The organism is Armatimonadia bacterium (genome assembly GCA_039679385.1).
Lineage (GTDB): Bacteria > Armatimonadota > Zipacnadia > Zipacnadales > JABUFB01 > JAJFTQ01.
On sequence record JBDKVB010000073.1, the window covers coordinates 1 to 57,671 of the forward strand.

The 57,671-nt window shown below is 63.9% G+C and carries 44 protein-coding genes (1 of these 44 running past the window's edge); 37 read left to right on the plus strand and 7 right to left on the minus strand.

All coding sequences use genetic code 11. The annotated features are described in order from the left end of the window. The 9 genes from ABFE16_08300 to ABFE16_08340 all read left to right on the plus strand — a co-directional run. Positions 1–591 (plus strand): NADH-quinone oxidoreductase subunit J (locus tag ABFE16_08300; protein MEN6345296.1); only part of this gene is annotated, 591 nt, incomplete at its 5' end. After that, entirely contained in the window at positions 588–938 is a 351-nt protein-coding gene (nuoK, locus tag ABFE16_08305; protein MEN6345297.1) for an NADH-quinone oxidoreductase subunit NuoK, read from the plus strand. The genes ABFE16_08300 and nuoK, both read left to right, overlap by 4 nt. Positions 939–1,029: 91 nt before the next feature. Beyond that, positions 1,030–3,171, plus strand: a complete 2,142-nt coding sequence (gene nuoL, locus ABFE16_08310) for an NADH-quinone oxidoreductase subunit L (protein ID MEN6345298.1) — start codon at positions 1,030–1,032, stop codon at positions 3,169–3,171. Between the two features lie 31 nt (positions 3,172–3,202). Beyond that, entirely contained in the window at positions 3,203–4,585 is a 1,383-nt protein-coding gene (locus ABFE16_08315; GenBank protein ID MEN6345299.1) for a neutral/alkaline non-lysosomal ceramidase N-terminal domain-containing protein, read from the plus strand. 94 nt (positions 4,586–4,679) lie between these two features. Continuing rightward, positions 4,680–6,221, plus strand: coding sequence for an NADH-quinone oxidoreductase subunit M (locus ABFE16_08320; protein ID MEN6345300.1), 1,542 nt, complete (start codon positions 4,680–4,682; stop codon positions 6,219–6,221). A gap of 51 nt (positions 6,222–6,272) precedes the next feature. After that, the gene (locus ABFE16_08325) at positions 6,273–6,977 is read left to right on the plus strand and encodes an HAD-IA family hydrolase (protein ID MEN6345301.1); all 705 of its coding nucleotides are present in this window, start codon (positions 6,273–6,275) and stop codon (positions 6,975–6,977) included. 26 nt (positions 6,978–7,003) lie between these two features. After that, positions 7,004–8,503, plus strand: a complete 1,500-nt coding sequence (locus ABFE16_08330; protein ID MEN6345302.1) for an NADH-quinone oxidoreductase subunit N — start codon at positions 7,004–7,006, stop codon at positions 8,501–8,503. Continuing rightward, complete coding sequence (locus tag ABFE16_08335; protein ID MEN6345303.1) at positions 8,503–9,255, plus strand: redox-sensing transcriptional repressor Rex; 753 nt, start codon at positions 8,503–8,505, stop codon at positions 9,253–9,255. The genes ABFE16_08330 and ABFE16_08335 overlap by 1 nt, the downstream gene beginning before the upstream one ends. A 4-nt stretch (positions 9,256–9,259) precedes the next feature. Continuing rightward, on the plus strand, positions 9,260–10,282 hold the full coding sequence (locus ABFE16_08340; GenBank protein MEN6345304.1) for a polyprenyl synthetase family protein: 1,023 nt from the start codon (positions 9,260–9,262) through the stop codon (positions 10,280–10,282). A 61-nt stretch (positions 10,283–10,343) separates the two neighbouring features. Here ABFE16_08340 and ABFE16_08345 read toward each other — a convergent pair whose 3' ends face one another. After that, the gene (locus ABFE16_08345) at positions 10,344–10,715 is read right to left on the minus strand and encodes a hypothetical protein (GenBank protein MEN6345305.1); all 372 of its coding nucleotides are present in this window, start codon (positions 10,713–10,715) and stop codon (positions 10,344–10,346) included. 197 nt (positions 10,716–10,912) lie between these two features. On the opposite strand from ABFE16_08345, the gene ABFE16_08350 reads away from it, so the two are divergent. The 6 genes from ABFE16_08350 to ABFE16_08375 all read left to right on the plus strand — a co-directional run bounded on the left by ABFE16_08350 (position 10,913) and on the right by ABFE16_08375 (position 18,736). Continuing rightward, the gene (locus ABFE16_08350) at positions 10,913–12,193 is read left to right on the plus strand and encodes a DegT/DnrJ/EryC1/StrS family aminotransferase (GenBank protein ID MEN6345306.1); all 1,281 of its coding nucleotides are present in this window, start codon (positions 10,913–10,915) and stop codon (positions 12,191–12,193) included. 24 nt (positions 12,194–12,217) lie between these two features. Continuing rightward, a complete protein-coding gene (locus ABFE16_08355; GenBank protein ID MEN6345307.1) occupies positions 12,218–13,042 on the plus strand; it encodes a sugar phosphate isomerase/epimerase family protein in 825 nt (274 codons plus the stop codon). 169 nt (positions 13,043–13,211) lie between these two features. After that, the gene (locus ABFE16_08360; GenBank protein ID MEN6345308.1) at positions 13,212–13,970 is read left to right on the plus strand and encodes a PEP-CTERM sorting domain-containing protein; all 759 of its coding nucleotides are present in this window, start codon (positions 13,212–13,214) and stop codon (positions 13,968–13,970) included. A gap of 162 nt (positions 13,971–14,132) precedes the next feature. Beyond that, positions 14,133–15,197 carry an LptF/LptG family permease gene (locus tag ABFE16_08365; protein MEN6345309.1) on the plus strand — a complete coding sequence of 355 codons (1,065 nt, stop codon included), beginning with the start codon at positions 14,133–14,135 and terminating at the stop codon, positions 15,195–15,197. 105 nt (positions 15,198–15,302) lie between these two features. Continuing rightward, positions 15,303–17,603, plus strand: coding sequence for a hypothetical protein (locus ABFE16_08370; GenBank protein MEN6345310.1), 2,301 nt, complete (start codon positions 15,303–15,305; stop codon positions 17,601–17,603). A gap of 137 nt (positions 17,604–17,740) precedes the next feature. Further along, entirely contained in the window at positions 17,741–18,736 is a 996-nt protein-coding gene (locus tag ABFE16_08375; protein MEN6345311.1) for a M28 family peptidase, read from the plus strand. Between the two features lie 81 nt (positions 18,737–18,817). Here ABFE16_08375 and thiE read toward each other — a convergent pair whose 3' ends face one another. Continuing rightward, positions 18,818–19,459, minus strand: coding sequence for a thiamine phosphate synthase (gene thiE / locus ABFE16_08380; protein MEN6345312.1), 642 nt, complete (start codon positions 19,457–19,459; stop codon positions 18,818–18,820). Between the two features lie 308 nt (positions 19,460–19,767). On the opposite strand from thiE, the gene ileS reads away from it, so the two are divergent. From ileS to ABFE16_08405, 5 genes are all read left to right on the plus strand, one after another. After that, complete coding sequence (ileS, locus tag ABFE16_08385; GenBank protein ID MEN6345313.1) at positions 19,768–22,575, plus strand: isoleucine--tRNA ligase; 2,808 nt, start codon at positions 19,768–19,770, stop codon at positions 22,573–22,575. Positions 22,576–22,770: 195 nt separating this feature from the next. Next, entirely contained in the window at positions 22,771–23,148 is a 378-nt protein-coding gene (locus ABFE16_08390; protein ID MEN6345314.1) for a TraR/DksA C4-type zinc finger protein, read from the plus strand. After that, entirely contained in the window at positions 23,148–23,660 is a 513-nt protein-coding gene (gene lspA, locus ABFE16_08395) for a signal peptidase II (GenBank protein MEN6345315.1), read from the plus strand. Before ABFE16_08390 ends, lspA begins: the two co-directional genes overlap by 1 nt. A gap of 125 nt (positions 23,661–23,785) precedes the next feature. Beyond that, the gene (gene lgt / locus ABFE16_08400) at positions 23,786–24,844 is read left to right on the plus strand and encodes a prolipoprotein diacylglyceryl transferase (protein ID MEN6345316.1); all 1,059 of its coding nucleotides are present in this window, start codon (positions 23,786–23,788) and stop codon (positions 24,842–24,844) included. A 7-nt stretch (positions 24,845–24,851) separates the two neighbouring features. Then, complete coding sequence (locus ABFE16_08405; GenBank protein ID MEN6345317.1) at positions 24,852–25,796, plus strand: RluA family pseudouridine synthase; 945 nt, start codon at positions 24,852–24,854, stop codon at positions 25,794–25,796. Here the strand turns inward: ABFE16_08405 and ald are convergent. After that, positions 25,793–26,884: an alanine dehydrogenase gene (gene ald / locus ABFE16_08410; GenBank protein ID MEN6345318.1), complete on the minus strand. Its 1,092-nt coding sequence runs from the start codon at positions 26,882–26,884 to the stop codon at positions 25,793–25,795. The two genes, ABFE16_08405 and ald, sit on opposite strands and share 4 nt — an antisense overlap. Before the next feature lie 242 nt (positions 26,885–27,126). On the opposite strand from ald, the gene ABFE16_08415 reads away from it, so the two are divergent. Further along, entirely contained in the window at positions 27,127–31,908 is a 4,782-nt protein-coding gene (locus ABFE16_08415; GenBank protein MEN6345319.1) for a PAS domain S-box protein, read from the plus strand. Positions 31,909–31,937: 29 nt separating this feature from the next. Here ABFE16_08415 and ABFE16_08420 read toward each other — a convergent pair whose 3' ends face one another. Further along, on the minus strand, positions 31,938–33,248 hold the full coding sequence (locus ABFE16_08420; GenBank protein MEN6345320.1) for a tetratricopeptide repeat protein: 1,311 nt from the start codon (positions 33,246–33,248) through the stop codon (positions 31,938–31,940). A 128-nt stretch (positions 33,249–33,376) separates the two neighbouring features. Between ABFE16_08420 and ABFE16_08425 the strand changes: the two genes are divergently transcribed. Beyond that, positions 33,377–34,126 (plus strand): M48 family metalloprotease, encoded by a 750-nt coding sequence (locus ABFE16_08425; GenBank protein ID MEN6345321.1) that lies wholly within the window; start codon positions 33,377–33,379, stop codon positions 34,124–34,126. 15 nt (positions 34,127–34,141) lie between these two features. Then, on the plus strand, positions 34,142–35,410 hold the full coding sequence (locus tag ABFE16_08430) for a glycosyltransferase (protein MEN6345322.1): 1,269 nt from the start codon (positions 34,142–34,144) through the stop codon (positions 35,408–35,410). A gap of 109 nt (positions 35,411–35,519) precedes the next feature. Here the strand turns inward: ABFE16_08430 and ABFE16_08435 are convergent, their stop codons facing one another. Continuing rightward, entirely contained in the window at positions 35,520–36,515 is a 996-nt protein-coding gene (locus tag ABFE16_08435) for a Gfo/Idh/MocA family oxidoreductase (GenBank protein MEN6345323.1), read from the minus strand. Positions 36,516–36,705: 190 nt separating this feature from the next. On the opposite strand from ABFE16_08435, the gene infC reads away from it, so the two are divergent. The 9 genes from infC to ABFE16_08480 all read left to right on the plus strand — a co-directional run bounded on the left by infC (position 36,706) and on the right by ABFE16_08480 (position 45,430). Continuing rightward, complete coding sequence (infC, locus tag ABFE16_08440; GenBank protein ID MEN6345324.1) at positions 36,706–37,353, plus strand: translation initiation factor IF-3; 648 nt, start codon at positions 36,706–36,708, stop codon at positions 37,351–37,353. 252 nt (positions 37,354–37,605) lie between these two features. Beyond that, positions 37,606–37,827, plus strand: a complete 222-nt coding sequence (rpmI, locus tag ABFE16_08445; protein ID MEN6345325.1) for a 50S ribosomal protein L35 — start codon at positions 37,606–37,608, stop codon at positions 37,825–37,827. Positions 37,828–37,949: 122 nt separating this feature from the next. After that, on the plus strand, positions 37,950–38,309 hold the full coding sequence (rplT, locus tag ABFE16_08450) for a 50S ribosomal protein L20 (protein MEN6345326.1): 360 nt from the start codon (positions 37,950–37,952) through the stop codon (positions 38,307–38,309). A gap of 47 nt (positions 38,310–38,356) precedes the next feature. Then, entirely contained in the window at positions 38,357–39,142 is a 786-nt protein-coding gene (locus tag ABFE16_08455; protein ID MEN6345327.1) for an RNA methyltransferase, read from the plus strand. A 426-nt stretch (positions 39,143–39,568) separates the two neighbouring features. After that, a complete protein-coding gene (gene pheS / locus ABFE16_08460) occupies positions 39,569–40,588 on the plus strand; it encodes a phenylalanine--tRNA ligase subunit alpha (GenBank protein ID MEN6345328.1) in 1,020 nt (339 codons plus the stop codon). A 94-nt stretch (positions 40,589–40,682) separates the two neighbouring features. After that, positions 40,683–42,803 carry a phenylalanine--tRNA ligase subunit beta gene (gene pheT / locus ABFE16_08465; GenBank protein ID MEN6345329.1) on the plus strand — a complete coding sequence of 707 codons (2,121 nt, stop codon included), beginning with the start codon at positions 40,683–40,685 and terminating at the stop codon, positions 42,801–42,803. A 34-nt stretch (positions 42,804–42,837) separates the two neighbouring features. Continuing rightward, positions 42,838–43,395: a hypothetical protein gene (locus ABFE16_08470; GenBank protein ID MEN6345330.1), complete on the plus strand. Its 558-nt coding sequence runs from the start codon at positions 42,838–42,840 to the stop codon at positions 43,393–43,395. A 110-nt stretch (positions 43,396–43,505) separates the two neighbouring features. Then, the gene (locus ABFE16_08475; protein ID MEN6345331.1) at positions 43,506–43,778 is read left to right on the plus strand and encodes a PqqD family protein; all 273 of its coding nucleotides are present in this window, start codon (positions 43,506–43,508) and stop codon (positions 43,776–43,778) included. 11 nt (positions 43,779–43,789) lie between these two features. Next, a complete protein-coding gene (locus ABFE16_08480; GenBank protein MEN6345332.1) occupies positions 43,790–45,430 on the plus strand; it encodes an amidohydrolase family protein in 1,641 nt (546 codons plus the stop codon). A gap of 117 nt (positions 45,431–45,547) precedes the next feature. Here the strand turns inward: ABFE16_08480 and ABFE16_08485 are convergent, their stop codons facing one another. Further along, on the minus strand, positions 45,548–46,369 hold the full coding sequence (locus ABFE16_08485) for a TIM barrel protein (GenBank protein ID MEN6345333.1): 822 nt from the start codon (positions 46,367–46,369) through the stop codon (positions 45,548–45,550). Positions 46,370–46,489: 120 nt separating this feature from the next. After that, the gene (locus ABFE16_08490) at positions 46,490–47,797 is read right to left on the minus strand and encodes a CehA/McbA family metallohydrolase (protein ID MEN6345334.1); all 1,308 of its coding nucleotides are present in this window, start codon (positions 47,795–47,797) and stop codon (positions 46,490–46,492) included. A gap of 405 nt (positions 47,798–48,202) precedes the next feature. Between ABFE16_08490 and thrS the strand changes: the two genes are divergently transcribed. The 5 genes from thrS to ABFE16_08515 form a co-directional block, all read left to right on the plus strand. Beyond that, on the plus strand, positions 48,203–50,122 hold the full coding sequence (gene thrS, locus ABFE16_08495; protein MEN6345335.1) for a threonine--tRNA ligase: 1,920 nt from the start codon (positions 48,203–48,205) through the stop codon (positions 50,120–50,122). Positions 50,123–50,290: 168 nt separating this feature from the next. Next, on the plus strand, positions 50,291–52,855 hold the full coding sequence (locus ABFE16_08500; protein MEN6345336.1) for a histidine kinase N-terminal 7TM domain-containing protein: 2,565 nt from the start codon (positions 50,291–50,293) through the stop codon (positions 52,853–52,855). A 109-nt stretch (positions 52,856–52,964) separates the two neighbouring features. After that, positions 52,965–54,743, plus strand: coding sequence for a phosphoenolpyruvate carboxykinase (locus tag ABFE16_08505; GenBank protein MEN6345337.1), 1,779 nt, complete (start codon positions 52,965–52,967; stop codon positions 54,741–54,743). Between the two features lie 190 nt (positions 54,744–54,933). Further along, entirely contained in the window at positions 54,934–56,157 is a 1,224-nt protein-coding gene (locus ABFE16_08510) for an MgtC/SapB family protein (protein MEN6345338.1), read from the plus strand. A 59-nt stretch (positions 56,158–56,216) separates the two neighbouring features. After that, positions 56,217–57,671, plus strand: partial view of a hypothetical protein gene (locus ABFE16_08515; protein MEN6345339.1) — the beginning only. 2,517 nt of this gene lie beyond the right edge of the window; only the first 1,455 of its 3,972 coding nucleotides appear in the window; its start codon is at positions 56,217–56,219; its stop codon lies beyond the right edge, outside the window.

The following is a 57,671-nucleotide window of genomic DNA, read 5'->3' on the forward strand; positions in this document are numbered from 1 at the left end:
ATCCTGGCCCGGCGCGTGCTCCATGCGGCTCTGTGGCTGCTGCCCACTCTGGTGGGCGTGGCCGGGGTGTTTGGGCTGCTCGGGGCGCACCTGCTCTTCGCCATGCAGGTCATCGTGTACGTGGGCGCGATCACCGTCCTCATCGTCTTCGCGGTGATGCTGCTGGAAGATGACGCCCGCGAACGGCTGCCCAAGTTCCTGCGCTATCGGATCCCGCTGAAGTACAAGCCGGCGACCGACGTGGTGCTGTACTACTACAGTGGGATGCAGCATGTCCTGGGCGGGCTGGTGGCGGCAGTGATGATGTTCGTGGTGCTGATTGCAGCCATTGCAGAGGCCGCCTGGTACCACCAATGGCAGACGCTGCTGCCCGAGAAGACGTCGCAGTTCGCCGGAGACAACGTGCGCGTGATCGGTGAGCTGCTTCTGACCCGGTATCTGCTACCCTTCGAGGTCGCCTCCGTGGTGCTGCTGGTGGCCCTGGTGGGAGCGGTCGTGATCGCGCGACGCGAGCCGACGGGCCCTGTGGCAGCAAGTCCGACGCAGGAAGATGAGGCCACTGCCACGGACCCAGGGGGAGAGCAATCATGAGCCTACCCCCCATCGGTCTGACACACTACCTTGTCTTCAGTGCGCTGCTCTTCTGCATGGGCCTGTTCGCAGTGATGGTGCGGCGACATGCGGTGGCTGTGCTGCTGGGCATAGAGCTGATGCTGAACGCGGCCAACATCAACCTGGTCGCCATGAGCCGGTACCTGAGCCCTCTGGGGCCTGACGGTCATCCGGCGATGAACACGGTGCTGGGCGGCCAAGTGTTTGCGCTGATCGTGATGACTCTGGCTGCCTGTGAGGTGGCTGTGGGGCTTGCGATCATCGTGGCCTTGTACCGCAACCGGGGGACGGCCAACCCCGACGATGCTGCAGATATGAAGTGGTAGGGAGCCCTGGGGCCAGGACGCCATGCAGCGGCCGGCTTGAGGAGTGGCCCCTTTCTGAGACGCCAGTCACACCAGGATTCGCCAACTAACCATGCTTCAACTCGCCTGGCTCATCCCAATCCTACCCTTCTTCGCCTGTGCGGTGCTGCTGTTCTTTGGCAGCGCGCTGACCCGTCGCATGGACGAGAAGGTTGGCTGGATCGGCGTTGCAGGAATCGCGGCGACGATCCCCCTCGCCTGGGGCGCGATGTTCGAGCTGATCTTCGGGGCCACGTCGGTCAACGTGTCCATCCCCTGGGCGTCGGTCGGGGGACACGCGATCCACGTCGGCTTCATGGTCGATCCGCTGACCGCCGTGATGATCGCCATGGTCAGCCTGGTGTCGACGTGCATCCAGGTCTACAGCATCGGCTACATGCATGGCGACCCGCGCTACTCGCGGTTCTTCGCCTATCTGTCGCTCTTCTGCGGCTCGATGTTCCTGATCTGCCTGTCGAACAACTTCCTGATGCTCTACGCCGGCTGGGAGCTCGTGGGCCTGTGCTCCTACTTGCTGATCGGCTTCTGGTTTGAGCGACAGAGCGCGGCTAACGCCGCCAAGAAGGCCTTCATCACCACCCGCGTCGGCGATGTGGGTTTCGCGATTGGCATCCTGATCCTGTTCGGCTATGCGCCGAGTCTGCTCTACGCAGACGTCTTCGCAGCGGTCGCCAGGGGGATCATCCCCGCCTCAGTGGCCGGGATTGCTGCCCTGTTCCTGTTCAGCGGCGCAATCGGCAAGAGCGCGCAGTTCCCGCTGCATACGTGGCTTCCCGATGCCATGGAAGGCCCCACGCCGGTCAGCGCCTTGATCCATGCGGCTACCATGGTCGCCGCCGGTGTCTTCATGGTGGCGCGGATCTTCCCGCTCTTCTATGCCTCCCTGGGCTCAGTGGTGTTCCTCGGCGCCCCGGCCCTGACCATCGTCGCGGTCATCGGTCTCATCACGGCCCTGATGTCCGCAGTGATCGGTCTGGTGCAGAACGACATCAAGCGCGTCCTGGCCTACTCGACCATCTCACAACTTGGCTACATGATGACGGCGCTGGGAATGGGCGTCCTGGGGTTCACCGCCGGCGTCTTCCACCTGATCACCCATGCGTTCTTCAAGGCTCTACTGTTCCTTGGCTCCGGGAGCGTCATCCACGGCTGCCATGATGAACAGGACATGCGGCGAATGGGCGGTCTGGCGCGGAAGATGCCTGTCACCTACCTGACCTTCTGGGCCGGCACACTGGCCCTGGCGGGCTTCCCGCTGTTCGCCGGGTTCTTCTCGAAGGACGAGATCCTGGCTGCGGCCTGGAGCAACGCTACAGGCTCCCACCTGGGGCCCGGCGAGCCAAGCTATTGGGTCTTCTTCTGGGGTCTTGAGATCGGCGCGTTCCTGACCGCCTTCTACATGGGGCGGCTGTGTTTCCTGACCTTCAGCGGCGAGCCACGGGCGGAGTGCTCTGAACACGCTCATGAGAGCCCGCACGTAATGACGGTTCCGCTGGTTGTGCTGGCGATCTTCGCGGTGTTCCTCGGCTGGGTTGGTACCCCGTGGGTCGCGGGTAACCTGTTCCACCAGTTCGTGCACTTCGACCCGGCGACCGCCTTGCCTGCGGCTGTCGAGCCGCTTGGGCATGGCGTTGCCGCCGGTGCTGAGGCGTCCTCCGCAGAGGGCACGAACTGGGCCGTCATCGGCATCTCCACTTTCATGGCGGTAGCCGGTTTGCTGCTGGCCGCCGCGATCTACCTGTGGAAGCTGGTTTCGGTCGATGTCATCAAGCGCCCGTTGTACCCGATCTACGTCGCGGCACAGCACAAGTTCTACTTCGACGAGATCTACTCCGTCGTCCCGGTCGGGCTCACGATGGGTCTGTCCTGGGGCGCGAAACTTGTGGATACCTACGTGGTCGACGGCCTGGTGAACGCCGTGGGCTGGACAACACGCTGGGTGTTCGCGGGTCTCTCCTGGCTCCTGGACACCTTCGTGGTGGACGGTCTCGTCAATGCCGCGGGCTATGTCTCGAAGTGGACCGGCGAGGCCCTGAGTCGGCTTCAGAACGGTCACATCCAGGAGTACGTGTCGGGGTTCGTCATGTTCGCCTGCGGGCTGATTGTGGCCGTGTTCGTGGCCGTGTTCGTCGTGACCAACGGGATAACCGTCGCCGACGTTGTGCACTTCGTGCGCGGCGTGTTCGGCGGATAGCATATCTGCAAGACGGGTGCGTACGGGTTCGATGGCAGACGCTGCACAGACGGATCACTTGATGGCGGGAACGGCGTGCGTCGACATCACGCCGCCGTTGACGGTGCCCCATCTTGGTTACTACCGGCAGCGCCATGCCTTCTTCACCGGAGTACACGATCCGCTGCAGGCCCGGGCCCTGGTGGTTGATGACGGCGCGACGCGGGTCGCGATCATCGCGGCAGACAGCATTGGGTTCAGCCGGCGCATCCTGGGACCGGGTCGCGATTTCGTTGACGAGGTCAGGGAGCGGATCGAGCGTCTCACCGGGATACCGGCCGGCCACGTCCTGCTGGCGGCCACGCACGCCCATTCGGTTCCAGAGACCATCGGCTTCCGGCCGCTCTGGCAGCACCCCGGGGTGGCGCAGTGGCTGGAAGTGCTGATTGACAAGCTCGCAACGGCGGTCGCCCTGGCTGATCGGGACCGGCAGCCGGTGCGGCTGAAGCTCGCAAGAGGCTCCGCCGAGGGCATCGGCTGGTCGCGCAGACTCATCGACAAGGACGGTCGAGTGTGCCACTACCCGACTCGCCCGCCGGATGACCAGATTGCGGACTGGGGCCGATGCGACCACGCGGTGACGGTGCTGTCGCTGGAGACGCTCAGCGGCAAGGCCAGGAAGGCCCTGGTGCACTTCACCTGCCATCCGACGACGGTTCAGGTGAACCCGCTGGTGTCTGCGGACTATCCGGGCGCAGCGATGCGCTTCGTTGAGGACGCCGGGGGCGATTGCAGCCACGCCATGTTCCTGCAGGGCGCGTCGGGAAGCATCAACCCGGTGCGGGACACGACCGGTTTTGACGACGTCCGCCGTTACGGTCAGGCTCTGGCGGGAGAAGTCATCAAGCTTCTGGCACTCTCGTCGGCACCTGCCCACCCGTGCCTTCCGGCGCAAGTGGCTGTGAAGACCACCACTGTCACCTTGCCCTCTCGGGACCTGCCCGACTTGGAGCAGCTTCGACAGGCTCAGGAAGAGCAACGCCGACTGGCCAGCGAAGCGTCCGACCCGCAGGAGCGCCAGAAGGCTCAGGAGAGCGTGCTGGTGTTGGAGGAGCAGATTGCGCGAGTGGAGCTCGGGACGGGCCCCTTCGTGGCGCAGTTGCAGGGAATTCGGCTCGGCAACCTGGTCCTGGTGGGCTTGCCTGCGGAGCCTTTCGCGGAACTCGGTCTGGCAGTTCGCGCGATGGCCCAGGGCGACATGACTGCAGTCTGCGTCGGCTACGCGAACGGGTACCTGGGATACGTGGCACCCCCGGAGGCCTGGGAGCAAGGCGGTTACGAACTCGGCCTGGGGATGTGGTCGCTGCTGGGGCCGGGCGCCTTCGACGGCCTGCTTGCGGGAGCCAAAGAGCTGGTCGAGGGGCTGTCTGCGTAGAGCGATCGAGGGCGACGGTGGCCTGACCTGCACCGCGCCCGGCAGCACCCGAAGTGCTGCGCGATGATCTTAGTTGTCTCTCGGAGGGTGGTTCATGCCCGACATTCTCAGCATCATGATCTTTCTGCCGCTGCTGGGCATGGTGCTGATCATGCTCATGCACAAAGAGCGGCATGTCGAGGCGATACGCTGGGTCGCGACGCTGTTCGCGGGTCTGACCTTTGCGGCTTCGCTGTATGCGTGGTGGATGATGCCACGGACCGCGGGCATGCAGCTTGAGGTGAGCGTGCCCTGGATCCAGAGCCTCCACATCAACTACCATGTGGGCGTGGACGGCCTGTCCATGCCGCTGGTCGCTCTGACCACTCTCCTGACACTCTTGTCGGTCATCTACTCGTGGCGCATTGAGCACCGCGTGAAGGAGTACATGGCCTTCTTCATGCTCCTTCTGACCGGAATGCTCGGGGTCTTCTGCTCGCTGGACCTCGTGCTCTTCTACGTGTTCTGGGAGGTCGGTCTCGTACCGATGTATTTCCTCATCGGTATCTGGGGCGGCCCCCGACGCGAGTACGCAGCCATCAAGTTCTTCCTGTACACGCTTCTTGGCAGCCTGGCAATGCTGCTGGCGATCCTGGTGCTGTACTTCTTCTCTACCCCACATAGCTTTGACATGCTGGAGCTCGCGCGGCAAATGCCCATGGCTCGCGCCGGTCTTTGGGGCGCGCTGGTCTTCTGGGGCTTCTTCCTTGGCTTCGCGATCAAAGTCCCCATGTTCCCCTTCCACACGTGGCTTCCCGACGCTCACGTGGAAGCGCCGACTGCCGGCAGCGTCATCCTGGCAGGCGTACTCCTGAAAATGGGAACCTACGGCTTCGTGCGTGTGCTTCTGCCGATCCTCCCGCAGCAGACGCAGCAGTTCTCCATGTACATCGCGGTTCTGGCGCTGATCAGCGTCATCTACGGGGCGCTCTGCGCCATGGCCCAGAAGGACATGAAGAAGCTGATCGCCTACTCCTCGGTCAACCACATGGGGTATGTGATGCTGGGGATCGCGGCCTCGGTGGCGCTGGTGGGAGCCAGCGACGTGGTGACCAACCGCGTGACGGCGCTCAATGGTGCGGTGCTACAGATGGTCAACCACGGCATCATCACGGGCGCCCTGTTCTTCCTGGTCGGTGTCATCTACGACCGCGCGCACATCCGCGATATCGACGCTTTCGGCGGGCTGGCCAAGCAGATGCCGGTCTATGGCGGCCTGATGATGATGGCCTGCTTCGCTTCTCTGGGGCTTCCGGGGCTGGCAGGTTTTGTGAGCGAGTTCATGGTCTTCATTGGCGCCTTCGGTACCTACCCGCTCATGACCGGGCTGTCGGTTCTCGGTGTGGTCATTACTGCCGCCTTCTTCCTGGTGATGATCCAGAAGGTATTCCTGGGCGACCTGAACCTCCAGTGGCAGGGCCTCCGCGACATCGACGCAGGAGAGCTGCTGGCAATCGTGCCGCTCTGCCTTCTCATGCTTCTTGTCGGCATCTACCCGGGGCCGCTGGTTGAAGTGATCAACGGTTCGATGAGTGGTCTGCTGCAGACGGTGGGGTACGCGGTGCAGCTAGCAACCACGCACCTGCCGCTGGGCTAGGCGACAGTCACCATCCGGGGCGGGGCCCCGGACCAGCAAGTGGAGTTTGTGATGGCACGACGGGTCGTTCTGTGGGACTTCGATGGGACCCTGGCGCAGCGCCCCGGTATGTGGGGTATCGAGCTGGCCGCCGCTGCGGCCGAGGTGATCCCCGGGCACGTGCTGGATCTGGATGCTCTGCGTCCCTACCTGGCAACAGGGTTCCCCTGGCACGAGCCCGAGCGTCCACACCTCGAGCTGTGCGAACCCGAGGCATGGTGGGCGCACGTTCTGGAACGACTGGCGAGCGGGCTGGTGCAGATGGGCTATGACGGCGGAGTCGCGCGCGAGATCGCTCTGGCCTCGCGGCCCCGTTTCCTGGACCCAACCCCGTACCGGGTCTATCCGGAGGTCGTTCCTACACTGGAGCGGATGACGGCAGAAGGCTGGGAACACGTGGTGCTGTCCAACCACGTGCCGGAGTTGCCGACAATGGCCGAGGCCCTGGGGCTCTCGAAGCACTTCAGGGCAGTGCTGAGTTCGGGGAACCTGGGCTACGAAAAGCCGCATCCGGAGATCTTCCGGCTGGCACTCGAGGCAGCGGGGAGTCCGGAGGAGTGTTGGATGGTCGGCGACAGTCCGGTGGCGGACGTGGAAGGCGCCGAGGGTGTGGGCATCCCGGCGGTGCTGGTGCGCAGGGAGAACGCAGAAGCCAAGCGACGAGCGCCTGATCTTGCGGGCGCCTACGAGATCATTACCGGCCGTGCGGGCCTCTAGGCCCATACGGCAACTGACGGTGCGGGATGCCATACAGCAATATTGAACTCTTTACCCCTGAGCTATGCCTGTGCGGACTCGGTCTGCTCGTGCTGATCGTGGACCTGTTCGTGGCGCCGCGGGCACGGTGGCTTGCGCCGACAGTGGCAGTCGTCGGGCTGGCGGCGTGCCTGCACCCGATCCTTGAACTCTGGGGCACGGCGCCGGTTTTGGAGTTCGCGGGCAGCTATGCCGTCGACGCCGCGGCAGTGTTCTTCAAGGCCTTCTTTGCAGTCGTCGGCATCCTCGTAGTTCTCTTGTCGGTCGGCTACGCGGCCCGTCCCTGGAGGCGAGCGCAGGCAGAGACCAGTGACGCTTCCGCCGCTGACCCCCTCCCCTCCTCCGGGGAGTTCTACTCCCTCATCGTCTTCCTGGTGCTGGGCATGTCTCTCATGGCCGGCGCCAACGATCTGGTCCTGATCTACCTGGCCTTTGAGCTAGTCAGTCTCACTTCCTACCTGATGGCGGCGTGGCGCAAGACTGACCCCGGCTCGAACGAGGCGGGCGTCAAGTACTTCGTGTACGGCGCCGCCGCCTCCGGGGTCATGCTCTACGGTATGACGCTCGTGTACGCCGCCGGGGGCACGACGAACCTCACTGCTCTGTCGCAGCACTTCCTACAGCCGGTGCAAGGTGGCGGACTCGCCCTTCTCGGCGTGCTGGGGCCGCTGCTAATGATGGTGGGCCTGGGGTACAAGATCAGCATGGTCCCCTTCCAGGCCTGGGCGCCGGATGTCTACCAGGGCGCGCCCACACCGGTGACCGCTCTGCTCTCAGTGGGCCCGAAGGCCGCCGGGTTCGCCCTGATCGTGCGCTTCTTCTACACCCTGGCGCCGGCTCTTCACGTGCCTTGGCAGATGGTGTTTGCCATCCTCGCTGTCCTGACGATGTTCACAGGCAACCTGCTGGCGATCCGCCAGACCAACGTCAAGCGGATGCTGGCTTACTCGAGCATCGCCCATGCGGGCTACCTGCTGATTGGGTTCGTCGTCGGTCCTAACGAGTTGTGGGGACTGCCTGGCATTCTGGTATACTTGGTCGCGTACCTGCTGATGAACCTGGGGATGTTCGCGGTGGCTATCGTCCTCGAGCGTGAGGCAGGCCATTCCGAGCTGAGTCGCTTCGCCGGGCTGGCTCAGAGTGCGCCGGGCCTCGCCGCTCTGACGGTGATCTTGCTGCTGTCGCTCACCGGCATCCCACCCACTGCAGGATTCCTGGGCAAGGTGTACATCTTCGGCGCGGCGATCAAGTCGCGTGAGTGGGCCTGGCTGGCAGTGGTCGGGATCATCAACAGCGTCATCTCACTGTACTACTACATGAACATCGCCCGACTCATGTACTTCCAGAAGGACAGCGGCACGGCTCTGCAGCGAGTTCCCGCAGTGCTGACAGTGACGGCGGTTCTCTGCGCCCTGGGCACGCTCGGTGTGTGCATATTCCCTGACTGGTTGGTGGAGGCCGCGCGGCTGACCATGGCGGCTCGCTGATCAAACCACCTCAGAGCGGATACCCGGAGGGCACTGCGGTCAGGCCGAGAGCACAGCGCACGCATCCTGATTCGCGACGGCGGAGACCTATGCCCTGGCAGTTTGACGTACCGGAAGCCACCGTGCAGCGACTGTCGGCCTACCTGGCGATCCTGCGGCGACTGGACCGTGAGGGCAAAATGACCGCCTCGTCGTCGGAGATTGCCCGTCACGCTAACGTCAACGCAGCTCAGGTTCGCAAGGACCTCTCGTACTTTGGGGACTTTGGGCGTCGCGGCCTGGGGTACCGAGTCCGCGATCTGCGGGACCATCTGATGCGGATTCTCGGTGTGGGACGTGAGCGCCGCGTGGTGGTCATCGGCGCCGGCAATCTGGGGGCTGCACTGGCGGGTTACCCGGGGTTCGAGCCACGGGGGTTCCGCATCACCGGTGTGTTCGACAATAACCCGGCGAAGGTCGGCCACAGGTTGTACGGGCAGGAGATCATGGGGATGGACCGCCTGGCGGAAGTCGTGGAGAATGCCGGTGTCGAGATTGCGATCGTAGCTGTCCCCGGAGCGGCAGCTCAGGCCGTCGTCGATGCGGTGGTGGAGACCGGGATCCACAGTATCCTCAACCTTGCGCCGATCCGCGTGATGGCACCGCCCTCTGTCGTGATTCGGAGCGTGGACATGACCAGCCAGCTCGAGGTTCTCTCCTTCTGCTTGACCCACGTTGGAGAGCCCGCCGGGCGTACAGAAGGCGAGTACTAGCCGTATGCCCTTGCAGACCGATCCCCCAGTCTCCCCCCATCAGCCGGAGAGCGCATACCAGGTAGCCGTTCGTCCTGTCGCGCCGGAGATGTCTGTCGTGGAGGGTCGGCTGCTCCGTCTGTGTGGCGACGGGTCCGATCCCCTCAGCTCAGCGGCTCAGGCAGCGGTTGCAGCAGGTGGCAAGCGCCTGCGACCGGCCCTGGTTCTGCTCAGCGCACGCGCCGTCGGCGACGTCACGGCCATAACCATGGACTTGGCTCTGGCGGTGGAGGTCATGCACCTGGCCTCCTTGCTGCATGATGACGTCGTCGATCAGGCCACGGTGCGTCGCGGGCGCCCATCACTGCGAGCACAGTCCGGAGACCGTGCCGCCGTCCTTGTTGGCGACTACCTGGCAGCGTGTGCCTACAACGAGCTGGCGTCCTTGCGCGATGGTCGCTATGCCCAGGTCTTCACGGCCGCAGCGATGGAGATGTGTCGATCCGAGGCAATCTTCGCTGACAAACGTCCCGAGGACCTGACCCAGGATGACTGTCTGGATTCGGCGCGCGGCAAGACAGCAGCGCTGCTTGCGGCGTCCTGCCAGGTGGGGGCTCTGAGTGGCGGCGCGAGTGACGAGGCCGCAGCACGGTTCCGCAGCTTCGGGGAGCATCTGGGTATCGCCTTCCAACTCACCGACGACCTCCTCGACATCTATGGCCGTGAGGCAGTCACCGGCAAGGCTCCTGGACGCGACGTATTGACCGGTCAGTTCACTGTTCCGATCGTCCACGGACTGCACTCGTCGCGGGCGGGCGAGGTGCGAACAGCTATCGAGCAGGTCCGTAGTGCCGAGGACCCGGCGCAGGCCCTCGGCCGGCTGGCTGCGCTCCTGGACCAGATCGGCGCAAGAGCGGCCACCGAGGAGATGGCACGCCGGCAGGTGGCACTGGCCAAGGCTGCCCTTGAAGGCCTCGTGGTGAGCAGCCAACCGGCGCTGCAAGGGTTGCTGGCGATCGCCGATTACCTGCGCTCGCGACGTACCTGAGCCGTCACAGGTTGGACCGTACGTCATGCCGCCGTGCCGGCACACCTGGGTGCGCTACCCGTCAGGACCTCCGAGACGGTTCCTTGGGGTTCGCCTTTCCCTCTTCCCCATCGGCCCTCCTCAGGACGTCCTCGATCTTGTCCACGATCTTCTGCTCCGGCGTCTTCTGCTCTTCGGGCTTTGTGCCTCTGGTGACCCAGCGGAGGAGAAACACAACGGCCACCAGGCTCAACACTACGACCACGAGCATCTGCACGGCGGTTCTGGCCCGCTCGGTGGGCCCCAGGGGCTGTAGGTAGTCGCCGACGGGAGGTTGCCCGAAGATAGGCATCTCCGTCATGTTGCTCTCCTCGGGCGACTGGGCGAGGACCAGTCGGCCAGGAAGCAGCACCAGGGCTACCAGCCCCACCAGCACGAGGGCACACGGTCTCATCAGTGCGTCAATCCTCTCTCTCTGGTATGCGTGACTGACATCATAGCACAACCTTCACGCGTGCCGTATCCCTGAGTGCCGATGGTCGTCGCCGCTACCCACTCACAGCAAAAGGTCTCCTTGCTGCCGAGGAGGTATTCCTGCGGCCGTAGGGAAGTCAACATGACAGTTGCAGTACGATGCCTCAGGAGGCCGTGATGAGTGACACACTTGCGCTTGAGGGGGGCACTCCCCTCGTTCCCAGTGGCATGGTCAAGAGCTGGCCACCACTGACCCAGGCAGACAAGGACGCAGTGCTGGCTGTCTTCGACAGCGGCGAGCTGCACGGGACGTCGGCTCCCTGCGCGCTGAAGCTGCAGGATCGCTGGGCTGAGTATGTCGGCACCAAGTATGCGCTCGTAACCAACAGTGGGACCGCTTCGCTGCACATGGCAGTTGCCGGAGCAGGAATCGGCCCGGGCGATGAGGTCATCACAAGCGCTTTCACCTACTGGTCCACTGCGGCTGCCATCCTGCACCACAACGCGGTTCCCGTGTTCGTCGACATCGACCCCAGAAGCTACACGATGGACCCCGCGCTGATCGAAGAGCGCATCACCGAGCACACGAAGGCGATCCTGCCGGTCCACATCCACGGGATGCCGGCCGACATGGACCCCATCAAGGAGATTGCGCACCGGCACGGTCTGCTGATCATCGAGGACGCCTGCCAGGCCCACGGGGCGACCTACAAGGGCGTCAAGACGGGGGCACTGGGCGACATCGGCTGCTTCAGCTGCAATCGCTCGAAGAACCTCTCCGGCGGCGAAGGCGGCCTGTGGACCACTAACAACGAGGACTTCTACCGACGGGCCGCCAAGCTGCGCGAGTTCGGGGAAGTCGTCTTGCCGAACCAGGTGCGCGAGTACAACGCCTACGGTCTCGGCTGGATGTACCGGCCACACGAGTTCGTGAACGCTCTTATCCTCAGCCAGCTCGATCGGCTTGAGGAGCACAACGCAATCCGGCGCCAGTTCGCGGCCTACCTGACGGAGCAGTTGGCGCAGATTCCCGGCGTCAAGGGCCCCTACACCCCGGACTATGCGAACCCGTGCTACTTCAGCTACGTGGTGGAGTTCAAGCCCGAAGAGGTTGGTCTGGACGTAACACCTCGCGAGTGGAAAGTGGCAGCCCAGAAGGCCCTCGCCGCCGAAGGTGTACGCCTTGGGCAGTGGCAGACCATGCCGGTTCCCGCCCAGGACGTGTTCAAGAACCGCGTCGGGTACGGCAAGGGCTGTCCGTGGACCTGCCCCTTCGGTCGCGGCGATGTCTACTACGATGCTGCTGAGTATCCCAAGACGATCGAGTTCATCGACGGCCACTCGTACCTCTCGGCCGTGTACCCGCCCAATGAAATGAAGCTCATGGAGTTGTACGTCGAAGGTTTCCGCAAGATCAGCGCCAACGCCGCGCGGGTCATGGAACTCGCGAAAGGATAGGTCCGTATTATGAAGCTTGGTTTCATGATATACTCGCTCGGCCGCACTCTCCTGGAGAAGAAGATCACGGTGCCCGAGGCCTTCTCGTTGATGAAGGAGTTGGGTGTCGAGGGCGTAGACCTCACCGTTCAGCATGTCGAAGGCTACACCATGGCGCAGGTTCGGAGCATGCTCGAGGATATGGGCATGGTCGTTTCGTGCAACATTGGCGGCGCCAGCCTCACCATGAGCGATTCGGCGGCCCGGACTGCGTCGGTGGACGCCATCCGGAAGGTCATCGACAACGCTGTCGAGTTGGGTACCGGCAACGTTCTGGTCACCACTGGCGGCTGCGCTCCCGGTCAGGAGAAGGCCGAAGCTCGGGCAAACGTGGCGACCGGTCTCTCAGAGCTGCTGCCCTATGCACGGCAGGCGGGCGTCACGCTGAGCATCGAGGATTTTGGCAGCCCTGCAGCAGCCTACCAGACCTCGGCAGAATGCATGGAGTGTTGCGACCTTGCCGGCCCGGAGCTGAAGATCACCTATGACTCGGGGAACATGGTGATGAGTGACGAGGACCCCGTCGCCTTCTGGGAGGCTGTGAAGAGCCGTGTCGTCCACGCCCACGCCAAGGATTGGGAGCTTCTGGCACCCGACGCGGAGGCCCGCCTCATCTCCCGCGCAGGAAAGCGGTACATCGGGACGGTCGTAGGCTCCGGTGTTCTCGACTATCCCGCCATCATCGGTGCCATGGAGGCGGCCAACTATGACGGTTTCCTGTCCTTTGAGTACGAGGGCACCGGCGATCAGGTGGCTGCTGCACGACAGGGAGTCGGGTACATGAAGCGCCTCATGTTCGGAGCAGAATGACGTCAGAAGGCCTCCAGGAGGCCTTAACAGCGCCCTTTGGGCTGCGTCCCGCAGAGGGGATACTGTTACAGTATGGGGCGGAAAAAAGGCGCGACGACCTTGACAACAGCGTGTCATCTCCTCTACAATACGTGCAAGCTCCAGCATGAAGTACCGGAGGGTGATTTCCGTGAGACGGCTAACTCTACTCAGCTTCCTCGCCGCGTTCGCTCTATGCCTTGCAGTCGCCTCAGCAGACGTCATCGTTGATGGGAATGACAGCGATTGGTCCAGCCTTCCCGGGAGCATTCAGATTCCGGACAATGGCGGGGTCAATGAGCCCCTCATCCCCGACTACTATGATATCAACGTCAATGGATTCCACTACGGCGACGCAGGGAGTCTCTCGTCGACCGCTGACAACCTCTACTATTTCCTGGCCAAGCAGTGGGGGCTCTTTCCAACCGGCGGCGAGAAGTCGGCCGACGACCGTCTCGAGATCCTGATTGATGCTTTTGACGGTGCCGGCACCACGATCTATGATACCCCTGGCGTTGACTACCGGATCTACTGGAACCTTGACAACCCCGTAACGCAGTACACCCTGCGGTCTGACGTACCGGTCTATCACTGGACCGGCACCGCGTGGGACTGGACCCCTGGGAACTACGCGTGGGTAGCGTACGGCAACAACCCGGCAGCCGCGTCAGACCACTGGTCCGCGGAGTTTGCTCTGGACCCATCGCTCATTTGGGGCAAGAGTGCTGCGGGTAACGTCTCTTGGGCTGCGTACCTGGACAACGGTAGCACGGCTCCGGATGACAGCTGCCCGAACACTCCGGAGAAGAACCCCGGCCCGGTTCCCGAGCCTGGTACACTGGCTCTGTTCGGCCTGGGTCTCCTGGGTGTAGTCGCGTGGCGCCGCCGCAAGACCACCACGGAAGAGTAGAGGAGCACCGCCTCCTTCGATGTGAGCGCCGCCCTTCTTGGGCGGCGCTTTTTTTTGCCGGCTTCGTCGCACCCAAGGAACCACTCCGCGCCGCAGACAGTCGCAACATACGGCCAGCACCGCTGCGTTCCTTTGCCGTCCCCAGGGAGCCTGGATCGAGCCATGCGCCTTCTCGAACGCTACCTTCTACGTGAGATGATAGGGCCCGCTATTGCTGCCCTGCTGGGATTCGTCGTTCTCATCACGGGACACGTTCTGTTCACCGTGGTCGACGTGATCGCTGGCAAGGGTGTACGGTTCGAGAGCATCCTATGGTTCGCGGCGCTCAAGACTCCCGAGGCGGCGGTGCTCGCCTTGCCTGTGGCCACGCTGCTCGGATGCGCACTGGCGCTCAATCGGCTGGCCTCGGACAATGAGTTGAACCCGCTTTTCGCGGGCGGCCTTGGCGGGTACCGCCTGCTGATGGCTCCCCTTCTCCTGGGTACGCTTGCCACGGTGCTCTCTATTGGGATCAAGGAGTTGGCCGTTCCGGCGGCCGATCGGGAGGCACAGTCGCTCCTGCGGGAGATGCTCATCCGACAGAAGACCCTGGCCTTCAAACCCAACCGCTTCCTCGATACAGGTGGTCGCTGGGTCTTCCTCCCGCGGGAGGTGGACCGGGATCGTGACATGCTTCGTGGGCTCGTTTGTCTGATGAAGCGGCCAGGGGCCTTCCCCGTCGTGATCTGCGCCAAGAGCGCCCACTTCACAGACCGGCGCCTGTGGGCTGAAGGTGTGAACACCTACGAGTTTACCTATCCTGACAAGCTGAACTGGCTGCGTAGCCCAAGCTCGGTGATTGACCTGGGCAACCTGTCCCCTGGCACCGTTGGCGGCGCGTCTATGCAGAATCAGCCTCTGCGCGAGCTCCTGGTCGAGCGTGCGGGGCATCGCGCAGGTGGCGCCGACGCAACGCGGGAATATGACATGGAGATACATGGTCGGCTCTCGCTGGCTTTCGCCTGCCTGGTCTTCGCACTCCTGTCCGTCCCGGTGGCGATGCGGTGCGGCCGTGCTCAGACCTTGGCCGGTGTCCTGGCGACGCTCATTGTCGCCTTCGTCTACTTCGTCGTCATGCTTGCTTTGAGGCTTCTGGGGAGCAACGGAACCTTGCCCGCGCCCGTCGCGGCCTGGGCTCAGGACGTTGTACTGCTCTTTGCTGTGTTCGCCTCCATGCGGCGTTTCTAGAGGGCACGCGGGTCCCGAGCAGTCGACCTGCCGGCATGGCTGTTGTCGGCCGGGCACCAACTTCCCTGGGAGTGATGTTGTTCGGTCATGGGACGCCTGGTTCGGATGGTATTACTCGTGATGGGCCTTTGGTATGCGGCGGGTCCCGCCGTGGCCCAGTCAGAGTCGGTGCCCTCTGCCCAGCCTCGTCCTTCAGACGCCCCAGGGGTACCGACACCACCTGGGACCGATGCCCCCGAGACCCCGCGGAGTGCCGGTCCCGCAGCCTCCTCCCCCAGACCGCAGTTAGGTCTTGAGGCTATCACTGGCGCTCTCAAGGAGGGCAGGTTCCAGCTTCAGGCCGAGCACCTGGGGGTACGCGAGGGTGCTGCCTATGCCGAGGGCGGCGTGCGTGCGGTGAGCGGCAACATGACCCTGACCGCTGACGGTGCAGTGGTCGAGCCAGATCAGGTCACCGTCCACCTCCTCGGGCACGTCGTCATCGGTTCGCCGCAGATGCAGACGACGGCCACCAGCATCGAGATCAACATCGAGACGAACCACTGGAGGAGCACTGAGGCACACACCGAGGTCAAGCCCGGCTTCTTCGAAGGTGGCGTGGAATCGCCGCTGTTCGTGCGCGCGCGGACTCTGGAGGGCACCAGGGGCGGAGAGCTGGTCGAAGCCCGGGGGGCAAGCGGCACCACCTGTGACCGCGAGCAGCCCCACTATGACCTGCGGTCCTCCAAGATCACTGCGATCCCTGGTCGCAAGGTCATCTTCCGGAAGCCTTCGCTCTACGTCTTCGGACACCGGCTGGTCCGGTTCCCCTTCAACCTTGCGCTGTCCCTGGAGAGCAAGCAGAACAAGTTCATACCGGAGTTCGGTCAAAGCGAGGTCGAGGGTTACTTCGCCAAGCTGGCGTATCTGTACGTTCTGAACCCTGAGAACAGCGGGCTACTGCGCCTCAATGTGACCCAGAAGCGAGGCACTGGTCTGGGCTTCGACCACACTCTCGAGACCACTCAGCAGCACGGCGAGCTGGCGGTTCTGTGGGAACCAAAGGAAGGGGCTCTTAGCTCGCGCCTCGACCACCGGTGGCAGATATCGCAGGAGATGTCTTCAGAGCTCACCTCGAACCTGCAGCGCAACAGCGGCTACTACGGGGAGACGGAGACGCTCTCGAACAACTGGACGCTGCGCCGGGCAACGACTGAGGCCAACTCCCAGCTCGGCTTCCAGCAGTCGGTCTCGCAGTCGGGGTCTTCGACCTCGCGCTCGTTCACCAGCGCCTTCAGCCATCAGCAGCGGCAGGGGGCGAACACCGATTGGAGTGTGCGGTCCAACTACAGGAGCAGCCGCTACTCCAGCTCACAGGCCGCCGATGAGGAGCTCCAGTCGTCCTTCGAGTATGGCCATCGTGCCCGGGCCTACGACTGGCGCGTCGTCGCTGACAAGCGACACGACCTGGACGGCTCCAGCTATACAGGAGACTCTTCCTATCGGTATCTCAACCGCCTGCCACAGTTCACCTTCAACACCGACAGCACCCGGATGCCCAACATCAAGCCTCTGGGACGCATCGGCACACAAGCGACCGTCGAGCTTGGGCGCTATGAGCAGCGTCCTGACAATGTGACCATCAGCCGGGCCGCACTCAAGCTCGATCTCGGCGGCAGCGAGCGACGGATCACGGGCAGTTCGCGGCTTCGCACGGCTGCCCGCTACTACCAGGCGTTCTACGACGACGGATCGGCTCAGTACCTTCTCGGCGCAACCTCCCAGCTTCGACAGGAGCTGGGCAATCACTGGAACCTGCAGACTTCGCTGAACTACTTCCGTCCCAACGGATTCGCGCCCCTGCAACTGGACTACTGGTCACGTCAGGAAGACATGCAGTTCCAGGCAGTGCGGCTGTCACCAAACCGCTCGCGGATAGATATGTCCGGCGGATATGACTTCGTGGGCAACCAGTGGCGCACCCTTCTGGGGCAGTTCGAGTACATGACCTCACGTAGTTCGAAGCTGGAGATGCAGACCGGGTACGACCTCGAAGCGGCCATGTGGCGTCCTCTGAACGCCCGCTGGACGTTCGTCCACCCGCGAGAGATGTCGCTGGCTCTGGGGGCGCAGTACCAGATCGAGGACTCGCAGCTGCGTCAGATCACCATGGACCTGGACTGGCTGGTCACCCCGCGCACGCGACTGGAGTTGCAGACGACCTACAGTGGCTACACTCATGCCCTGGACGAGATGGACGTACGTGTGACGCGCGACCTGCACTGCTGGATCGGCTCGGTCGCCTATAGCCGGCTGACAGGTGAGTTCCAGGTGAACCTGGGCCTCAAGGCCTTCCCCTCAGAAAAGACGAACTTCGGCTCGACGCGTGGCGCACGCTTCGAGAGTGGCGCGGGAGCCAGCTTCTAGGCTGATGCGGCGCGGGTCCGTGGTGCTCACGGCCTTGCGCCCAGACCTCTGTGCAGGTATGTTATGGGGTGTCAGGTTCCTGAGGAAGGCCGAGAGTGGTCCTGTCGGTGCACCCCTGGTCGGAGGAGAGCTTGGTAATGGCTACGCTCAAGCAGCTTGCCGCATGCTTCGCGATGCTTTGCATCCTGACGGGGTGCACCTCCTGCGGAGGGGGCCAAAGCACCGTGCCGACTCCGCCTCCGCCGACGCGTCCGAACTTCGACCGCAGTCTGGCGTACTCGGACATCGTGACGCAGTGCAACTTCGGACCGCGTAACCCCGGCTCGACGGGCCACGAGAACTGCCGGGTGTGGCTTGTGAACAAGCTGACCGCGCTGGCGGACAGTGTTGTGAAGCAGGACTTCAGCGCCCAGACGCCCCTGGGCGGTCCCTACAGCTTCGAGAACATAGTCGGAGTCTTCGCCAGTCAGGCCACCGGCTCTCCCCTGCTCCTGGCGGCCCACTGGGACACTCGTCCCATCGCGGACGAGGACCCTGACGCGGCGAACCGGAATACGGCCATCCTCGGCGCCAACGACGGAGCTTCGGGAGTGGCTGTGCTCCTGGAGTTGGCCCGGCATCTGAAGGACAACCCACCGACGCGGCCGGTCATCCTTGCCTTCGTCGACGCGGAGGACTCTGGCCTGGGCTCCAGCGCCCAGCCGTACATGGGCTTCTGCATCGGCTCGAACCACCTGGCGAACAACTGGCCCAGCAGCCTGCCGGTCCCTTCTGAGATGATCCTGTTGGACATGGTCGGCGCCGATCAGCGCAACAACCCACGGCTTCAGCCGACTGGTGCCATCGGTGGGCCGGAGTTCCGCCTCGAGCAGAACTCGCTGAACTCGAACCCATCCCTCATGAACCGCATCTGGAGTGCGGCCGAGACCCGTGGGCACACCGCCTTCGTGCGCCAGTCTCAGGGCGCGATCACCGACGACCACAAGCCCTTCATCGACAAGGGCCTGCCCGCGGTAGACATCATCCACTTCGCCCCGGCCGAATGGCACACGGTGGACGATACCCCGGCGAACTGCTCGGCCGAGACCCTGTACCAGGTGGGCGACACCCTCGTGTCGATCCTGTGGCCCTAAGGGCCACTGGCAGGCGCGACCCGGCCCATGCCTCGACGTGACGGTAAGTGATGGGGGCACTGGGAAGACCCCAGGGGGCTGTCAGACGCCGATGTGACCGGGGCGTCTGATCTTGGCGGCTCGGCGCACGAGTTCACGCGCTGCGGCCTCGGGGTCCGGCTGGTCACTGATTGCGCTGATGACCGCCAGCAACTCGGCCCCGTGAGCCACGACCTCTTCGAGGTGCTCGGCCCCGACTCCGCCTATCGCACAGACGGGCAGTGTGGTTGCCGCGCGAACGGCCTCCAAGGCTTCGAGGCCAACTACCGGCTTCTCAGGTCTCGTGGGAGAGGGATAGAGGGCACCGACGGCGACGTAGGTTGCGCCGTCAGCTTGGGCAATCCGGGCGTTTTCAGGGGTGGGGGTGGTAGCTCCAATGATCGCCGTCGGACCCATGAGGCGTCGAGCATAGGCCACCGGCAGGTCCTCGGCACCGAGGTGAACACCATCAGCACCGACTGCCAGGGCCACGTCCACGCAGTCATCGATGATGAGTGGCACCTTCGCCGCGCGGGTCATGCGTACCAGGACAGAAGCCTCCTCGACCAGATCGCGTCGCGAGAGTGACTTTGCCCGCAACTGGACCATCCCGACGCCGGCGCGCAACACTGCAGCGACAGTGCGACGGACTTGCTGCTGGTTCCGGCCGATATCCGAAGTGACATAGTAGATGTTTGAGCGCAAAGCCTGGATCAGCATGTCCCCAAGTATAGCGTGACATGCTCTGGAAGGGAAGGAGCGCCGACCGCCTACCACCACCACCGGACCTTTCTACTTTGCCCGGATAGGACATTGTCACCTTGCGCCTACACCCGAGGCGGACAGCCTTGACACTCCTCCAGGATGGGCGATAGAATAACTTCCCAATTGGCGTAAGCGAGCCGATAAGGATTGCACGTTGGCTCCCTGGCACGTGTTCTTGCGCGTTGCTCGGGGCCGACGTGTGCCTTCTTGTTTCCTCGAACGGTGCGCGGGATTGTGAGGCCAGCCGGATGGATTACCGCAAGACCCTGAATCTGCTGAAAACTGATTTCCCGATGAAGGCCAACCTGCCACAGCGCGAGCCCCTGCTCGTGGAGTGGTGGGAGGACATCGATATCTACGACAAGGTCCGGGAGAAGAGCAAGGGAAGGCCCAAGTGGATCCTCCACGACGGCCCCCCCTATGCGAACGGCAACATTCACCTGGGCCAGGCCCTCAACAAGATACTCAAGGACATCGCTATCAAGTACAAGACGATGCGGGGTTACGATTGCCCGTACGTTCCCGGCTGGGACACTCAGGGGCTCCCGACCGAACAAGCGGTGCGTCGCGAGAAGGGGGTTGACCGCAGGCAGGTCTCGCCGCTGGAGTGGCGCCGGATGTGCGGCGAACTGGCACTCGGGTATGTCGACACTCAGCGCAAGCAGTTCAAGCGTCTGGGGGTCCGTGGCGACTGGGACCACCCCTACCTCACGCTGAGCAAGGAGTACCAGGCACGCCAGATCGACGCCTTTGGCAAGATGGCGCTCAAGGGCCTGGTGCATCGTCGCCTGCGGCCCGTCTACTGGTGCCATCACGAGGACTGCATGACAGCCCTGGCCGAGGACGAGATCGAGTACCAGACGAAGATCTCGCCGGCCATCTACGTTGCTTTCGAGTTCCCGGAGGGCACCAAGCCCTTCGGTGCCGAGGCCCAGACGGCTGTGCCCGCAGGCACCAATCCCGAGGTCGTCATCTGGACCACTACGCCCTGGACGATCCCCGGCAACACCGGCATCGCGCTCAACGACAGCGCCGAGTACGTGTTGCTGCGAGCCACGCTGCGCGGACGGACACGCTTTCTGGTCTGCGCCTCCGCCCTCATGGACACCATGGTGAGCGAGTGCGAGTTGCAGGACGTGGAGATTCTGGGCCGCGCTGCTGGTCGCGATCTCGAAGGCATGGTGGCCGTCCACCCGATCTACGGGCGAGATTCGCGGATTGTCCTCGCTGACTATGTTGTGATGGATCAGGGCACCGGCTGCGTGCACACTGCGCCGGGTCATGGTCTGGAGGACTTCCAGACGTCGCTGCGGTACCAACTGGACGTCATCAGCCCGGTCGACGACGAGGGCCGCTTCACTGACGAGGCCGGTCCGGATCTGGTCGGGAAGGTCTGCGACAAGTCCAACGAGAACGTCCTTGACCTCCTGCGGGCCACGGATGCCCTGTTGCATGCCGGCACGATCGAGCATGACTATCCCCACTGCTGGCGCTGCCACAACCCGGTCATCTACCGTGCAACCAAGCAGTGGTTCATGGACATCGACGCCCTACGAGCCGATGCCCTGGTGCAGATCAAGAACGCTGACTGGATGCCAAAGTGGGGCGAGTCCCGGATCAGCGGCATGGTAGCTGCGCGGCCGGACTGGTGCATCTCCCGACAGCGCATCTGGGGCGTACCGATCCCGGTGTTCTACTGCAAGAGCTGCAACCAGGTGCTCCTCACACAGGAGAGTGTGGACAGCGTCCGCGACATTGTGGCCGAACACGGGGCCGATGCCTGGTTTGAGCGGGACGCCAAGGACCTGCTGCCCGCGGGGACTCACTGCGCTAAATGCCAGGGCACGGAGTTCACCAAGGAACCAGACATCATGTCTGTGTGGTTTGATAGTGGGGTAAGTCACTACAGCGTCCTGCTGACGAACCCTGACCTGAGCTTCCCGGCTGACCTGTATCTGGAGGGCGACGACCAGTACCAGTGTTGGTTCCAGACCTCGCTGTGGTGCGCGGTTGCCCTGGGCGAGCCAGCTCCCTTCAAGATGGTGGTGGGGCACGCCTTCTTCGTCGATGAGACCGGGACGAAGATGTCCAAGAGCAAGGGCAACATCATCTCGCCCCAGGTGATCTACGACAAGTACGGCGCAGACGTGCTGCGGCTCTGGTTCACCTACGCCGACTTCCGCCGCAAGATGTTCTGCACCGAGGACATCTTCCAACAGGTAGCCGACGCCTACCGGCGCATTCGGAACACCGCACGGTTCATGCTCCAGAACCTGCAGGACTTCAACCCGGCGACAGACAGCGTGCCGGAGCCGGAGATGCGTGAGTTCGACCGGTGGGCGCTCATGCGGATGAGCCAGTTGGCGGCCCGCATGACCGCGGCCTTCGATGAGTGGGACCTGCATCTGTTCTACCACGACCTCCACGCCTTCTGCGCCACTGACCTAAGTGCTATCTATCTGGATGTGCTCAAGGATAACCTGTACACGAATCGGGCAGACGCGCCCGAGAGGCGTTCGGCACAGACGGCTCTGTGGCAGATGCTACTTGCTCTCACCAAGATGATGGCGCCGGTTCTGACGTTTACGGCAGAGGAAATCTGGCAACATTGTCGAAAGCTTGATCCGGAACTCCCCGAGAGCGTGCAACTCGCCGACTGGCCGGAACCCATGCCGGCGAACGAAGAGTTTGCAGCACGCTGGGAGAAGATGCTGGCAGTTCGCGGCGTGGTCATGGCTTCGCTGGAGGCTGCTCGAGGCGCGGGTGACGTTGAGAACCCGATCGAGGCGCGAGTGGACCTCTACAGCGATGGCCCGACTCGCGACTTCCTGAGGAGTTTTGGTGACACGCTACCGTCTCTGTTTATCGTGTCGGCCGTAGAGCTCCATGACGTGGCAGACGCGCCCGTTGAAGTGGCGGAGCACGTGGGCGTCGCTGCCGTGGCGAAAGTTGCAGAAGGGGACAAGTGCCCACGTTGCTGGACTCGTTCCACGACAGTGGGAGCGGACACGACCTATCCGGAGCTGTGTGCCCGTTGTGCAGGGCGTGTGTCGTAGCGGTCCTGGGCATGGGCACGAGACTGTAGCAGGGGTCTGGCCGTAAGCCGAGTGAGAACGTGGGTCGGGATGGGCCGGTTCCAGGCTCTGAGGGGTAACACACTCGGAACGTAGCGCCCGGCGTCCCAGGGCGTTCGTTCGCGGAGGCTTCGCGGCCGACCATCAAGAACAGCCTCATCACAGGAGGACAGTGCTGTGCCCCGAACGCGGAACCTGGACATGACAAAGTTCAAGGAACGTCTGGAGGAAGAGCGCACCAAACTGCGGGCCGAACTGCAGCGCATCGACGACCGCACGGCGGGCCGTGACCGGCTGAACTCGGACGTGGCCAGCGAGGACTTCGACGAGCCCGGGGGAGATGCCGCGCAGGAGACACTCGAGCGCTCCCAGTCGATGGCTATCGGCGAAAGCCTGCGCGGCATGCTGGACAATGTGGAGAATGCGCTCAAGAAGATCGACGCGGGCTCCTACGGGGTCTGTGATTCCTGCGGCAAGGAGATCCCCAAGGCGCGACTCGAGATCATGCCTGCGGCCACGATGTGCACGGCCTGTCGCGCGCGCCTGTCGAGCTGATGAGTGACGACACGCCGAAAACCGGGAGCGCCTGGGTCAGTCGTGCACATCTGTTCGGTCCTGCCGTGGTGACGGTGGCGGTCGATCAGCTGACAAAGGCGCTCATCGTATCCAGAATGAGCGTCGGTGACTCGATACCGGTTCTCGGCCCCTATCTGAGCCTGACGCGCCGCACCAATACAGGCGGCGCCTTCGGCATTCTCCAGGGGAACGCCATCCTGCTGGCGGTAATCGGGGTATCGGTCATCTGTGCCCTGGCGATAGTGGGGCCCAGAGTTGCCGGAGCGAACCGACCAGTGTTGTGGTCCTTCGGCTTGGTGCTCGGCGGCGCCCTGGGCAACCTGCTTGACCGGGTTTTGCTGGGCCACGTGGTCGACTTCATTGACTTCCATGTGTGGCCTGTGTTCAACGTTGCCGATATCGGCATCACCTGCGGCGCCGCGCTGCTATTCCTGTGTCTGCTCCTCGATAGCCGAGTGCAAGAGGCAGCAGACCCCGGCGACGGCTTCTAAGGCAGGACTCTGCCGATCCGCAATCTCATCCCAGGGCCTGGCAGAGCCGGGCACCTCGGTCCCGTCCACCCTTCTTCAGCTCACATTCACTGCCCTTGGCACCAGCCAGATAGGCTTGCATCGCTATGCGTTCAGTTCTCGTGTCTCTCGGGCCCTGGGGATGGCCGGCCGTCTTCGGCCTTGCCGCGGTGCTCGTCATCGTTGTATTCCTCTGGCGCAAGCTCGAGCGTCTTCTCGATGAGGAACCAGCGCCCATCGATGGGCGCTGGTACGTCTTCACTTCCGCAGCAGTGGCCCTTGTCTCCTATCTGCTACTCCTGGCTATCAACCGGCTCGCACCCGTGGAGATCAAGTCGTACGGCGTGATGCTGCTGTGTGGCTTCGTGGCCGGCATCATCTACGCGTATAAGGTCGGCCCCCAACGCGGTCTGACCCTCCCAATGATCATCGACATGACGCTCCTGGACTTGGTCCTGGCGATCGTGGGAGCACGCGTCATTTTCGTCCTCACGATGTACCAAGACTACGCCGCTGCGCCCAGCACGGTTCTTGATGTGTGGCGTGGTGGGCTGTCCTTTCACGGGGGACTCCTAGGCGCCGTCGTGGCCACTGTGATCTTCTGTCGCTGGCGCAAGGTCAGGTTCGCGGTGCTCGCAGACATCTGCACGCCCGCAGTCACACTTGGCTATGCGCTCACTCGCATCGGCTGCTTCCTGAACGGCTGCTGCCATGGCGGGCCGACCAACCTGCCCTGGGGCGTCGTCTTCCCAGAGAACGCAGCGCGTTTCCCGATGCCTGTGCATCCGACCCAGATCTACTCCGCGATCGGCAGCGTCATACTCTTCTTCATCCTCACGAGACTGTGGCCGCGTATGCACCGCCCGGGGCAGCTGTTCCCCGTGTACCTGGTGCTGTATTCGTTCATGCGTTTCTTCATGGAGGCGACTCGCCGGGGTGCTACGGCCGAGCCCTCCTCCTGGCTACCCGTCCTGACCGTGGGGCAGGTCGCCTGCATCGCCATCGCCCTGGCAGGCCTGGTGTGGTTCGCAATCCTCCAGCGGATGCCTTCCGAGAACCCGCTGACGGCCTCCGCCCTACTCGGCACCCCGAAGCCTTCGGAGCTTCCCCACACTTCCCGCGCAACCTCCGTGAGCAGCAAGTCTGCGGCGGGAAAGCGCAAGTGACGCACAGATGCTCTCACCCCAGGAACCTGAGCGAAGGTGGGCCGGGGTTGTTCCTCGAGAGGGCCACGGGAGACGGCTGGATCAGTTGCTGGCCGCACTGGTGCCGGACCTCACACGCGCGCAGGCCCAGCGGCTGATTCGTGAAGGCCTGTGCCTGGTGGAGGGCCGCCCCGGGCAGTCCTCCGACCGTCCGCCGGCCGGGACGATGATCTCCGTCACTCTCCGCGCCCCACACACCGACGTGGCGGCTGAGGCCACGCCTCTGGACATCCTCTTCGAGGACGACGTGATCATCGCCCTCAACAAGCCGGCAGGCATGGCCGTCCATCCGGCTCGAGGAACGCCTACCGGGACACTGCTGAACGCCCTCATGGGGCACCTGGGGCCCGAGGCACGCCCATCTCTCGTACACCGCCTGGACCGCGACACCTCCGGGGCCCTGCTTGCTGCCAAGACGCCCCAGGCACACCACGGACTCCGCCGGCAGATGGAAGCGAGACAGCTACGGCGGACCTACTGGGCGCTGGTGTGGGGAGTCGTGACGCCTGCCGAGGGTGTCATCCAGGCGACGCTGGCCCGGGCCCGTGGTGACAAGACGCGTATGACCGTCTGCCCGCGGGGGAAGGAGGCCGTCACGCACTACCGAAGACTGCAGATTCTGCTGGTCGAAGGCGAGTCGGTCAGCCTCGTGGAGGCCCGTCTGGAGACTGGCAGGACCCACCAGATCCGCGTGCACTTCGAGTGGATCGGTCACCCGCTGGTTGGCGAGCGCGTCTACCGGGGAGCACGGGCGACCCGGACGGCAACCGACGGGGCCTTCCCCGGGCAGGCGCTACACTCACGGAGGCTGGAGTTCCTCCATCCCGTCTCCGGCCACGCCATGGGGGTCGAGGCGCCGCTGCCTGAGGCCTTCGCCCGGTTCGTGACCATCGGCGACGCAGAAGGCTGTTAGCCCCCAGCGTCCGCACAAGCCTCACGAACGGCCGGGTGCACTATCTCCCCCCCTCTGACATTGATCCCCCACCTGAGTGATGGGTCGGCCTCGCAAGCACCGTCCAGCCCCAGATTGGCGATGGCTGCCACATAGGGTAAGGTCGCATTGGTCAGCGCGAAGGTCGCAGTACGTGGCACAGCAGCCGGGATATTCGGCACCGCATAGTGCAGTACGCCATGCATGGTGTAGGTCGGCTGTGAGTGGGTCGTAGGCCGGATGGTCTCGATACAGCCGCCCTGGTCGATCGCTATGTCCACCAGGACGGAGCCTTTGACCATGCTTGCCACCATTTCCTCGGTGACCACCTGCGGCGCACGGGCTCCGGGGATGAGGACGGCGCCGATCACCAGATCGGCATAGCGCACGGCCCGCGCGATGTTGTAGGGCGTGGAGTACCATGTGACCGCTCTGCCGCTGACGAGGTCATCCAGGTGCTTGAGCCGCGCGTGGTTGAGGTCGATGATGGTGACCTGAGCGCCCATGCCGAGGGCCATCCTGGCGGCATTGAGACCCACGGTTCCACAGCCGACAACCACCACGTCGGCCGGAGGTACGCCTGGAGTGCCGCCAAGAAGGACCCCACGACCACCCTGGTGAGCCGTCAGGCAGTGAGCCCCCATCTGCGTGCCCAGTCTCCCGGCAATCTCACTCATGGGTGTGAGGAGCGGCAATTGCCCGTCGGCCGTCTGGACCGTCTCATAGCCCACAGCCGTGATCCCGGACTCCTGCAGCGCCCGCGTCAGCTCAAGGCTCGAGGCCAGGTGCAGGTAGGTGAATAGCGTCAGCCCGGGCCGGAGTCGTGGGTACTCCACCGGCAGCGGCTCCTTCACCTTGACCACCAGATCGGCCTCGGCCCAGGCTTCCTCGACCGAGACGATCCGTGCCCCCGCCTCCCTGTAGTCTTCGTCACCGATGCCGCTGCCTTCGCCCGCGTCACGCTCAACCAGGACAACGTGGCCGCCGCTGGTCAGGAGGTGAACACCGGCAGGAGCCATGGCAACTCGGTTCTCCCCGTCCTTGATCTCTTTGGGAACTGCGACGTGCATCGAAGTGCCTCCGGTGGTTCAGGTGTAGGGCGACGGTGCCGGCAAGGCGGGCTGACTGGTCTTGCCCTGGACAATAGTAGCGTGGGCCGCTGGCTCTGTGAAGGCTACTTGATGAATTGGCAACCGTGCGTTAAGATTGTGGAGGTCAGATAGCCCCCAGGGCGCCTCCCGGTATGCCTCGGTCTGTGGTTGGAATGAGGAGGGCGCGCGGGTGGCCCCTATCGCAAGGAGTGAACCCGGGGATGGCATTGCCCCCGGACGAACACACAACCGACTCTCCTCTCTTCCCGTCATACCTGGCAGGAAGCCTGGCGGACTTCTTGCAGTTCGCCCCTGCGGCCATCGTCGTTCTCAATGAGGAGGGCGAGGTCGTCTACGCCAACGACGAGTTCTGCCAGGTGACGGGCTACTCGGCGGCGGAGATCATCGGCCTCGATGACTGGGACGCAATGGTCCCTTCGCCATGGATGGAGGAGATGCGAGAGGCGTTCCATGCGACCTGGGCCAGCAGAGCGCCCGCCCAGGCCGAGTGCCCGCTCACCTCCCGTGACGGCCAGCGTCGCCTCTTCAGTTGGCGCCATGTCGTCTGTCCGCCGCGCGAGGGCGTTCCGCCCCTCATGGTCTACGTCGGCACCGACATAACCCACCAACGAGCCAGTGAGAGGGCAGTGCGCGAGAGCGAGGAACGCTTTGGCCGGCTCGTGAACACCATGGACAGCGGCCTGGCGATGCTCGACTCTGAGGGCACCTTCACCTACGTCAGCGCCCCGATGTGCAACATCCTGGGTCGTCCTGCCAACGTGATCGTCGGGCAGCGGGTGACGGAATTCCTGACGCCGGAGAGTCGCGCCGATTTCGAACAGCAGTGGGATAGACGCTCCAGGGGAGAGCGAGGCTCCTACGAACTCGTGTGGCTGCGGCCCGACGGTGAGGTCGTCCATACCGCCGTGCAGGCATGCCCAGTGCAAGACGCTGCAGGGCGATTCGTCGGGGCCTACGGCGTGGTTGCCGACATCGGCCGACAGAAGCGAGTGCAGGAAGAGCTCGAGCACCAACGCGACTTCGCCCGAGACTTGCTCGAGGAGACACCGGCCCTCGTGGTTGCCACGGACAACGAGGGCAAGATCGTACTGGCCAACAAGGCGATGCTCGGTGCGACGGGCTACGCGGAGGAGGAGGTTCTCGGCAAGGACTACCTCACCACCTTCGTGCCCGAGGCCGCACGAGCGGAGTTCCGAGCCCTGGACGGCGCGTTCGCCGGGTTGCGTGACCGCACAGCGAGTGAGTCGCCGCTGCTCACCAAGGATGGGCGCGAGCTTCTCGTGGAGTGGCATGGCCGGGTGATGGTGCACCAGGAGGATGCTCAGCCCTACGCCCTGGCCACGGGCATTGATGTCACGCAGCGCAGGCAGGACTCTGAGGCCCTGCGCGAAAGCCGACGGGCCCTGGCGACCCTCATGGGCGACCTGCCGGGCATGGCCTACCGCTGTCTGAACGACAGCCACTGGACGATGCAGTTCATCAGCGAAGGCTGCCTTGAGCTGACCGGCTACAGCGCTTCGGACCTGATCGGCAACGTCTCGACGAGCTACGGCGAACTGATCCACCCGGAGGACCGCGAGATCGTCTGGAAAGGCGTTCAGCAGGGGGTAACAGAAAACCGAGCCTTCCATCTCGTCTACCGGATCCGGACGGCGCAGGGGCAGGAGAAGTGGGTCTCTGAGAGCGGCCGTCCCGTGCGCTCCGACACCGGCGAACTCGTGGCCCTGGAAGGGTTCATCTCCGACATCACCGAGGCGAAGGTGGCACAGGATCGCCTGACCCATGTGAACCGGGTTCTGCGGGCGATCCGCAACGTGAACCAGCTCATCACCCACGAGCGAGACCGCGACTTGCTGCTTGCCCGCGCCTGTGAGTTGCTGGTGGAGACCCGAGGCTACAAGGCAGTCTGGGTTCAGCTCGTGGGGCCCTCAGACCGCACTGAGGAAGTGTACCACGCGGGTTTCGAGGGCAACTTCGATGCGCTCTGCAGGCAAGCTCTGGGCACCCGGGACCTTCCTCCCTGTGCGCCCGCGGCGAGAGCGCAGACCGGAGTGCTGACGCGCACTGCGCGGGATACCTCCTGCACGGGCTGCCCACTGGCCGGGGATATGTCCGAGGGCGCCCACTTCCTGGTGCGGCTTGCCCATGCGGGCACGACCTATGGCACTCTGGCTGTCAGCGTGCCTGCGGAGGTGGCGGACAGCGAGGAGGAGCGCTCCCTGCTCAAAGAGGTGGCTGATGACCTCTCACTGGCGATCTACGCCATCGATGCTGCCCAGGAGGAACGTCGCGCTGCCGGTGCCCTGCGTGACAGTGAGGCCCGTTTCCGCCACCTGTTCCAGCAGAGCCCCTTCCCGGTGATGGTGTGCCTCCCCGACGGAACCACGGAAGTCGTGAATGCGGCCTTCCTGGAGACCTTGGGGCTCGAGTCAGCGGAATCGATCGTAGGATACTACAATCCTCTGCGGGACCCCGGCGCGCTCGGGCTTGGCACGCGCGAACAGCTCGAGCCCTGCCTCGCCGGCCAGACAGTGGTGTTGCCCGAGGCCGCGATCGAGGCCGAGGCTATCCGTACGCGCTTTGCCAGTTCACTTACTTCGGACCTTGTGCTTCAAGCGACGGTGTTCCCGGTGGTATCCGAAGCCGGTGCTGTGGTGCAACTGGTCATCTTCTGGACCAACGTGACCGCAGAGCGCCGAGCCTTGTCTGACCTCAGACTGAAGGACTTCGCCCTGTCCTCCGCCACCAGCGGCATCCTGATCACCGACGCCGAGGGGAAGGTCAGCTACGCGAACCGCGCGGCAGTGGTGATGTTCGGGTACGACGAGGCAGACCTGCTCGGTCAGCCCTTCGTCTCGCTGTGGAGTCAGGAAGAGGCTGGAGCTACAGCGCTGGCGTCTGCTCGCCGGGGTGAGAGCTGGCGCGGTGAACTCCAGGGCCGACGCTGCAACGGGACCGTGTTCGAGGCCGGTCTTACGGCCTCGTGGGCCGGGCAGCAAGCGACACTGGCGGTGGTGAACGATATCACACAGCGGCGACGCGACGAGCAGAACCTGCGCGAGACACGGGAGCAGTTGGAGGCTCTGGTGCAGTCGTCGCCCGTGGCGATTGTCGTGTTCGACGTCCAGGAGCGGGTGAAGATCTGGAACCCGGCTGCCGAGAAGCTGTTTGGGTGGACGACTGCGGAGGTGGTGGACAAGTACGTGCCCTGGACCGACGATGAAGAGCGGCGTCAGGCCCATCGGCTCATCGCCCGGGCTCACCGGGGCGAGAGCTTTGCGGGGCTCGAGGTGCAGCGGCACACGAAGACCGGCGAAGCCCTCGACCTGAGTCTATCGACCGCGGTGCTGAGGGGACATGACGGAGAGATGATTGGGCTGGCCGAAGTGCTCGTGGACATCACGGAGCGCCGACGTGCCGAGCGTATGCTGGAGAGCAGCGAGCGTCGCTTCCGCGAGATGGCCGAACTGCTGCCGGACATGGTCTACGAGCTCGACTCCCAAGGCTACGTCACCTACGGCAATCGCGCGGCTATGGAGACACTGGGCCTGAGCCACGAGGACATCGAGACAGGCGTGGTGATCTTCGACGTCTTTGACCCCTCCGACGTCCCAGAGCTACGAGCCACACTGGAACGTGTTGCGGTCACCAGGGAGCCTTCGGTCCTGGCCGCCGACATGCCACTCCCGGACGCTCCGGCGGTACCTGTCGAGATCCATGTCGCACCCAGCCTGGGGATCGACGGCCAGTTGCTGGGATGGCGAGGTGTTGTCCGCGACATCTCGGAGCGCCGGAGAGCAGAAGAGGCGCAGCGGCTGGCGATGATTGGCCAGCTTGCAGCGGGTGTGGCCCACGAGTTCAACAACCTCCTGGCCGCCATGAGCGGACGAGCGCAACTGGCGCAAGCGCTTGAGACGCCTGCAGCAAACGAGCAGCTAGTCAACACAGTCCTCCTGGCCACCGAGCGGGGCGTTCGAATCAGTCGTGACCTGATGGGGTTCGCCAGACCTGGCGATCAGCGACCGGAGCCCGTTCACCTTGAGCACGCCATCGATGCAGCCCTAGGCATGGCTTCGCGAGACCTGCAGAATGCCCAGGTGCAGGTGGTGCGCCACTACCAGTCGGGCAACCAACGTGTTCTGGCCGACGCCTCACAGATGGAGCAAGTCTTCCTGAACCTGATCATGAACGCCTATCAGGCGATGCCCGGAGGTGGCACACTGACGGTCTCCACGGAGTATGTGCCGCATGAGGGCGGCACAGGCGAGGTGGTCACTCGCGTCTCGGACACCGGCACCGGCGTCGACCCGGAGATCATGAGCCGCATCTTCGAGCCCTTCTTCACCACCAAGCGCAGAGGTGATCAGGCCGGCTCGAGCGGCGCCGGCCTGGGGCTAGCGATCTCCCAGAGCATTGTCAGCGCGCATGGTGGGACACTGTCGGTGCAAAGCCAGGTTGGTGAGGGGACGGAGTTCACGCTACGGCTGCGGGCGCACGCCGGGCCTGAGTCACGCCGGACGGAAGACCGGGAGAACAAGGCTTCGGTGCCAACCGCTACCGGAGGTCGCGTACTGCTGGCCGAGGATGAGGACGAAGTGCGCGACATCGTGCGCAGCGTTCTTGCCCAGCACGGGTACGAGGTAGTCACTGCTCACGACACTCTTTCGGCTCTCGCCGCCCTGGGGACTGCGCACTTTGACGCCATCGTCTCTGATCTCGTCATGCCTGGAGGTGGCGGGCGTCAGGTACTGGCCGCCGCGAGGTCTCTTCCCGGATCGCCGCCGGTCTTGCTCATCACAGGAATGCCACACCAGGGCCTTGAGGGAGACCTCACCCAACTTGGGGCACGCGGCTTCCTGCACAAGCCCTTCAGCCTGCCAGACCTGATCCGCGCTCTCGGCGAGCTGATGGGCTCAACCCGGGCTGCCACCGACAGTACGACTGTTCAGCCCTCTGAGACAGACCCCACGCCGACTTCCTGACGGTTGCTCCTCGGACCAGTGGCGCGGCCTCACTGCCCCTGAAGTACCTTCAGGTGTTCGCGGGCTGCTGCGTCCTTTGGGTCGAGTGCTACAGCCTTCTGCACCAGTGGTCTTGCCTGGTCATCGTGCCCTAACAGGTGCTGAGTCCACCCCAGGGTGTCCATGACCGCCGGCGAATTCGGCGTGCGCCGATAGGCCTCTTCTGCAAGCGGCAGAGCCTCCGCAGGTCTCCCCTTGTCGACAGCCAGCAGATAGGCAAGGTTGTTCAGCGCTCGGGAGTGCCCGGGATCGTCCTTGAGGGCGGCACGGTATGCGGTCTCGGCTCCCGCGGGGTCCCCGATCGCCTCGTGCAGTATCCCGACCGCGAGATGGGCGTCGGCATTGCCCGGCTCGTAACGCAATACCAGGTTGGCTTCACCCAGGGCGCGCGTCAGAGACCCCTGCCGGGTGAGGGCATCGGTCAGGCCGATACGCAGCTTCGAGGAGTTCGGATCGTACACCAGCCCCTTCTCGAACTCCTTCTGAGCATCGCGAGGACGATCGAGGGCTAGATAGGCATGCCCCCGTGCAGCAAAGGTCGCCACGGAGGGTCCGACAAGGCGCTCGATCTCGTTCGCCTCGTCAAGGGCCGCCTGGTAGTCTCCGCAGGCATGAAGCGCACCGACACGAAGCAGTCGCACCGAGACCTTGCGCGGCACACGTTGCACGGCCTCAGTCAGGAGCCGCAGGGACTCCTTCTGGTCCCCGGTGGCCTCGCGGTATCCGGCCAGGGTCAACAGTTGCTCCAGCGGAAGGCGCTTGCCCTGTGCGCGCTGCAGGAAGTCCCGGGCCAACTCCGGCTTGGACCGCGCTTCGGTGGCAAGGATATAGCCATCGAAGAAGCTGATCACCGGGGCGTTGCCGAAGCGCGCCACCGCCTGGTCGCGGTACTGGCGCATTCCGGACGCATCGCCGGATTCCAGCTTCGCGACGGCCTGGCGCAGCAGGTCACCGGCCCTCTCCGCTTCCGCGGGGCTGGGACCGGTGGCTAGCCGACCGTAGGCCCAGAAGCACACCACGGCCAGGAGCACGAATACCCCTGCTGCCACGAGATATGGCTTCGCACGCTGGAGCGCCTCTGGGTCATCCTCTTCCACGACCTCAGGCGCGGCTGCCTCGGGTGGTGACGGCTGCCGCGCAATCGGGGGCAAAGCACGGAGCCCCAGGGCAGCCCGCAGGGAATTGAGCCATCGGGGGCGCTGACGAAGGGAGACCGCCGATGCGGAGGCAGACTCCTCGACCGGCGTCCATCCCTCTGCCTCGGTCCTCGACTTGCCCTCCGAAGGGTCTTTCGATGCCATGCAGGCAACCTTCCTGACGCTGCGGAAGCCAGGGGGCCGATCGGCCTCCCCGGTCGCTTGACTCGGCTCCACAAACTGCGGCATACTTCGGTGTGCTCAAAGATTAGCACGAGAAAGGGGTCACGGCAATGCCGAAAGGGTCTGCTCTGTTGGTGCTCTGTGTTGTCTGTGTCTGCCTCACGCTCAGTGGCTGCAAGGATGGTGGCACCTGGCTGTTCTCACGTGACGACGAAGTGAAGCTCGGTACCGATGCAGCTGCCGAGTTCGAGAAGACCAACAAGATCTCTGCAGACGCCGCGTTGGCCCGCTTCGTTGCGGGCGTCGGCGCCAGTGTGGCCGCAGCGGCTACCCCTCCCGACTACCCCTACAAGTTCAAAGTGATCGACACCACGGATGTGAATGCCGTGGCCTTCCCTGGCGGACCGGTGTACGTCTACCGCGGGCTTCTCGAGAAGACCAGCATGGACCGTGACATGATAGCCTGGGTTCTAGGGCACGAGGTGTCCCACATCGCCCTGCAACACGCTGCGAAGCGCATCGAGAATCAGGTCGGCGTGGAACTGATCACCCAGACCCTCCTCGGCAAGGGCAGCGCTGCTCAGGTCGCTGGGCTCATCTCCGGCCTGATGTTCCAGGACTACGGCCGTGACAAGGAGTTGCAGGCCGACCATCAGGGCCTGCTGTATGCTGCCAAGGCCGGCTACGATCCGACGGCAGCTATCGGCGTGATTCAGGTCTTCCAGTCCCTCAGTGGCGGCAAGGACCCGAACAAGCTCGAGCTGCTGTTCATGAGCCACCCGGGTGACAACACCCGCATCAACCAGATCAAGAGCCTCTGCGCCAAGTACGGGTACCGTGGCAAGTACTACAAGCCCTAAGCGAGCAGCCCGAGCATGGCCGACCCTTTGTGCATCATCCACATCGCCCGGCCCGCCGAAGCGGAGCTACAGCGCCACGTCACCACGCTGACAGAGGCGCTGGTCGCACGCCACGTGCAGACAATCGTGGCAGGGCCGCTCGACCGACGGTTCCGCGAGGAGCTCTCGCGCCGTGACGTCCGGTGGGCCAACGTGCCACTCCCCGAGAACATGGCCTGGCACAGCCAACGGAAGGCGGCCGAGCACTTGGGTCGATTCCTGCGAGCCGTCCAACCCGACGTGGTGCATGCCCACGGTTTCCAGGCGGCCTTCACGGCGTGGCTGGCCCTGCGAAACGTCAGGCCCGCAGTCCCGATCGTGGTGGCTCCCCACGGTGTGCCCTACTACGCAAGCCAGCCAAAGTGGGAACGCCTGGTGCGGCGCCACGCCTACCGTCGGGTGCTGTCGGTCTGCAAGGCTATCATCGCGGGTTCGGAGGCGGAGCGCTCGGAACTCCTGGCGCTGGCTCCCGCGGGCACCGACCAGCGCCTTCATGTGGTGGTCCCGGGCGTTGAGCCCCGGCAGAAGAGCTCGCTCTTCGACACCGGCCAGAAGCGACTCCGCGTGGGACTGCATCAGGACGCTGCCATTGTAGCCGTCCGTGCGCATCTCCGACCCGGTGTGCCAATGGAGGACTTCCTTCGCTCTGCCGCACTACTGAGCGAGAAGATTCCCAATGTCGAGTTCGCAATTCTTGGTGATGGCCCACGCATGGAAGAGCTGAAGACCCTTGCTCACGAGCTTCGGCTCTCGGGCAGTGCGGTCTTCCTCGGGGCACGCGCCGACGCACGAGAGATCGCCAGTTGCTGCAACGTCTTCGTGGCGCTGACCGAAGGCCCCTGGGGTGTCCAGCACGCCCTCGAGGCGCTGTCGCGCGATCTGCGCATCGTGGCCGCCGACTTGCCAGGCCTGCGCGAGGTCCTTGAGGGCGTCCAGGGGGTCCCCCTCGTGCAGCTCTCGGACCACCGTGCCTTCGCCGATGCGATGCTTCACCAACTCGAGCAGTTCAGTGTCGATGAGGAGGATATCAAGGTCGGCACCGGGATGGTCTGGGGCCTCAGTGAGGTGCTTGCCTCGCAGGACGAGTACGACCTGGATCGGCCAGGCCTGGATCGCCGCGACAGGGCCAAGGAGGCCACCTCCGACACCGACCGGGTTCTGGCACGCTACTCAGTCGCTAACATGGCACAGGGGACGTTGGACGTCTACGAACAGATCCTCGCCACGCCACCGGCCAGTGACTGACCCACAGACCTTCAGGATGCTGACGCCCCTCACGCAGTCACCAGGACGGGGAGGGCAGGGGCTTGTGCCCCCTCTCCCCGTCACAGGCACAACCAGCACGACGCCCTACTCAGACCGGGTACGGGATGCCACGACGGGCGGACGCCCTCGCCTTGAGAACCACCTCAGTCATGCGCAGGCAGTCCTCGGCTGGAACATCACAGGCGCACTCACCCCTGATCGAGCGCACGAAGTTCACGAACTGGTTCTCGCCAACGGCAGGCAACTCCAGTTCCTGTGGCGCCTGATCCTGCGCTATGAGGGTGACTTGCTTGCCGCACCACAGGGACTCCACCACACCCTTGCTGCCGGCCACTCGCAGGCGGTCGTCACCATGGGTGGGAGCCGCCGCAGGACGGCAGTAATCGAGACGTGCGGAGGCAGACGCACCGTTATCTAGCTTCGCCACTACGTGGCCCTCGTCCTCGAAGTCGCCCATCTCTGGATGTCCAACGTTGGCACAGCAGGCGTAGACTTCGGTGAACTCCCGGCCGGTGCACCAGCGGATCAGATCCAGTGCGTGGATCCCGATGAAGGGGATGATGCCGCTGTAGGTGGCCTTCTGCTTCTGCCACTCCGGGCGCACGCCGAGACGGTAGGACTTCTGGGCAGTGGCCAGGCAGACCTCACCGATCTCGCCGCTCTCGACGACACTGCGCAGGAGCCGGTACTGCGGCTCGAAGCGCATCGTCAACAGCATGGACAGATGGATACCACTGCGGCGCAGTGCCCGGCGGATATCGGCCAGGTCCGGCAGGCTGTTTGCCAGGGGCTTTTCGGTCAGGCAGTGTATCTTGCGGTCGGCCGCAGCCAGCACAACCTGGTGGCGCTCACTGTCCACCCCGTTCTCAACGAGGATGTCGATCTGCTCCTTATCAAGCATCTCGCGCCAGTCGGCATAGACATGGGTGCTCTCATCGGCGCGCTGGTACTTGGGGACGCCGGCGAGCTTCTCGGGATCATCATCGGAGGCCGCGACCAGCCGGGCCTCCGGAAGCTGCTCTAGGCCTTGTAGAGCGACGCCGTAGTGCCCCTTGAGACCCGCGATCGCAACACGCAGTGACATAAGGAAGGCTCCTTTCGTGTGTAGCCTGACTCGTGATGGAGAGTTCCCCCTGGGGGCGTCTTCCCCCTCCGCCCAGGATGGCGAACAGTGCCGATGCCTTGACAGTCCACGGGGCATTTGCTATCCTGCAACCGCCCGAACACGCCGGTTCACCGTGCTTTTGGCGCGCATTCTGAGAGGGTGAGGTCGTATCGACGTTAAGTCCTATCGGGTTAATGAGCGGATCCGAGCCAAGGAAGTGCGGGTAATCGATCCGACAGGTGAGCAGCTCGGAATCATGACCGTCGATCAGGCTCGGCGGGCCGCGGCGGATCGGGAACTGGACCTCATCGAGGTCGCCCCCAACGCGACTCCGCCTGTGTGCCGGATCATGGACTACGGTAAGTTCCGGTACGAACAGCGCAAGAAAGCCAAGGAAGCCCAGCGGAAGTCAAAGCAGACCGAGATCAAGATGCTGCGCTGTCGTCCGAACACCGACGATCACGACATCAACTACAAGATGCGCAACGCCCGCAAGTTCCTCGTGCGGGGTCACAAGGTCCGGTTTACTGTCATCTTCCGCGGTCCCGAACTCCGGCATAAGGAGATCGGTGAGCAGCAGCTCAAGCTGTTCATCGAGGGCTGCAAGGACCTCGCGAGCGTCGAGAACTACCCTCGCATGGAGGGGCGCCGGATGGTCATGCAGCTCGAGCCCCTGCCCGAGGTTCTCGCCAAGGCGAAGACCGCTCAGGCAGAAGCCGAGGCCAAGGGCGAAGTCCTCGAAGAGCTCCCGCCTGACGATGCGGAGGATGTTGAGGTCGGTCAGGACGTAGAGGAAGTCGAGGGTCAGAAGAGCTAGCAGCAACCCAGCACGCCCGTTACAGCCCGGGCAGGTTGCCCGGGCCGTTTTGTCGCCTGTCGCGGTCTTCGGATCGGAGCCAGGCCAAGAGACTTGCCACCATGCCCCGTGCATGATGGCAGATAGGGTGACCGCGCTGTAGCGGGGTGCCCCGACCCACAAAACGTGCGGCAGTGGAAGGCCGCACTGCCTGCCGACCCGGGCTCTGCACTCTGCATCCTCGGCGTCGCGTAGGCTCAAGGAGAGAGAGACGTGGCAAAGAACAAGATGAAGACCAAGAAGGCGGCAGCGAAGCGCTTCAAGTTCTCCGCCAACGGCGTCGTGATGTACAAGAAGTCACAGCAGAGCTCCAACACGCCACTGTCGAGAAGCTCGCGTCGCATCAAGCGCGCTCTTCGTCTGGGCGGCCAACTGGAGGAGGGCGACGCGAAGCAAGTCAAGCGGATGATCCCCTACTTCAAGAAGCACAAGTAGGGCCATCGTCGCGCTGCTGAGGCCCGGGCCACAGAGGACCAGGGCCAAGCAGGACCCACTTCGTCACCCCAAAGCCGTACGCCACAACCATCCGGTTTGCCAATCAGAAAGGGAGAGCCAAGATGCCAAGAGTGAAACGAGGTTTCGTCGCCCGCCGGCGCCGCAACAAGGTTCTGCGCGCTGCCAAGGGCTTCGTCGGTGGCCGCCGCACACTGTACAAGACCGCCAAAGAGACTCTCATGAAGGCCCGCAACTACGCGTACCGGGATCGCCGCGTCCTCAAGCGGAAGATCCGTGGTCTGTGGATCGCCCGCATCAACGCTGCGGTGCGTGCCGAGGGCCTCAGCTACAGCAAGTTCGCCTACGGACTGAAGAAGGCCAACATCGGCCTGAACCGCAAGATCCTTGCCTACCTGGCCTACGACGATCCTAAGGCCTTCTCCGCGGTCGTCGCCAGGGTCAAGTCGGCTCTGAGCGCCTAAGGCTTCGTCCGCGAGGCTCGGCGGCCCTGCCGCACAGGTTGGCTGCCATGATTGAGAGCCCACACAACCAACTGGTGAAGACAGCCCGGTCGCTCCACGACAGCAAAGGTCGTGAGTTGGCCGGGCTGTTTCTTGCTGAGGGCCCTTCGGTAGTGGCCGAAGCCCTCGCCTATGCGCCCGGCATCGAGTGGATCGCCTGGTGTCCCCCGCTGGGCGATGGGACAGGCCAGGAACTGGTGGACGCTGCGCAGGAGGCGGGCCTCACCGTCCACGAGATGAGTGAGCGCGCCTTTGCGGCACTCAGCGACGCTCGCTCACCTCAGGGAATCGCTGCCGTCCTGCAGATCCGGGCTTCGTCCCTCAATGCGATACGCCCGGAGGGGGCCGCTGTCTTCCTCGTGCTGCATGAAGTGCGGGACCCCGGTAACCTGGGGACGATGATCCGCACGGCCGATGCCCTCGGTGCGCAGGCCGTGATCCTGTGCGGTAACTGCGTCGACCAGTACGAGCCAAAGGTGGTGCGGTCGACTGCGGGCTCCCTCTTCCACCTGCCAGTGGTTGAGGCCACCTGGCGGCAGATCAAGGGCTGGGCTGAGAACCACGAAGTCGTCCTGGCTGCCACGAGTCTCGAGGCGACCCTGGAGCTTGGCCGGTCGCCTCTCCCCTCTCGACTTGCCCTGGTGATCGGCAACGAGGCGCATGGCCTACCGGACGAGGTCTTGCAAGACGCAGGCTTGCAGGTTAGAATTCCTATGCGCGGACGGGCGGAGAGCCTCAATGCAGCGGCCGCAGCGGCGATAGTGCTCTATGAGGCGTCGCGAGGCCGCGACTGAGGCAAGGCCCGAGGTCTGTCGACGCCAACCGAATACTCAACGGTTCCGACGGAGAAAAGTAGACGGAAGTGCGAGGTCACAGAGCGGGAAGGCCACCGGCTGAGAGCCTTCCTGACTGGCGCACCGTCGAAGTTCACTCCCGAACTGCAAGCTGAAGGACCGATCCTGAGGTCGGGGACTGGTCTGCGTAGGCTGCGCCGGTTTGCTCCACCGTTACCCGGGGCCCCAGTTGCTAGACTAGGGTGGTATAGCGAGAGCCTCCGGCTTTCGTCCCTTGGGACGAGTTCGGAGGCTTTTTTGGTGCTCCGGCGCGATGGCCACCTTTGCCCCGTATCGCCCGGAGGCCGCGATGGGGGCAAGAGCTTTGCCATTACCCGACGGCCGGTATGGGCTGTTCACCGGCCATAAGCCGAGGGAGAGGTACCTATGAAAGAGACCCTGCAGAAGCTGCAGGAAGAGGCGATTGCTGCACTGCAGGCCGCCAAGACCGAGCAGGAACTCGTGGAGACCCGTGCCCGCTATCTGGGCCGGAAAGGCAGCCTTCGCGAGATCCGTCAGTCCATCGGCAAGCTGGCCGACGACCAGCGCAAGGTGGTCGGCCGGTTGTGCAACGAGGTTCAGAGCGCCTTGGAAGAGGCGATCGCAGGCCGCAAAGCGGCCCTGACTGCGGAGCGCGAGCAGGTAGCCCAGAGGGAGGAGACTCTGGACGTCACGCTCCCTGGCCGCACGCCGCGCATCGGCCGCAAGCACCCCTTGCTGGCGACCCTCGACGATGTCGTCTCGATCTTCCTGGGCCTGGGCTTCCGGGTGGCAGAAGGGCCAGAGGTGGAGAATCACTACTACAGTTGGGAGGCCCTCAACTACCCCGACGACCACCCCGCGATGGATGAGCAGATGACCTTCTACATCAACGACAACGTCATGATGCGCAGCCAGACGTCGACTGTGCAGATTCGCTATATGCAGTCTCACGAGCCGCCGGTACGCGTCATCGTCCCCGGCCGGTGCTTCCGTCGCGATACCGTGGACGCCACGCACTGTCACACCTTCTACCAAACCGAGGGGCTGCTGGTGGATGAGGGTGTCACCATGGCCGACCTGCGGGGAACCCTGGAGGCCTTTGCCCATGGGATGTACGGTGAGCGCTGCCGGGTGCGTTTCCGCCCTGACTTCTTCCCCTTCACGGAGCCCAGCGCCGAGTTCGCACTGAGCTGCACCATCTGCGGCGGCGAGGGCTGCCGTGTCTGCTCCCACACCGGTTGGCTGGAGGTCGGCGGCTGCGGTATGGTCGACCCGAACGTCCTCGCGAACGTCGGCTATGATCCCGACCGATACACGGGCTACGCCTTCGGGTTCGGCATCGAGCGCATCACCATGCTGCGGCACGGCATCGACGACATCCGCCTGCTGTACAGTGGCGACATGCGTTTTCTGGGCCAGTTCTAGGGCCCAATCGCGCTGCAGCACAAGTTCCACCTGAGCTTTCATACCCGGCGGAGACGTGCCCGCTTGGGCGTCGCCGCGAGAGGATCGCGAGACTATGCGCATACCCTATAGCTGGCTCACAGACTACCTCAGATCCGAGATCGTCCCTGAGGAACTCGCCGAAGTGCTCACCATGGGCGGGCTCGAGGTTGAGGAGATACGGGACTGGACCTCCGAAGATGGCAAGGCCACCGACAAGGTGCTGGTTACCAAGATCACGGCGAACCGAGGCGACCTGCTCTCGATGATCGGAGTGGCCCGGCAAGCCGCTGCGTTGCTGGGCTGCGAGTGGGCTTTGCCGGACCTCGGTCGGCCGGAGATCACCGCACCTCTTGCCGGCGCGCCCCTGGTCGAGGCCGGTGACGTCAAGATCGAAGTACAGGACCTGAAGGGCTGCCCGCGGTACTCGGCCCTGGCGATCCGCGACCTGAAGACCGGGCCCTCGCCGGACTGGCTCCGCTACCGTCTTGAGGCCGCCGGGATCCGGTCGGTCAGCAACATCGTCGATGTCACCAACTACGTGTGCTGGGAACTCGGCCAGCCCATGCACGCCTTCGACCTGCGCCTCGTTGCCCGCAACCACATCATCGTGCGGCGCGCACATGAAGGCGAGGCTCTCAAACTCATCGACGGCAGCACCGCCAACCTCGTCGACCAAGACCTGATGATCTGCGACGAGATGGGGCCAGTGGGCATCGCCGGAGTGATGGGCGGCAGCGAGACCGAAGTCAACGAGCGCACCAAGATGGTGCTCCTCGAGTCGGCCCACTTCGACCCAACCAGCCTGCGTCGGTCGGCCCAGCGTTATGGCCTGAGCACCGAGGCCTCCTATCGGTTCGAGCGGTTCGTCGACCCGAACATGACGCTCCCGGCCCTGGCACGAGCCACCACGCTGATGCTGCAACTCGCGGGCGGAACGCCCGATGCTACGGCCATCGATGTCCGTGACGGCGACTTCACGGCCAGCACGGTGCAACTGCGTCCCCAGCGCTGCAACCAGATTCTGGGCACGGAGCTGACTGCCGAGAAGATGTCCGACTACCTCGAGAGGCTGGGGATGAGCGTCGACGGCCCCGGCGACGACGGCAGACTCTCGGTTCGCGTGCCGACCTTCCGTTGGGATGTCGAGCGCGAGATCGACCTCATCGAGGAGGTCGCGATCGTCCACGGCTACAACAACATTCCGATGACGGTCCCGGGCAATCTGCTTGAGAGCGGTGTGCTCACGGCCCGGCAGAAGGCTGAGCGACGACTTCGCGACCTGATGCGGCAGTGTGGTCTCAACGAGACAATCAGCTTCTCCTTCATGGGCATGGCCGACCTCGACCGCTGTGGCTTTGCCGAAGACGCCCCCGAGCGCACGGCGCTGAAGCTGCTCATGCCGGTCGCCTCCGACATGTCCCACCTGCGCACCTCGCTGATTCCCGGCCTGCTCAACGCCTGCTCCGTCAACGTCCGCCAGCGGGTTCTGGACGTGGCGCTCTATGACCTGGACCGGGTGTTCATACCTCAGGGCGAGCGGGAGCTACCTCAGGAGCGAGTAAGGGTCGCGGGGCTGGTGACAGGTGTGCCCTTCACTTCTGACTGGAACCTCTCGGGCGCCGAAGTCGACTTCTACTGGCTCAAGGGGATCGTGGAGCAGGTCTGCGACGCAATGAACGTGAGCGGTGTTGAGTACGTACGCGATGCGCACCCGGCTTTCCATCCGGGCCGGTGCGCCCAGGTTACGGTCGAGGGCAAGCCTGCTGGCGTCCTGGGCGAGGTCGTGAGGCAGGTGCAGGAGGCGTACGACCTTCCGGCGAACACCTACCTGTTCGAGCTGGACCTGGACACGCTGCTGGAAGGTGCAGCAGCCTTCCGCGTCTATGATCCCTTGCCGCGTTTCCCGGCCGCCCTGCGCGACATCGCCCTCGTGGTGACTGACGATGAGGCCCACACCGCCGCCGCGCTGGAGGCTGCGGTCCGTAAGGCTGCAGGGGAGTACCTGTGGAAGGTCGTTGCCTTCGACCTGTACACCGACGCTGAGCGTCTGGGTGCCGGCCGGAAGTCTGTGGCCTTCCGCCTGACCTTCCGGGCCGCCGACCGCACGCTCACCGACGAGGAACTCGATGGCGCTATGAACTGCGTGGCGCAACACCTGGCCGAGACCCTGGGGGCAGAAGTCCGGACTGCCTAGACGGCCTGAGTGCGGGTCCAGAGGAGGCCATGTTGTGAGTCGTCGTGGGCTGGAGTCGCGGCGCCTGTGCCAGACTTTGCCGGGGCTTGTCCTCGGGGTCGCCCTTCTGGGCGGCTGCTCGCACTTTGCGCAGACGCCGCCGACGGTTCTGCACGTCGAAGCGGACAATCTGGACGCGAAGTATCCGGAATGCCTGCAGTCTCGGGAAGCTGAGCCGCCCAAGGCCTTCCTCGTGAAGAGCGAGGCCGCATGGAAGAAGGTCTGGGGAGCCGCCGAGCCACCAGTCATCAACTTTGACAAGAGCATGATCTTCGTCGCCCATGGGTCGATCGGTTCCGAAGGTCCCGGCACGCTCACAGTCTACGTGCTGAAGTTCGTGGAGAGGGAGGATGTGATGGAGGTCAGGGTGAAGGAGTCACTCAGCGGCGAGTGGCCCCTGAGTTCGGGCTTCTCTCGCGCCTACGAGATCGTGAAGCTCCCGCGGACCGACAAGCCCGTCAAGGTTCTGTGGCGGTACCTGTGGGGCAGCCGCGACCAGACACATGAGCTGAAGGCCTCGGAGTGGACGCCGCCGGCGCCCACTCGTCGCTGACAACTGTCGCACGTCGTCCACGAAGCCTGCTCGTTTTGCTTGCCGGGCGGGCTGTTCTTTTGCCCATGGCCGTCCTGGCCAGGACCGATACCCATCGCGGAGCCCCGGATATGCTCAGGCAGAACCCGCTCTACGTCTCGCGCAAGGTGAACGAGGAATGTGTTCTGGTCCCCGTGCGCCAGTCTGTTGCAGAGATGGGCGCCGTCTACGTCCTCAACGAGGTCGGGGCGCGGATTTGGGAGCTGGTCGGTGACGGGCAGACCGCGGAGCAGATGGTAGCTATCCTGGGTCAGGAGTTTGACGCACCGACGCAGCAGATCGCACAAGACGTTGCGAGTTTCCTCGACCGCATGCGGCTCCTCGGAGCGATCGTCGAGGAGTGAGGTGAAACCTCTTGCTTCTGTTCGATGCCAACGTACAGGTCGGTCGGTACCGGCAGCTCCGCGAGGGCATGCCGTACTCGAAGGACGACCTGCTAAAGGACATGGACCGTTTCGGCATTGCCGAAGCGCTGGTGCTGCACTCTCTGTCACGCGAAGCCCATCTGGCCCCCGGTAATCACCGCGTGCTCAGGACCGTGGAGGGCGAGCCGCGGCTGCATCCCTGCTGGGCTGTCGTTCCGGCGCGATCGGGCGAAAACGGTCCCCTGGACATGCTCCTGGATCGGCTCTACAAATCCAGCATCCGAGCGGTGAAGCTCTTCCCAGGCCACTACAGCTTCAGCCTGCAGGAGTGGTGCCTTGGCTCGCTTCTGGAGGTTCTGGAGGAGGGGCGTCTCGTCACCTTCATCGACCCCAACTCGCAGTACATGGGCACACCGATGGACCAGACGAACTGGGATGCCCTCGTGGCGCTGTGCAGGGCCCATCCCAAGCTCCCAGTGGTCCTCAGCGAGAGTCGCCTGCGGTCTGGGAACCGCATGTTGTACCAGGCCTTCGAGACTTGCCCCAACCTGCACCTGGAGCTGTCCGGCTTCTGGGAGCATCGCGGCATCGAGTTCCTCTGCCACGAGTTCGGCCCCGAGCGCTTGCTGTTCGGGACCAAGTGGCCGGTGCGTGAACTGGGCGGCACTGTGGCCCAGCTTCAGTATGCCGAGATCGGCGAGGCCGAGAGGAGCAAGATCGGCGGCGACAACCTACGGAAGCTCCTGGCCGGCGCTCATCCCTCCAAGCGGCGTGCGAAGCCGGAGTTCCAGATCAGCATCAAGCCTCCCAAGGGTGAAACGCTCCGGGCACAGGCGCTGCGGGGAGATCGGCCGGACCGCCTCATCATCGACACCCATGCCCACCTGGGCAAGTCGGCCATCTATCACCTGCCTCAGAGCTCCCCGGCTCTGGTCGAGCAGGAGATGCAGAGACTGGGCGTCCGTTGTTCTATCGTCTTCGGCTTCTCTGGCGTGACTGGTGACTGGACCTACGACAACGATCTGGTGACCCAGGCCATGCGACGCCATCCGGGACGCTACCATGGCCTCATCGTGGTCAACCCCAACCACCCCGGCGAGATGATGCAGGAACTGGAGCGCTGCGTCGACCGTGGGTTCATCGGCGTCAAGCTGATCCCCAGCTATCAGGACTACCCGGAGGACGGACCGAACATCGAACTCGCGGTTCGGTGGGCCAATGAGCATCGGATGATCGTGCTCAATCACTCCTGGGGGCCGACCGACCACCTGCGGCGCCTCGCGGTCAAGTACCCCGAGGTCACCTTCATCATTGGCCACTACACGACCCAGCACGCGGCCGTGGTCAACAACTACCCGAATGTCTACCAGTGCACCTGCGAGCCGCTGACCTACAACTCCGTCGAGACCTTGGTGGATGCGCTGGACACCTCCAAGATCGTCTTCGGCTCTGACACGACCGACCTTCCACTGATGCTTGGCATGGGGCCGATCCTCCACGCCCGAATCCCGGAAGAGGACAAGGACCGGATCCTGGGGCTCAACGCTCGCGACCTCTTGCGCAAGGTCGGGGTGAGGATCGCCGCGTCGGAACCGATGGAGGAACTGGACGGGGAATACGAGGCCGAGTAGCACAGCTTCCTGCAGACCGAAAGCAAGGCACGGCACTCCATAGCAGAGAGACGGGGCACCCTTCGATGGGTGCCCCGTTTGTGTTGTCCAACAAGAGACCCCGTCAGGACGTTGCCCTTAGCAGAGGGGCTCGAGGATCGCGATCGCCCGCCTGATGTCTTCCACCTGCTGGGGGCCACTGATCTCGCGTTCGATGGTCAGGTGTCCCTGGTAACCGAGTGACTTGAGCTTCGGGATGAACACGGGGAAGTTGACGCGCCCCTCACCCATCGACTTCTCCTTGCCCAGTTGATGCCCGTCGGTCGGGTACTCGCCATCCTTGCAGTGCGTGCCACGCACCCATTGGCCGAAGACATCCAGCGCATCGACAGGATTCGCCTTGCCGTACATGAGCAGGTTCGCTGGATCGAGGTTGATCCCCAGGTTGTCGGTGCCGATGTCCTGGATCGTCCGCAACAGAGTGATGGGCGTCTCCTGCCCGGTCTCGAACCAGAATTCCACACCCGCATCGAGGCAGGCCTGGGCGACCTCCTTGAGAGCCGCGAGGACACCCTCGTACAGCGGGTCACCCATGAACTCGGGGATGAACCCCACGTGAGTGGTGATCGACTGCACGCCGATGGCACCGGCGACTGCAGCCGCCTTCTTCAGCGTTGCAACGCGCTCAGCACGGAACTCGGGCGGTACGAGCCCGATGGTGCTCGGGCCCTCAACGAAGTTCCACTTCGCAGGGCCGGGAAGGGAGGCCCACAGCGTCGTGACCGTCATGCCAAGGGAGTCGGAGACGTCCTTGAGCGCCTTCCCGTCCTCCAGGGTCTTGTCGGGTCCCCAGCCGACCTGGCACGTGTCCAGGCCGAGAGCTTTGATGGGCTCGAGCGACTCCTGGGGGCTGGTGCGAATGTGCGTCATCACGCCGATTCGGAGCTTCTGGTCTGGCATTGTGATAGCCTCACAGTGAAGTCGGGTGCGCTTCCTGGCACCGGACATGGAGTATGGCAGGCCCTCCGGGCAGAGCGCTCAGACCCGCTTCCGGAGCCCTGCAGTTTGGTGCCTTTGTCTCTACTGCGTCGGCGCCGTAACCGTGGTAACCCACACCGGTGCCGACCACATCATCTGTCCGTCCGTCTGCGTGACACGCACGAAGTAGAAGTGGTTGCCGGGCTGGGGATCGGCGAGAGTCTGCCACCGATACTCAGTGGCCTTCGGCTCCGCCGTCTGAACCACCGCTCCGTCTTCATACAGCTCGATCTTCGCGATAGTGTCCTGCGCGTCCGGATCGGACACGAGAACCTCAGCGCGCACCTGCAGGGCCGGCTGCTCGATGATGTCGCCCATCTGAGTGCCATTGATCCAGAAGAACAGCTTGCAGTTGCGGTCATGGGTCGAGTAGGTGTGCCGGCTCTTGAGGGCATCCCAGAGGTTCCGCTGCGACTTGCCCGGCGCGATCACTCCAGTCCAGGTGTTCGTGTTGCCCCAGTTCGGCGAGTGGGTGTCGGAGGACCCATCGGCCGACAGGTGCCACCCGAGCTGCAGTGCGCGGATGTAAGCCGCCTCCTCGTTGGCGTTGCGAACCTCCATCAGTTCGACAGCCTTGTCGCCGACCTCTGAGTAGGCGAGCCCGTCGAACACACGCTTCCCGTCACCGGGGTGGTTGATCTTGCAGAAGATGCCGGCATCGACGACAGCCTGGAAGAACCCGTCCTTGTCTTTGGGCCACACGCGGGTCGGCGGATCATACAGGCAGGCGTGCCCAAGGCCCTTGGTCCACTCGAGACCCGGGAAGCAGGCGAACTTGCCGTCCTCGTTGGCTTTCCAGGCCTGCTGACGGTAGTCTGCCCACTCGGCCTCGTCCATGGACTCCAGGTGGTCCATGAGCACGAAGAAGTCGAGCTTGGCGGTCTCGCGCGCGTACTTGTGGGCGTCGGCCGGCAGCAGCGTTCCATCGGAGTAGTAGGTGTGCCCGTGGAAGTCGCCGATGTAGGCGCTGTAGCCGTTCTGGAGCTCGACCTTCACCGACTGGGACAGCTTCTTGACGCTAGCGGTGCGGCCAAAGACCTGTAGCGTTGCGAGGCCGTTGGCGGACAGACTGGTATTGATCTTGCAGGTCCACTCGTTGGTCTTCTCGACCCGTGACATCGGGTACCAGGGCGCTGCGTTGAAGCCTACGTAGAGCGCAGAGGCGGACTCGGTGTCGGGCGTAACACGGGCCCGCACCTCGATGACGCCCTCCAGCACTGCGTCGGCCGCGGGCTGCAGAATCTCAATGGCCGGCTTCGCCGGCGCGTCGGCGCACCAGGCCGGAGCAGCCAGCGCCATGAACAGGGCAGCGACTACCAGTGCTATGCATGATCTGTGGGTGAAAGACAAGTCTCGTACCTCCCTATCTGATTGGCTACTGCACAGACTGCAGCAGCCCCATCTTTGCGACCTGTGAAGCACCTTGAGCACGCCATGGTTCTTTCGCCACAAGGAGAGATCCCCCTCCGTACATGACGAGTGTTAACGCAACCTTAGTGTGCACAAGGCGAACCGGTCGGGAGACACGCGGTAAGGGTAGCACCTCCCGGCTCACCTTCACACTCCTTGCGGGTTATGCTATACTCCCTTCGGTTCGCCGATCGATATAGACGAGGAGAGCGGCACCCGCCAAGCCGTGCCAGATAGGCGCGGTTTTTGCGTATGTTGAGCCCGAGGGCCGGGCGAAGGGCCTAGCCCGCCGCAAAGCCCGCCGCCGCTGCGAGCCCAACACACTCACAGAAGGAGGTAGTCCCGATGAGCGCTATACGATTAACGCTGCCGGATGGCTCAGAAAAGCAGGTGGAACGCGGGACTACTGTCCTGCAGGTCGCCGAACAGATCGGCAAGCGTCTGGCCCAGGCTGCGGTTGCCGGCAAGCTCGATGGGAAGCTGGTGGACCTCAGCACCCCAATCGAGCAGGACGCGCAGTTCGCGGTCATCACCTTCGACAGCCCTGAGGGTCCTGATGTGTACTGGCACTCGGCAGCTCACGTCATGGCAGATGCCGTCGTACGCCTCTTCCCGAAGACGAAGCTCACCATCGGCCCACCGGTCGACGAGGGCTTTTACTACGATTTCGATACCGACGTCACCTTCAGCGACGACGATCTTGCGCGCATTGAAGAGGAAATGGGCAAGATCATCGCCGCCGACGCTGCCTTCGAGCGCCGCGAAGTAAGCGCTGCAGAAGCCCGCGAGGCCTTCAAGGACAACCCGTACAAGCTGGAGATCGTCGACGAGATCGAGGCCGCCGGGGACCAGAAGATCAGCCTCTATCGGCACGGCGGCTTTGTCGACCTGTGCCGTGGACCCCACCTTCCCAGCACGGGTCGTATCAAGGCCTTCAAGCTCACCTCCGTGGCAGGCGCCTACTGGCACGGCGACGAGCACAACCCCATGCTCCAGCGCATCTACGGGACAGCGTATCCGGACAGGAAGCTCCTGGACGAGCACATGCACCGGATTGAGGAGGCCAAGCGGCGCGACCACCGCAAGCTCGGTGCCGAGCTGGACCTCTTCAGCTTCCACCAGGAAGCCGGAGCAGGCCTGGTCTACTATCACCCGAAAGGCGCGATGCTGCGTCAGACCGTTCTGGACTTCAGCATCAAGGAGCATCTGAAGCGCGGCTACGACCTGGTACGCACGCCGCATCTGATCAAGAGCGATATCTGGTACACCTCCGGCCATCGGCAGCAGGGGTACCCGATGTACTTCACGGAGATCGACGGGCAGGAGTACGGCGTCAAGCCCATGAACTGCCCGGGGCACATTCTCATCTTCAAGACACGCACACGCAGCTACCGTGACTTGCCCATCCGCTACTTCGAGCTTGGCACAGTCTACCGCCACGAGCGGGCCGGCGTGCTCCATGGACTCATGCGCGTCCGAGGCTTCACGCAGGACGATGCGCACATCTTCTGTCGTGAGGACCAGCTCGAGGACGAGCTCACGGGCGTCATCGACTTCGCAGCCTTCATGATGCGCACCTTTGGCTTCCCGGAGTACAAGGTGTACCTCGCGACGCGTCCCGAGAAGTCCGTGGGATCGGATGCGCAATGGGAACTCGCGACCTCCAAACTCGTGGAGGCACTGGAAGCCAACCATCTTCCCTACGAGGAGGATCCGGGTGGCGGCGCCTTCTATGGTCCGAAGATCGATGTGAAGGTCAAGGACGCCATCGGCCGCCTCTGGCAGTGTCCGACGATCCAGTGTGACTTCACTCAGCCAGAGCGCTTCGACATTACCTATGTGGGCGAGGATGGTCAGCCGCACCGCCCGGTCATGGTTCACCGCGTCGTGCTGGCCGGCATCGAGCGCTTCCTGGGGGTACTGATCGAGAACTACGCCGGTGCCTTCCCCGTCTGGTTGGCACCCGTGCAGGTGAGCGTGCTTCCTATCACCGACCGGAACCTCCCCTATGCGGAGAAGGTTGTGGCACGACTGATCGACGATGGCGTACGTGTGGAGATCGACCGCTTTGGCGGAACCCTCGGCAACAAGATCAGGCAGGCGCAGACCCAGAAAGTGCCCTTCATGTTTGTCGTGGGTGACAAGGAGGAGGCCGCGGAAGCGGTCGCCGTCAGGTCACGCGACAAGGGCGACCTCGGGCCGATGCCCCTCGACGACGCAGTGAACGCGGTCAAGAAGCTGGATGTGCCCGGCGCGACCGGATAGGGCGCCACCACGGAGGCCACCAGTAGCAATGCTTGACGGTCGTGGGGGGAGGTACTCAGTGCGACGTGTCTGGCGAACCAAGGTACCTTCCCCTGCGCAGGTCGACCGTGGGGACGCGGGAGCGCGAGGTGGGCGAACTCTCCAGCAACACATACGGGGCCGCCTGGGGTGATCGAGACGCACCTGACCAACCAAGTCTGCTGTCTCGCAATGACAGTGCCCGCCCTGGCGACTCTGCTGCTGGCCGCGTACGCCTGGCGTCGTCGGTCCTGTCCGGGCGCCCCCTCCTTTACCTTGGCGATGATAGCTGCCTCCCTATGCTCCTTTGCCACTGCCATGGACTACGCCAGTGCCGCTCTGGAAGGCAAGGTCGCCTGGGCGCAGGTGGGCTACATCGGCGCCTCGACAGTCCCCGTGGCATGGCTGGCCTTCGCCGCACAGTACTCCGGACTGGACCACCTGATCAGTCGTCGGCGACTTGTCCTGCTGCTGATAGTCCCCGCTGTAACCGTCCTCGTTGCCTTCACCAACGGCGCCCACGGCTTGCTGTGGCGCGAGATCAGAACGGTTGACTACGGCGAGTTCCACACCTGGACCGTCACCCACGGAGCCTGGTACCCGGTTCACCTGGCATACAGCTATCTTGCTCTTGCGACCGCCCTCCTTGCGATCGGGCACGCAATCGTGGTCCGACAGGGGGTCTACCGTGCTCAGGCGGTTCTTGTCTTGGTGGCAGCGGCGATTCCTATGGCCGGAGACTTGGCCTACCTGGTCGGTGCGAGCCCCCTCCCGAGTGAGAACCCTGCCCCCTTTCTCTTTGCCGCCTCCGGTGCAGCAATCGCCTGGAGCGCCCTTCGCTACCACCTCCTCGACCTGATCCCCATTGCCCGCGATGTCGTTGTCGAGGCGCTCTCAGACGCGATCGTTGTACTCGATGAGCATGGGCGCATCGCCGACGCCAACAGCGCAGGGCAGCGCTTGGCCGGGCTACCACTGCACGACCTGATCGGTTGCACGGTCTCCACCATCTCACCGGTCCTTGCCAGTCTCCCTGAGCATCTTGGGGATGACCAGCACATGCAGGTCGAGTTTCGTGTGGCCGACGACGGCACGCTGCACTGCTTCGATCTCCGTATCTCGTCCGTCACTGCGCCGGGAAGGGCCTGTGCCGGGACCGTCCTCCTGCTGTGCGATATAACCGCACAACGCCGGGCCGAGGATGCCCTGGAGGAGCAGCTCATCAGCTACGAGGACCTGGTGGACAGTGTGCGGGAAGCGGTACTCGTGCAGGATGCTGACGGTATCCTCATCTCCGCCAGCCGCGGTGTGGAGGAGGTCTTTGGGTTCCCACGCGACGAGTTACTGGGCCGATCTCTCTCAGATCTGATCCCGCAGAACCCCGACGAGAACGTGGCCCTGACCGACCGGCTGCATTGCGCTCTGGAGGGAGAACCCCAGCGCTTTGAGGCGCGGGGACGACGTTCAGACGGCGAGTCCTTCCCTGCTGCCGTGCGGCTCTACCGGACTTCGCAGCGAGGTGAAGCCGCGGTTGTGGCCCTTATCTCCGACACCTCGGAGCACCAACGGGCCGAGGAGAGTCAGCGTCTCGCGATAGCCGGCCAACTCGCCGCAGGCGTCGCTCACGAGTTCAACAACCTCCTCGCTGCTCTCCTTATGCGCGCCGAGCTTGCGGCAAGGTCGTCACACGAGGAGACGCGCGTCCTCGCGGCGGTTGTCAAGCGGTCCGCTCAGCGCGGGGCCGAGGTCTGCGGCAACCTGCTAGCCTTTGCACGACCGCGACCACCACGACCCACACCTTTGCGTGTCGAGACCCCACTCGAGAGTGCCCTCCAGGTTGCACGCCATCAGCTCATGGCCAGTGGCGCTCAAGTAGTCCGTGACTTCCAGACCGGATCCCAGCAAGTGCTTGCCGATGACGGCCAGCTCGAGCAGGTCTTTCTGAACCTGATACTGAATGCCTGTCATGCCCTGGCAAGCGATAGTGTTCCCCCGGAGCGGCGGCAGTTGCGGGTCAGTACGCGCCTCGACCAAGGACCGGACGGGTCGAAGGAGGTGGTCGTGTCCGTCACCGACACCGGGGTCGGCATGAGCCCTCAGAGCCTCCGCAGGGCTTTCGAGCCCTTTTTCACCACCCGTGCATCGACCGACAAGGACATGCCCAAGGGCTCGGGCCTCGGACTGTCTGTCTCCCACGGCATTATCGCCGCTCACGACGGACACATCGAGCTGCAGAGCCAACTCGGCGAGGGCACGACGGTCGAGGTGCGTCTGCCGGCTGTGGCCTCGGCCCCAGGGCCACCCTCTGAGCCGGTCGAGGAGGAGACGATTCCCCTGTCAGCGTGTGCACCTGGTGTCGGCAGGGTTCTCGTCGCCGAGGATGAGGAGGAGGTTCGGTCGCTGATCAGTGAGGTCATCTCTCTATCCGGTTGCCAGACCATGGAGGTCGCCACCACAAGCGAGGCGATCTCAGCCCTTGGCCAACACCGGTTCAGTGCAGTCGTGTCGGACCTGATGATGCCCGGTGGGGGCGGCGAGGAGATACTGCGGTACTCCCAGACCCTCGACTGCCCGCCACCAGTGATCATCGTTACCGGCAAGATCGAGGCAGGGCTTGCGAACCAGGTCATGTCTCTCGGAGCTCGACGCCTGCTATCGAAACCTTTCAGCCTGCGGGAGTTGCGTAGCGCGGTTCTCGAACTGGTCGGCAACTAGAAGGTGCCTGAGGCGTGGCGACTGGCCACGTCGGAGCACGATAGCCACTGCCCATGTGTACCTATCAGGCGGGACTGTCGTCCCCCGTCCTCGGGGAGGTCGTACTCGAATGCCCTACACCCCCGGTCGCATCGCCGACCGCAGCGTCGTCATCTACATGCAGGGAGCACTCTGCACACAGCCGACACAGGTCTTCCAGAGCCCCCATGCCCCGCGCGTCATCCAGCGGTTCCTCAGTCGGCTCATCAAACACGAATCCAATCTGCTTAGTCTCTTCGAGGGGCTGGAGATCAGTGGACAGCCGGAGGAGATCTGTGAGGGCGCCTTTGCGCTGAACCGCGTCCTTGGGCTGCTGGTCGATTGGAGGCCAGAACAGATCAGGCTCAAAGCGCCTGACGTTGCTCCCCTGGTACGTGACCCGATGGCCCTGGCACGTCTGGTGGAGCAGCTGTATGACCACTGGCGCGGACTGGAGCGCTACCTGATCTTCGAGGGCAAGGCCCTTGCCGACCGCGATCGGGCGCTGGAGGGCCATGTCACCTTCATCCACAGCAACCAGGACCTCACTGACCTGGTGCGCGATGCCTACCGACGTATCGAGAGCAATCTGCGAGCCCACTGGCCGCGGGTCTACCGCCAGGTGCCTTCCGGCGCCAATATGAGCCTACTCATCGACAACATCGAGTGGCCCTGCCCGGACGGGCCCTACCAGATGCTCAAGCCCATCCGCATGGTACGGCTCGCCCTGCTCAACCCGCCGGTCGTGCTCTACCCGCGTTCAAACCGACGACAGGGTCGCTTTGAGCCGGTCGACTACAACCCGCTGGAACGCGTGATCATCGACCCGGAGAAGTGGCTCTGCATTCCGGTCCGTGTCGGGCAACTCACCATGCACGTGTACTTCGACCGGGACTTCCTCAGTCACGCGGTGTCGCTGGTGAACCTCTTCGAGCTGGCTGGTCATGAGGAGGCCCGTCAGAAGCCCGACGGCATTCTCATCTTCGGAGTAGCCCCGGCTGCCTTGCGGGGCGAGCCGACGGTCTTCTACGAAGACGAGGCCAACGACCTCGTCCTGGGCATCATCGCCAAGTCCGAAGAGGTGGACTACTTCGGCTACTTCAAGAAGATGCTGCTCACGATGCACAACGTCATCATGATGCGCCGCGGTCGCCTCCCAATCCATGGGGCCATGTGCCACATGGAGTTCAAGAACGGCTCGTGCAGCAATGTGGTGATCGTGGGGGACAGCGGCGCAGGGAAGTCGGAGACTCTTGAGGCCTTCCGCCTACTGGCTGATGACTGGCTCCGCGAGATGACGACGGTCTTCGACGACATGGGATCGGTCGCACTGACAGAAGAGGGCAAGCTCATCGCCTACGGGACGGAGATTGGCGCCTTCGTGCGCCTCGACGATCTCGACATTGGCTATGCCTTCGGCCGTATCGACCGTGCCGTCTTCATGAACCCACATCGCCAGAACGCACGGATCGTTATCCCCATCGCCGAGTACGACGACGTAGTCGCCGGTCACCCCGTCGACTTGCTGCTGTACGCCAACAACTACGAGCCGGTCGACGCTGACCACCCGACGATCGAGTACTACCCCAGCGCTGAAGCCGCGATCAGTACCTTCCGCCAGGGCTTGCGCGCGAGTAAGGGGACGACCGACGAGAGTGGTCTGGTCGGCACCTACTTCGGCAACCCCTTCGGGCCGGAGCAACTGCAGGAGCGCCACGAGCCGATCGCTCAGCGGCTCTTCGCGCAGGCCTTTGCCGGTGGCGTGCGTGTCGGTGTGCTACGGACTCAGCTGGGCATTCCGGGAATGGAGCACGACGGGCCGCTGGCGGCTGCCAGGGAGCTGTTCCGGGAGGTCAGCGGCGGGGAGTAGGCGTTCGCCCTTTTCCAGCACGTCGCCACTCTTCCGAGAGCCGCCCACTCAGGGCGGCTCTTCTGTCCGGCCCGCAAGGTTAGTCGGCGGTGTCTGGCGAAGAAGTACCTATGCCATACCTTACCGTGCTCACCTGGGGGGCTCGTGTGTGGACCAAGTGTCATCTTTTACAGACAATGAGCTAGTGCAGGTGGTTGTTGTCATCGCACTGACTCTCGTCACGGGCATCACCCGCGAGGAGAAGGCCGCTGCCGAGCATACGACGGCCGTAGCGGGAGTTCGCACCTTCCCTATCATCGGCTTGCTCGGCTATGGCCTCACGCTCCTATACCCCGACAACCCACTCCCGGTGACTCTGGGCCTCGCAGGGCTGTGTGGCTTCCTCGTCGCTGCCTATGTGCACAAGCTTGGCGAGGGTAAGCACGGCATCACGACTGAGATGGCGGCACTGGCTGCCTATCTGGTCGGAGCCCTGGTGGCGCGCGACCTGATGTGGATCGCATGCTCCGTCTCGGTCGCGTGCGTGATGCTGCTGCAGTCAAAGACGGAACTGGAGAGCTTCGCCATCCGTCTCGCACCCCACGAACTCGGGACCTTCGTTCAGTTCCTCCTGCTGTCGGTCGTGATCCTCCCGGTCCTGCCCAACGCGGACTATACGCAGTTTCACATCAACCCCTTCCGCACCTGGGTGATAGTGGTCGCCGTCAGCGGCATATCCTACGCGGTCTACGTGATGCAGCGCGTCGTGCAAGCGCGCCACAGCCTGCTTCTCACTGCCCTCTTCGGGGGGGCCTATTCCAGCACAGTCACTACTGTTGTCATTGCCAAGCGTTCGAAGACGCAGCCCGACCCGTTGCTCTATGCCGGTGCCATAGTCATGGCGTCCGGCGTCATGTACCTACGTCTGGCGATCTTGCTGTGGATCTTCAGCAGCACGCTCGGATGGACGCTGGGCCCCCGGCTCATAGCCCTGTTTGCAGCAGCAACCCTGGCGGGCTACCTGCTTACCTGTGTTGGGCGTGGTTGTCGCCGGGCCGCGCCGATGGTGGAGGACACTGATGCCCGCAACCCTCTGGAGATAGGCACCGCCGTCCTCTTCGCCGCCTTTTTCGTGGGCGTCTCGGTGGTCACGCAGTTGGCGGGGCGGCATCTGGGCAGCGCTGGCGTCTATGCCCTCGCAACGGTCATCGGGATGGTCGATATCACCCCCTTCGTCTTGAGCTTGACCCAGACTGCGGGGCGATCGACCCCTCTTGCCGTCGCCGCTGTCGCCGTCATCCTTTGCGCAGGCAGCAATAACCTGTTGAAGGGTGTCTATGCCCTGGTCTTTGGCGAGCGCCGCGCTGGCATCGCAGCCTTCGTCGGACTGATCGCCCTGGCGGCGGCCAGCTTCCTGACGCTCATCGGTCTCTGAGGCCGCTCTTCCTGGCCTGTTCACACCCATGCCGTTGTCATGCTCTGGAGGTCGTTGTGATGCTGCTTGCTGCTTTCATTGCCTGTCTGGCTACCTCCGCAACACCATCCCTGGCTGACGTCCCACTGCACACCTTCGACGACCTCTCCCTGTGGTCAGCCTACAAGGACGGCGGCAACCCGCCCGTCTTCACCTCAGACACACAGACCACGCGAGAGGGCAAGGCACTTCGCCTCAAGTACACCGACCGGACGCCGCAATGGGGCAACCTCAACGGCCCGTGCACTGTTCCACCGGAGGCCGTGGCTCTGCGCTTCTGGATCTACAAGCACTCCGCAGCTCCAGGGGCAGCCATGCATATCTGGCTGTTCGAGCCGGATGGCGATGGCTGGGTGCAGCGCGTACCCTTCTCCCCCGGCGGGGAGCTTTCGGCGACGCCCACCGGCTGGCAGCAGGTACGCATGCCCATCAGCGCCTTCCGCTTCGACCCGCGTGGCAAGAGCACCCGACAACTGACCAGTGTGAGCCGCATGCTGATCGGCTGCAACTTCGCCGATCTGGAGGTGACCGTGGATTCGATGACCTGGGAGACCGGTCAGACGGCTGAGCCGATACCGCTGCCGACCACGCCGAACCTCAAGATCGAGACAGGAACCAGGGGCGCCCTGGGCATTCTCGACCTAGGACCGGGACTACCCGCGTCCTTCCGACCGGCTCACAGGCCCACAGAGCTGAGTGCGGTTCTGCGTGCTGCCGGCTTCGGCGTAACGGTACTGAAGCCCGGTGACTTCGCCGATCCCGCAGTGCTTGCGCCGGCCAAGCTCGATGCGGTCATCCTGCCCTGCGGGCCCTACTTCCCTCAAGCCGCACAGGCCACTTTCCTGGCCTACGTGAAGGCAGGCGGGAGCTTCCTGTCCTCGGACGGCTATGCCTTCGACCAACTGCTGCAGCTCACGAACAAGGGCTGGTCGGCGTCCGGCGTAGAGAAGACGGCGGCGGACATGGACAAGCCCGACGAGGCTGCGCCGATGGGTCTCAACAACCGGCTGGGCAAGACCGGCGACTCCATGACCTTCAGCCCGGACCAGATCCCGGTCTTCGATCCTCAGTTCCAGTTGGAGCACGCGACTCGGCTGCGCCTGTCAGAGGGCTATGGACAGCCCGATTCCGCTGCGGAGGGCCTCACGAAGGATGCAGCCAGGACGGCCCAGCCCACCTATTCGTCTCTTGCGCCCTTCGAGGGCTTCTCTGCCTGCGTCCTGACCGGCCTCAACAGCGCCGTCTTCCCGCAGGTGTATCGCCGCTGGGTGCCTGTTCTCGACGCCGTTACCGACGAGGGGCAGGTACGTGGCTGCGGTCTGGCCCTGGCGCTGAACTACACCGGTCCCTTCCGAGGCTCCGTATGGGCCTTCTCGGGCTTGGCGGACGGAACGGACCTGTTCCTCGGGGATGCCTCCCGCCGCGACCTTCTCGTGCGTGTAGTGAGCGACCTCACCGAGAAGGTGTTCCTGCAC

Excerpts from the sequence above, each read along its gene's own strand:
- nuoK (MEN6345297.1), top strand. The coding sequence starts at position 588 with ATGAGCCTACCCCCCATCGGTCTGACACACTACCTTGTCTTCAGTGCG.
- nuoL (MEN6345298.1), top strand. The coding sequence starts at position 1,030 with ATGCTTCAACTCGCCTGGCTCATCCCAATCCTACCCTTCTTCGCCTGT.
- ABFE16_08315 (MEN6345299.1), top strand. The coding sequence starts at position 3,203 with ATGGCAGACGCTGCACAGACGGATCACTTGATGGCGGGAACGGCGTGC.
- ABFE16_08320 (MEN6345300.1), top strand. The coding sequence starts at position 4,680 with ATGCCCGACATTCTCAGCATCATGATCTTTCTGCCGCTGCTGGGCATG.
- ABFE16_08325 (MEN6345301.1), top strand. The coding sequence starts at position 6,273 with ATGGCACGACGGGTCGTTCTGTGGGACTTCGATGGGACCCTGGCGCAG.
- ABFE16_08330 (MEN6345302.1), top strand. The coding sequence starts at position 7,004 with ATGCCATACAGCAATATTGAACTCTTTACCCCTGAGCTATGCCTGTGC.
- ABFE16_08340 (MEN6345304.1), top strand. The coding sequence starts at position 9,260 with ATGCCCTTGCAGACCGATCCCCCAGTCTCCCCCCATCAGCCGGAGAGC.
- ABFE16_08345 (MEN6345305.1), bottom strand. The coding sequence starts at position 10,715 with ATGAGACCGTGTGCCCTCGTGCTGGTGGGGCTGGTAGCCCTGGTGCTG.
- ABFE16_08350 (MEN6345306.1), top strand. The coding sequence starts at position 10,913 with ATGAGTGACACACTTGCGCTTGAGGGGGGCACTCCCCTCGTTCCCAGT.
- ABFE16_08355 (MEN6345307.1), top strand. The coding sequence starts at position 12,218 with ATGATATACTCGCTCGGCCGCACTCTCCTGGAGAAGAAGATCACGGTG.
- ABFE16_08365 (MEN6345309.1), top strand. The coding sequence starts at position 14,133 with ATGCGCCTTCTCGAACGCTACCTTCTACGTGAGATGATAGGGCCCGCT.
- ABFE16_08370 (MEN6345310.1), top strand. The coding sequence starts at position 15,303 with ATGGTATTACTCGTGATGGGCCTTTGGTATGCGGCGGGTCCCGCCGTG.
- ABFE16_08375 (MEN6345311.1), top strand. The coding sequence starts at position 17,741 with ATGGCTACGCTCAAGCAGCTTGCCGCATGCTTCGCGATGCTTTGCATC.
- ileS (MEN6345313.1), top strand. The coding sequence starts at position 19,768 with ATGGATTACCGCAAGACCCTGAATCTGCTGAAAACTGATTTCCCGATG.
- lspA (MEN6345315.1), top strand. The coding sequence starts at position 23,148 with ATGAGTGACGACACGCCGAAAACCGGGAGCGCCTGGGTCAGTCGTGCA.
- lgt (MEN6345316.1), top strand. The coding sequence starts at position 23,786 with ATGCGTTCAGTTCTCGTGTCTCTCGGGCCCTGGGGATGGCCGGCCGTC.
- ABFE16_08405 (MEN6345317.1), top strand. The coding sequence starts at position 24,852 with ATGCTCTCACCCCAGGAACCTGAGCGAAGGTGGGCCGGGGTTGTTCCT.
- ald (MEN6345318.1), bottom strand. The coding sequence starts at position 26,884 with ATGCACGTCGCAGTTCCCAAAGAGATCAAGGACGGGGAGAACCGAGTT.
- ABFE16_08415 (MEN6345319.1), top strand. The coding sequence starts at position 27,127 with ATGGCATTGCCCCCGGACGAACACACAACCGACTCTCCTCTCTTCCCG.
- ABFE16_08420 (MEN6345320.1), bottom strand. The coding sequence starts at position 33,248 with ATGGCATCGAAAGACCCTTCGGAGGGCAAGTCGAGGACCGAGGCAGAG.
- ABFE16_08425 (MEN6345321.1), top strand. The coding sequence starts at position 33,377 with ATGCCGAAAGGGTCTGCTCTGTTGGTGCTCTGTGTTGTCTGTGTCTGC.
- ABFE16_08430 (MEN6345322.1), top strand. The coding sequence starts at position 34,142 with ATGGCCGACCCTTTGTGCATCATCCACATCGCCCGGCCCGCCGAAGCG.
- ABFE16_08435 (MEN6345323.1), bottom strand. The coding sequence starts at position 36,515 with ATGTCACTGCGTGTTGCGATCGCGGGTCTCAAGGGGCACTACGGCGTC.
- rplT (MEN6345326.1), top strand. The coding sequence starts at position 37,950 with ATGCCAAGAGTGAAACGAGGTTTCGTCGCCCGCCGGCGCCGCAACAAG.
- ABFE16_08455 (MEN6345327.1), top strand. The coding sequence starts at position 38,357 with ATGATTGAGAGCCCACACAACCAACTGGTGAAGACAGCCCGGTCGCTC.
- pheS (MEN6345328.1), top strand. The coding sequence starts at position 39,569 with ATGAAAGAGACCCTGCAGAAGCTGCAGGAAGAGGCGATTGCTGCACTG.
- pheT (MEN6345329.1), top strand. The coding sequence starts at position 40,683 with ATGCGCATACCCTATAGCTGGCTCACAGACTACCTCAGATCCGAGATC.
- ABFE16_08475 (MEN6345331.1), top strand. The coding sequence starts at position 43,506 with ATGCTCAGGCAGAACCCGCTCTACGTCTCGCGCAAGGTGAACGAGGAA.
- ABFE16_08485 (MEN6345333.1), bottom strand. The coding sequence starts at position 46,369 with ATGCCAGACCAGAAGCTCCGAATCGGCGTGATGACGCACATTCGCACC.
- thrS (MEN6345335.1), top strand. The coding sequence starts at position 48,203 with ATGAGCGCTATACGATTAACGCTGCCGGATGGCTCAGAAAAGCAGGTG.
- ABFE16_08505 (MEN6345337.1), top strand. The coding sequence starts at position 52,965 with ATGCCCTACACCCCCGGTCGCATCGCCGACCGCAGCGTCGTCATCTAC.